Raw genomic sequence first — 56380 nt, 5'->3', positions numbered from 1 at the left:
GCCGCCCTGGTAGACCGCCTCGCGGACGATCGAGGTCTCCTGGCGGTTGCCCTTGTCGGTCTTCATGACGCCGCTCGCGACCCGCGTCGGCACGTTGAAGGCGAAGGCGGTCGGCGGCCCGATGTGGGGGGTCCCGATGCGGGAGAAGAGGATCCGCAGCATCGCGTTGGCGTCGGTCGCGGTGCCGACCGTCGAGCGCGGGTTGGCACCCATCCGCTCCTGGTCGACGATGATGGCCGTCGTCAGGCCGTCGAGGTAGTCGACGTCGGGGCGCGCGAGCGACGGCATGAAGCCCTGGACGAAGGCGCTGTAGGTCTCGTTGATCATCCGCTGCGACTCGGCGGCGATGGTCGCGAAGACGAGCGAGCTCTTGCCCGAGCCGGAGACGCCGGTGAACGCCGTGAGCCGGCGCTTCGGCAGGTCGAGGCTGACGTCCTTGAGGTTGTTCTCGCGCGCGCCCTGGACGCGGATCATGTCGTGGACGTCGGCCGGGTGGGACCCGGCGGAGGGGCGCGACGCGGTCTTCGCAGCGGTGCTCTTCGACTCCATGCGACGTACGCTACGGCCCCGCGCCCACCCCGGGCCTCCCGATTCCCGACGACCTCACGCGTGACCGAGCGGCCCTCGACCGGGAGAGAGGGCGTATGCCGTCAGGGGAGGAGGTCGTCGAGGTAGAGCGGGAGCATCGCCCACCACGTCGGCCAGTCGTGGTCGTAGGCCGTGCCCCAGTCGTCGACGCGGTTGGGGATGCCCTTGCTGCCGAGGAGGTGCGCGACGGCACGGGACTCGCCGACGTCCTCCCAGCGGCCGCTGCCCGAGGCGAGCACGATCATCCGCGTGCGTAGAACGTCGAGCGCCGGACCCTCGAGACCGGGCAGGAAGCGCAGCGGCGAGCTGAAGTAGAGGTCGTCGTTGACGTGCCCGCCGAGGAACTGCTCGATGGCGTAGGTGCCGCTCATGCACACGGCCGACTGCACGAGCTCGGGGTAGCGGCACGTGATGGCGAGGGCGTTGAAGGCGCCGATCGAGGCGCCCGCGACGGTGACCGGGATCGGCTGGCCGCCGAGGTCGGAGTGGATCGCCGGGATGACCTCGCGGGCGATCGCCTCGTGGAAGCCGTTGAAGAGGGCGAGCTGGTGGTCGGGCGTGCCGCGCCCCTCGGCCAGGGCCCGCCCCGCGACGCTGTCGACGGAGTAGACCTTGGCTCGGCCGGCCGCGATGAGCGGCTCGAGGTGCGCGATCATCTTGTGCCGCTCGACCTCCTCCGCGTCACCCCCCGCGGTCGGGAAGAGCAGCACGGGCGCGCCGTAGGAGCCCCACCTCGCGACGCTGATGTCCTGGCCCAGACGGTCGGAGTACCACCGGTCGGTGACCTTCATGGGTGACCTGCCTTCTCACTTGCGCTCGTCACTCGTAGACGAACTTCTGGGGTCCGGGGAAGAGCCACGCGAGTCCGTCACCGAGACGGTCGCGCCAGTTCTCCCAGTTGTGGCCGTCGCGCGACTCCGTGTAGCGCACCGTCATGCCGGCATGGCGGAAGACCGGGACCATCGACCGGTTCGGGGTGATGAGCGGCTCGTAGACGCCGCACGACATGAAGAGGCGGTCGACGACCGCCGACGGCTTCTCGCGGAAGCGGTTGACGAACTTCACGACCGGGTCGAAGGCCGGGCCGCCGCCGTGGTCGAAGCCGATGTCGGTGAAGACGAGCGAGGCGGACTGGAGCATGAGCGAGCCGAAGAAGCCGGGGTAGCGCACCGCCGTCGACAGCGACGCGATGCCGCCGAAGGAGCTGCCCATGAGGCAGCGCGCCTCCGGGGTGTCGATGAGGGGGAGTCGCTCGGTGAGCAGCGGCACGAGCTCGCGCGCGATGAACCGGGCGTGCGGCGCGTGGTTGGGGTACTCCTTGAGCCGGTCCCGGGGCGGCACGAAGACCGCGACGAGCGGGTCGACGTCGAGCCGGTGGATGAGGTTGTCGAGGACGGTCTTCATCGCGGCGAACTGGAGGTAGTCGGTGCCGTCGTGGACGACGAGGAGCGGATAGCGCTGCGCCCGGTTGAAGCGCGCCGGCAGGTAGATCTGCACCGGCTGGTCGCGCCGCAGGGCCTTGCTGTGGACCTGCTCCTCGACGAGGGTGCCGGGGCGGGCCTCGGGGTCGTGGGCGACCCAGTCGGGCACGCGGTAGCCGATGGCCGCGCACACCGACGACGACCCCATCGGGCTGTGCGCCAGGCGCGGGTTGAGCGGGTCGTTGAAGCGCTCGTAGTGCTCGCCCTTGCGGATCTCGATCTGGTACTCGACCCGCGACCCCTCGGGCAGCACGGTCGTGACGGCCCAGAGGTCGGACTCGCCGATCCGCTTGAGCGGCAGGGGATCCGGCAGGCCGACGACGCGGTGGCGCACCCACACCTCGTCGACGTCGCCCCGGTAGAGGAAGGTCGCGCGCTCGCCCTCGATGATCGGGCACCCGTAGCGCTCGACGAAGCGGTCGATCGTCGGGCCGTCGAGCGGCAGTCGCTCGCGGAGGCGGTTGACGGCGAGGCGTTCCATGGCGCTCACGCGACCCCCACGACCGAGACGTGACCGGTGCGGTCGATGACGCGCGCACCGACCGGCAGCTCGGTCGCGCCGTCGGGGAAGCGCACGACGGCCCCGTCGTCGAGCAGGAGCAGCCGGTGCTCGGCGAAGCGCCGGGCCAGCACCGACATGCGCTCGTGGTCGTCGAGGAGCAGCCGCCTCTTGGCGTGCGGCAGCGCGACGATCCCGGGCAGCCGACCCAGCCCCCGGTCGTGGAGCTCGGCCGCGGCGACGCCGTGGGGCGTGAAGTCGTGGAAGAGCACGACCTCGTCGGTCAGGGCCATCGCACCGGCCGACCACGCGACCACGGAGTGCTCCGGCCGGAGGGTGACGTCGAAGACGCGCAGCGTGCGCAGCAGGGTGCGCACGTTGCCACCCGCGATGACGACCGCTTCGCACTCGTCGAGGAGCGCACCGATCTCGCCCCGGTGCCAGCCGATGGTGCCGCTCTCGTCGAGCGGCGCGGTGGCGCGGACCGAGCCGTAGAGCTCCTCGAGCTCGGCGGCATACCACCGGTCGACCTCGCGCACGGCCTCCATCGCGGACTCCTCGGCGATGGGGCCGACGGCGTGGATCGAGGTCCGGTGCGCGACGGCGTGCACGGCGTCGATCGCCGCCTGGAGGCGTATGCCGTAGAAGGCGCGCAGCTCGTCCATCCGGTCGCGGAACGCGACCGCCGCCGCCGCGAAGTGCTGGTCCTTGGCCAGCACGTCCATCATCCGGTGGTGCAGGCGCAGGTTGACGCCGCGCCCGTCGAGGTGGCCGGCGAGCTCGGCGTCGTCGGACTCGCGCTCCTCCCAGCCGGAGTTGACCATGGCGATGCGGCCGGTCACGCCGAGGGAGCGCACGGTGGCGCCCACGGTCGTCGTGAACCGCTGGGGGCCGAGCAGGATCGTCGTCGACATCAGGACAGGGCTCAACCGCGCTCAGCCCGCGTGCACGTGGATCGTGCGGCCGACGTCGTCGAGCATGGCGCGCGCCGTGTCGAAGTCGGGGTGGCGCAGTCGCACCCACGCGTTGGCCATGTAGCCGGCCTCGACGCCCTGGGTGCCGTGCCCGACCGGCGGGAAGTGGCCGTCGATGACCCACTCGCCGTAGCGCGACTGGATCTCGTCGATGCCGGTGTAGCCGGTGATCGACCCGTCGTGGTCGGGGCGGAGCGCGACGATGCCGGCGGCATACGTGCGCTTCATCTGGCGCTCGGGCGCGCGGTGGGTGATGACGTGCGCCCACTCGCGGTAGACGTCGACCTCGTTGGCCGCGGAGTAGACGTCCCAGGCGCCGACACCCGGGGGGCGGGCGCCGATCTCGCTGAACTTCAGGCCCTTGGGGCCGTAGAACCACTCCATGTGCGTGGCCGACGTCTCGATGCCGAGCGCCTCGATGACGCGGCGCCCGAGCTCACGCACCTCGGTGTAGAAGGCGTTGCCCGGCTCGTCGATGCGGTTCGTCGTGATGAACTGCGGGGAGATCCAGCGCTGGCGCATCGCCTCGAGGACGTTGGGGTAGTAGTGCGTCGCCCAGTCGTGCACGACCTGGCCGTCGAGGCTGATCGTGTCGTAGAAGCCCTCGTGACCCTCGACGAACTCCTCGATGGCGATCGAGCTCGCACCCTCGCGGGCGTAGCCCTGGAGCGCCTGCTCGAGCTCGTGGTCGGAGTCGACGCGCACCGTGCCCTGGGCGCCGGCGCCCGCGCGCGGCTTGAGGATGAGCGGGTAGCCCTCGCGCTCGGCGAACGCGCGCGCCTCGGCGGCCGAGTCGACGGCCGCGCTCGCCGCGGTGGGCACGCCCGCCTGGCGCAGCGCCTCCTTCATCGACGGCTTGTCGCGGCACAGCCACGTCGTGCGGACGCTCGTGCCGGGGATGCCGCACGCCTCGCGGACCTGCGCCGCCGGCATCGTGTGCGCCTCGACGGTCGCTTCGAGCGCGTCGATCCAGACCTTGTCCTGGAAGTAGCGGACCGCCTCGACCATCTGGTCGACGTTCGTCACCGAGCCGACGCGGTAGTAGCCGCGGAGCGCGCCCAGCACCTCGTCGCCGAGGTGCGCCTCGTCGGACTCACCGATGCCGTAGACGTTCGCGCCCACCGAGGCGAGGGCGTGCACGAAGCGACGCTGGTTCGCCGGGAACGACGGCTCCACGAAGATGATGTTCACGGCGTCGACGCTATCGGTCCACCGGGAGGCCCGCCACGGACGGCCGCTCGCCCCGTGTGCCGCCGCGCGGGTCGCGGGGCAAAAGCGCGCGCCGGGGGCTGACGAGGACGAGACTGGTGGTGCCGCACCTCGGGCAGCACCTCACCCCTTACGGAGGAAGCCATGTCGAGCACCGTCCCGAACGCAGCGTCACCCGACCCGACCGACCCCGCACCCGACGCACCGAGGACGCGCCGCGAGGCCGCCGCCACGTGGGCGTCCCCGGCCACCTCCTCCGGATGGTCGGGCGCCCTCATCGCCATGGGCATCCTGTCCGTCATCCTCGGCATCATGGTGCTCGTCTGGCCCAAGGCGACCCTGCTCATCGTGGCCATCATGTTCGGGCTGCAGCTCATCGTCGCCGGGGCCGTCCGCCTGTCGGTGACGCGCGACCTGCCGAGCGACCCGGGCTGGCTCAAGCCCGTCTCCATCGGGCTCGGCGTGCTCTCGATCATCGCCGGCATCATCTGCCTCTTCCGGCCCGGGACCTCGCTCGCCGTCATCGCCATCTTCATCGCGATCGGCTGGATCGCCGAGGGCATCGCCGCGCTCGTCCAGGGCTTCGGCTCCGACCGGACGACCGGCACCCGCGTCTTCCTCATCGTCAGCGGCGTCGTCTCGATCCTCGGCGGTCTCGTCGTCGCGATCTTCCCGGGCTCGTCGCTCGTCGTGCTCACCCGCATCGCCGGCATCGCGCTCATCGTCATCGGCATCGTCGAGCTCGTCGCGGCCCTCATGGCGCGTCGGGCCGCCGGCAGCAGCAGCAGCACCCCGGCGCCGGCCACCGCCTGACCCTCTCGGGCCACCGGACGGCATACGACAGCGTGGAGGTTCGCACCCCGTCCGAGGGGTGCGAACCTCCACGACGTCGGTCGGCTCAGGACGGCTGCGGCAGGTCCTCGAACTCGTAGACACGGCGGACCTCGACCGACACCTCGTCGAAGAGCGAGGCGAACCTCCCGGCCAGCTCGAGTGCCTGCTCCTTGCTCTCGACGTTGACGAGGGCGAAGCCGCCGATGACCTCGCGCGCCTCGCTGAACGGGCCGTCGGTCACCGTGACGCCGGCGCCCTCGGTCTTGCGGAGGATCGCACCGTCCTTGCTCTGCGTCACGCCCTCGGCGGCGAGCAGGATGCCCGACTCGGCGTACTCCGACATGAGCGCGCCCATCGCGTCCTGGAACTCCTGGCTCGGGTTCCAGGCCTCGGGGCGGGACTCGTCGATCTTGTGGATCATGAGGTAGCGCATCGGTCTCTCCTTGCGTCTCGTGCCGGGTCCGTCCCAGCCTCCACCACGACGTCGAACGGGGGCGACCCGACTCGACACTTCGATCCTCGAAAGGCCGGTCAGAGCCAGCCACGCTCCTGGGCCACGCGGGCGGCCTCGGCGCGCGTCGACGTGCCGGTCTTGCCGATGGCCGCGCTGAGGTGGTTGCGGACCGTGCCCGGCGACAGGTGGACGACCCCGGCGATGGCGGCGACGGTGCCACCGCGCAGCGCGACCCCGAGCACCTCGCGCTCGCGCTCGGTCAGGGGGTTGGCTCCGTCGACGAGCGACTCGGTGGCGAGTGACGGGTCGACGACGCGGAGCCCGGCGTGCACGCGCCGCACCGCCTCGGCGAGCTGGCGGGCCGGAGTGTCCTTGACGACGAACCCGGACGCGCCGGCCTCGAGCGCCCGACGCAGGTAGCCCGGGCGGCCGAAGGTCGTGACGACGAGCGTGCGTACGCCGGGGAGCGCGTCGCGCACGGCGGCCGCGGCGGCGATGCCGTCGACGCCCGGCATCTCGATGTCGAGGAGGCAGACGTCGGCGGCCGAGGCACGTGCGGCGTCGACGACCTCGTCACCGCGCCCCACCTCGGCCACGACCTCGAGGTCGGGCTCGAGCGCGAGCAGCGCCGCGAGCGCCCCACGCACCAGGGCCTGGTCGTCGGCGAGCAGCACCTTGATCGTCGTGCTCACAGCGCCACCTCCAGCACGGTCCCGTGGCCCTCGGGGCCCGTCTCGATCGAGAGCCGACCTCCCGCGGCCTCGACCCTCTCACGCAGCCCGCGTATGCCGTTCCCCTCCGGCCGCTCGCCGAGGCCGCGACCGTCGTCGCGGACGGTCAGACGGTTCGACTCGAGCTCGACCCAGCAGGCGTCGGCGTCGCTGTGGCGCACGACGTTGGTCGTCGCCTCGCGCAGCACCCAGGCGAGGACCGTGCGGTGGCGGGGGTCGACCGCGCTCGGGTCGTCGGGCACGTGGCCCTCGATGCCGGCGCCGGCGAGCGCCGTGCGAGCCGAGGCCAGCTCGTCACCGAGGCGGGCCACCCGCAGGCCCCCGACGGTCGCCCGGATCTCGGCGAGCGCCTGACGGCTCAGCGCCTGGATCTCGGCGAGCTCGCCCTTGGCCCGCTCGGGGTCGAGGTCGACGAGACGCTCGGCCAGCTCGGCCTTGACCGTGACGACGGTGAGCGAGTGGCCGAGCACGTCGTGGACGTCGCGGGCCACGCGCTCGCGCTCCTCGACGATGGCGAGGTCGCGCGAGATCCGCTCGTAGTCCTCACCCCGGTCGGTCATGAGCCGGACCGCCCCGGTCATCGCACCGACGGCGAAGACGATGATGGCCACGACCCAGGTGCCCTCGTCGGGGTCGACGAAGACCGCGACCGCCGTCGCGATCGCCACGCACGCGATGCCCAGGGCGATCGACCACGCGAGTGGCAGCGCGAACATCCCGAACGACACGACGAAGGGCAGGAAGCCGAGGCTGCCGGCGCCGATGAGTGGAACCAGCCCGATCGCGCAGCCGGCCAGCACGAGCAGGTAGCCGACACCCCGACGCTGCGTCGGCGCGCACCTCCGGTGCAGGCGCTGGAGGTGCTGCGCGCCGAGGCCGTAGACGACGGCGAAGGTCAGCACGAGCGCCAGCCCGAGCACGACCTGCCAGACGGGCAGACCGCTCGAGACGATCGCGATGACGGGGAAGACGAGGAAGACCAGCCACACCGACTGGACGACCCAGCCGAAGCGCTCCCACGGGTTGCGCCCCGGCGCCGGGTCGGCGGCCGGGGCGCCCGGGACGCCGGAGACCGACGCCCGCTGGGTCACTGGCGCTCCCGGCCGCGGCGCACGAGGAGCACGGCGGCGGTCCCGAAGATCGCGAGCCAGGCGAGCACGTTGACGATCGGCACCCACAGCGGGTCCTGCGACCCGTCGGGCAGGTAGCCCTCGGTGAGCGGATAGCGCGCCAGGGCGGCGTACCCGTAGAGCGGCGTGAACTTCGCGAACGCCAGCAGGGCCCCGGACAGCGGGATGAAGACGTTGCCGAGGAAGGCGAAGATCACCATGGTGCCGCTCGCGGCGCCGACCGCGGCCTCGGAGCGGAACGCCGTGCCGACGAGCAGGCCGTAGACGGCGAAGACGGCGGAACCGACGAGGCAGAGCACCGCGCTGAGCACCCAGGCCTGCGCCGACCCACGAGCGCCGGTCGCAGCACCGAGGGCGAAGGTCAGCAGGATCGGCACGGCCGCCACGGTCATGGCGATGAGCGCCTTCATGGCGATGTAGGACGAGTCGGCGAGCGGCGTGAGCCCGAGCTGGCGGCCCCAGCCCTGCTGTCGCTCGACGGCCGCGTTGCCGCCGATGCTCGTCGTCGCGGTGACGGCGCCGTAGGCGGCCATGCTGATCATGACGTACATCGCGACGTTGCCGTTGCCGATGGTGGCGTCCTTGGCATCGACCGTCGCGCCGAAGATGAGGTAGAAGAAGGCGGGCAGCACGGCGGTGAAGAACATGCCCGCCCAGTCGCGCGTGATCCGGCGCATCTCGAGCAGCGTGAAGGTGGCGTTCATCGGACGAGCTCCTCGTCGGGGGTCGTGGCGTCGCGGGCGTCGCGGGCGTCGCGGGCGTCGCGGGCGTCGTCGCCGGCGTCACGGGAGTCGCGGCCGTCACCGGTCAGGGTCATGAAGGCCTGCTCGAGTCCGGCGGTGACGATCTCGAGGTCGGTGCCGCCGAGCTCGAGCAGGAGCAGCCGCGCGACGGTGTCGGAGTCGCCGGCCGTGACGACGACCCGGTTGCCGCGCTCCTCGACCTCGTGCACGCCGCCGACCGTCCGCAGCCTCGCGACGGACTCGGCGACCGAGCCCGGCGGCAGCGTCGCGGAGACGGTGCGTCCGCTCGCCTGCGACCGGATCTCGGCCGTCGTGCCGTCGGCGACGATGCGGCCGCCGGCGATGAGGACGATGCGGTCGGCGAAGGCGTCGGCCTCCTCGAGGTAGTGCGTGGCGAAGACGACGGTGCGGCCCGCGCTGGCGTCGGCGTGCATCGTGTCCCAGAAGTCGCGCCGGGCCGTGACGTCCATGCCCGCCGTCGGCTCGTCGAGGACGAGCAGCCGGGGGTCGGGCAGGAGCGCCAGGGCGAAGCGCAGCCGCTGCTGCTCGCCGCCCGAGCACTTGGAGACGCGGCGGTCGGCGAGCGACCTCAGCCCGGCACGGTCGATGACCTCGTCGACCGGGGAGTGGACGGCATACGTCGACGCGATCATCCGGACCGTCTCGCGGACGGTGAGGTCGCGCAGGAGCCCGCCCGTCTGGAGGACGGCGGACACGTGCCCGCCGACGACGGCCTCGCGAGGACGCCGGCCGAAGACCTCGGCCGTGCCGCTCGTCGGCTCGGTGAGGCCGAGCACCATGTCGAGGGTCGTCGTCTTGCCGGCACCGTTGGGTCCGAGGAAGGCGACGACCTCGCCGGGCTCGATGCGCAGGTCGATGCCGTCGACGGCACGGACCTCGGCATCCTGGGACCCGCGTCGGGAAGGGAAGCTCTTGACGAGCGAACGCAGCTCGATCGCCGGCGCCCCCGAGGCGCCGTCGACCGGACGAGGTGTGGTGGTCATGACCCAACTCTCCCGCTCGGCGATGCTCCGCGTCAGCAGCAGGCGTCACGTCCTGCGCGTGACAGGTGTCACGGGGCGCCGGACCGGACAGACTGACCCCATGGCCGACTTCGAGGTGCACCTCGACTCCCCCCTGCCCGCACCCGAGGCGTGGCGGCGGATCCTCGACCTGCGCGCGCACACGGCCGTCATCCCGCTCACGACCGTGACGGGCGAGGCGATGGGCGCGAGCGAGCTCGTCGAGGGGTCGCGCTTCGTCGCGCGGACGGGCGTCGGGCCGGTGGGTTTCGACGACGTCATGGTCGTGAAGTCGGTGGTCCAGCCGACGACACATTCGGCCGGGAGCGCCCGGATCCGCAAGGAGGGCAAGGTCGTCCGCGGACGCATCGACCTGCTCGTGACGCCCACGGCCGCCGGGTCGACGGTCCGGTGGACGCAGCACATCGGGGTGCGAGGCGTGCCCACGCTCCTCGACCCCGTCGTCGCGAAGGTCGCCGGGGCGGCATACGGCTCCACCCTCCGCAAGCTGCTCGCGCGCGGCTGAGGGGAGCGCGGCGGTCAGCGCCAGCCGAGCTCCGGAGCGACGTGCGTCAGGAGGCTCTCGATGACGTGGGCGTTGTAGTCGACGCCGAGCTGGTTGGGCACGGTGAGGAGCAGCGTGTCGGCGGCGGCGATCGCCTCGTCCTCCGCGAGGTCACGGACGAGCTGGTCGGGCTCACCGGCGTACGTCTTGCCGAAGCGGGCGGTCCCGCCGTCGATGTGTCCGACCTGGTCCTGGCTCGCCGACTCGCGGCCGAAGTACGCGCGGTCCCGGTCGTCGACGATGGGGAAGACGCTGCGGCTCACGGAGACTCGCGGCTCCCGCTCGTGCCCCGCTGCCGTCCACGCGTCGCGGAAACGCTGGATCTGCTCGGCCTGCAGCTGGTGGAAGGGCACGCCGGTGTCCTCGGTGAGCAGCGTCGAGCTCATGAGGTTCATCCCCTGCTCGGCCGTCCACTCGGCGGTGGCCCGGCTGCCGGCGCCCCACCAGATGCGGTCGCGCAGCCCCGGCGCGTGCGGCTCGATGCGGAGCAGCCCCGGCGGGTTGGGGAACATCGGGCGCGGGTTCGGCTCGGCGAAGCCCCGGCCGGACAGGACGTCGAGGAAGACCTCGGTGTGCTGGCGGGCCATCGCGGCGTGGTCGCCGTCGGTGGGCTCGTAGCCGAAGTAGCGGAAGCCGTCGACGACCTGCTCGGGTGACCCACGGCTGATGCCGAGCTGGAGCCGCCCTCCGGAGATGAGGTCGGCGGACCCTGCGTCCTCGGCCATGTAGAGCGGGTTCTCGTAGCGCATGTCGATGACGCCGGTCCCGATCTCGATCCGGCTCGTGCGCGCCCCGACCGCGGCGAGCAGCGGGAACGGCGACGCGAGCTGGCGTGCGAAGTGGTGGATCCGGAAGTAGGCGCCGTCCGCGCCGAGCTCCTCGGCGGCCACCGCGAGGTCGATGGACTGGAGCAGGGCGTCCGACGCCGACTGCGTGCCCGAGTGCGGCGACGGGTTCCAGTGCCCGAACGAGAGGAATCCGATGTTCTTCACGTGCGGTCAACAACGGCGGCGCCCGTGCTCTTCCCACCGCCGCACGCCCGCCGGCGCCGGGTGACCGACAATCCGGATCGCCCTCTCGCGCCGAACCACGAGTCATGACGCGCCTACGATTTGCCCTCAGCGGGATCCTCGCCGCGGTTGCCGGGATCGCTGCCGGCCACCTCGTCGCGGGCTTCCTCGCTCCCGCATCCTCGCCGGTGCTCGCCATCGGGTCGACCGTGATCGACCTGACCCCCACGCCCGTCAAGGAATGGGCGATCGCGACCTTCGGCACGAACGACAAGCTGATCCTCCAGGGGTCGGTGCTCGTCGTGACGCTCGTCCTCGCCGCTGTGGCCGGCCTGCTCGCCCGCCGCCGGATGCCCGTCGCCGTCGGCTTCATCGTGCTGCTCACCGGCCTCGCCGGCGCCGCCGCGCTGCTGCGGCCCGCGGCCCGCCCGCTCGACGCGCTGCCCGCCGTTGCCGCGATGGCGGCCGGTGTCGCCACGCTCGTCTGGCTCGCCCGTCTCGCCCGGACCGCCTCGGGCGACGTCGTCCGGGAGACCACCGGCCCCCGGGACGCGGTCATGACGAACGCCACCGGGCCCGACAGCTCGACGGCCGGCTCGAAGGCCGGACGCCGAGGCTTCCTCTTCGGCGCACTCGGCGTCACGGCCCTCGCCGCGCTCGCCGCCGTCGGCGGCCAGCTGCGCGCCGGCGCCCAGTCGGTCAAGAAGGTCGTCCTGCCCGCCGCCGCCGACAAGGCCAAGGCGCTGCCGAAGGGGCTCGAGACGACCGTCTCCGGCATCTCACCACTGCGCACCCCGACCGACAAGTTCTACCGCGTCGACACCAACCTCGTCGTGCCCCAGGTCGACGTCGACACGTGGACGCTCGAGGTCGACGGCATGGTCGAGAAGCCCTTCACGATGACCTTCGCCGAGCTCGCCGCCATGCCGCTCATCGAGCGCGACATCACCATGACGTGCGTCTCCAACGAGGTCGGCGGCGGCTACATCGGCTCCGCCCGCTGGCTCGGCGTCAAGCTGACCGACGTCCTCGACCGGGCCGGCATCACCGGCAGCCCCGACCAGGTGCTGAGCACCGCCGTCGACGGCTTCACCATCAGCACCCCGCTGGCCGTCGTCCGCGACGGACGCGACGCGATGATCGCCATCGGCATGAACGGCGCCCAGCTCAGCGACACCCACGGCTTTCCCGCGCGCCTCATCACGCCCGGCCTCTACGGCTTCGTCGGCGCGACGAAGTGGCTGACCAAGCTCACCCTGACGACGTATGCCGCCGACCAGTCCTACTGGACGAAGCGGCAGTGGGCGACGGACGCCCCGATCAAGACGAGCGCGCGCATCGACACGCCCGCGCCCCTGTCGACGATCAAGGCCGGCACGACCGCCATCGCCGGCGTCGCCTGGGCCCAGCACCGCGGCGTCGGCACGGTCGAGGTCAAGATCGACGACGGCCAGTGGCAGAAGACCAAGCTCGGCCCCGACGTCGGCATCGACTACTGGCGCCAGTGGTACCTCCCGTGGGACGCCAAGCCCGGACTGCACCGCATCGCGGTGCGCGCGACCGACCTCGAGGGGCAGGCGCAGATCACCGAACGCGCCACGCCGTTCCCCAGCGGGTCGAGCGGCATCCAGGAGGTGGTGGTGACCGTCGCGTGAACGCATACGGCCAAGAACCCGCGAAAAATCTTCTCCGACAAGCAATCCGGAGCCACAGCGGCACCGAATCCCAGATGACCGTGCACCACACAGCCACAAGGAGTGACTGACATGAAGAGCATGAAGACCCGTACCGGCCTCGTCGCCCTCGCCATCGCCCTGCCCCTGAGCCTCGCGGCCTGCGGCAGCTCCAGCGACAACACCGCCGCCGCCGGTGGCAGCACGCCCGCCGCGACGTCCTCGGACGCCATGACGAGCACGCCGTCCGACACGATGACCTCGTCCGAGTCGATGGACGCCGCTGCGGCCGTCTTCGGTGAGGGCTGTGCCGCGGTGCCGAAGGACGGCGCCGGCTCGTTCAACGGCATGGCCACCGCGCCGGTCGCGACCGCCGCGAGCGCCAACCCGCTCCTGTCGACGCTCGTCACCGCCGTCAAGACCGCCGGCCTCGTCGACACCCTCAACTCGGCTCCCGAGATCACCGTCTTCGCGCCCGTCAACGACGCGTTCGCCAAGATCCCGGCCGCCGACCTCAAGAAGGTCCTCGCCGACAAGCCGACCCTCACCAAGATCCTCACGAACCACGTCGTGGCCGGCAAGCTCTCGCCGGACCAGCTCGCGGGCGACCACAAGACGCTCGCCGGCACCACGATCACGGTCAAGGGCTCTGGCGAGAACTTCACCGTCGGCAAGGCCGACGCCAAGGTCATCTGCGGCAACGTCCCGACCGCCAACGCCACGGTGTACATCATCGACGGCGTCCTGATGCCCTGATCGTCACCTGACCAGGCTGACGCAGACCACGACGACGGGCGACACAATGGACCCCATGTCACGGTTCTCGGTGGTTCCCTCCGGCGATGAGTCGCCGGGGGGACCCGCCCGCCCAGTCACCCTGGAGCAGCTGCTCCGCCGAGCAGCGACGGGAGACGAGACGGCCTTCGCAGAGCTCTACGACGCCGTCTCTTCCCGGCTCTTCGGTCTCGTCCGCCGGGTCGTGCGCGACCCGGCCCAGTCAGAGGAAGTCACCCAGGAGGTCTTCCTCGAGATCTGGCGGCACAGCGCACGGTTCGACCCGAGCAAGGGTGCAGCTCTCTCGTGGATGCTCACCATCGCTCACCGCAAGGCCGTCGACCGGGTCCGGTCGGCGGAGGCAGCCCGTCACCGCGACGAGGGATACGGCGCCAGCAACCAGGACGTCACCCACGACTCCACAGCGGAGGCCGTCGTCGAACGGCTCGATGCGGAGCGGGTTCATCGGGCGCTAGAGACGCTCACACCGGTCCAGCGGCAGGCCCTCGAGCTGGCCTACCTCTCGGGATACACCCATACGGAGGTGGCCACCATGCTCGACCTGCCACTCGGGACCGCCAAGACACGCATCCGTGATGGACTGATCAGACTACGAGACACGTTGGGGGTGACACTGTGAGCGAAGACATCCACGCACTCTCGGGTGCCTACGCCGTGGACGCCCTCGACGACGTCGAGCGAGCGCGCTTCGAGCGCCACCTCGCCGGCTGCACCGCCTGCCAGGCCGAGGTCGAGAGCCTCGTCGCCGCGGCGTCGGAGCTGTCGGTGCTGACCGAGGCCGCTCCGCCGGCCTCGCTCCGGGCCAAGGTGCTCGCCGAGATCGCGACCGTCCGCCCACTGCCGCCCCTCACGGCACCGCAGCACGAGTCCGTCGACGAGGACGTCACGTCGTCCACGCCCCCGGAGCCCGTGCAGGCTCCGGCCGCCACCGGAGCCCCGGCCACCCAGGTCGAGCACGCCGACGACCTCACCGAGCGTCGCCGGTCCCGCTCCACCCGGGGGCTCGCCCGCGGCTGGCGGGTCGTCGTCGCTGCCGCCACGGTGGCCGTGCTCGCCATCGGCGGGTTCACGGTCTGGAAGCAGATCGACAAGGATCCGTCCCGGGCCATCGCCGACCAGGTGCTCGCGGCCCCCGACGCCACGCGCTACGGGCAGCGGCTCGCCGGCGGCGCGACGGCCACGGTCGTCCGCTCCAACTCGCTCCACAAGGCCGTCATCGTCACGTCCGGCATGTCGCAGCCGCCCTCGGGCAAGGTCTTCCAGCTGTGGCTCCAGGACGCGACGGGTCACATGACCTCGGCGGGCCTGATGCCCGGCGGCGGCGACCAGGTGGTCGTGCTGAGCGGCGACGCCAGCCACTCGAAGGGCGCCGGCATCACGGTCGAGCCCGACGGCGGGTCCGACCAGCCGACCTCCGACCCCGTCGCGTTCATCGCCTTCGCCTGAGACAACCGGTCGCCCGGACGTCGGGCGGTCACGAGCTCGCTCCCGGCTTCCCCAGCTGGAGCTCGTGACCGCCCGACTTCCGCGCTCCGGCGGGAATCGCTCCGACCACTCCCGGATCGGTCACCCCTGGTACGGCGGCGCGACGCCCCAGCCCCACCGTGGAGTGGGAGCGCGTTCGACCGGTTCGGCGCCGGGCTGGGAGTTCTCCATGGCGAGCCGGGTGCCCCACTCGAGGTAGCCGATGATCGCGGCCCGGAACTCCGCGTCGGCGGGCAGCTCGGCGTCGTCGGCCGCCAGACTCATCGTGGCTGCGAACCGGTGCCGTTGCGCTGGCGTGATGGCCAGCCCGAGGTGGTGGCGGAGCATCGACTCGTACCCCCCGTGCCGCTCCGTGTAGGTCGCAGGACCGCCGAGCACCTCGGCCCACCAGTCCGCGACATGCGCTCGATGATGCTCCGACACCCCGCCCGGGAAGAACCCCGACAAGGCTTCGTCGAGCTCGACCCGGTCGTAGAAGCAGTCGATCATCCGGCGCAGCGGCGCGAGACCGCCCGCCCACTCGTACAGCGTCGGCAACTCCGGTTCGTGGACTCCACCCATGACGCCAGTGCACCCCACCCGGCGGCCTGCCGCACCCGGATTGATGATCGTGAGCCGTCGGTTGCCGCGATGTCGGGACGTCGGTCGACGTGAGCAGCCCGCTCCGTCGGCGACTCCGGGCCGGTCGTCCCGGTACGTTCTCCTGCCATGGACCGGATCGAGGTGGCGGGCTTCCCCACGGGCGCCGTATGCGTGGCCCTCCTCGTGCGCGGACGATGACCGGGCGTCACGGGCACGGGCTCGTCATCGGGAAGTTCTACCCCTTCCACGCCGGCCACCAGGCGCTCGTGCGGGCGGCGACGAGCTCGTGCGACCGCGTCACCGTCGAGGTCATGGCGCACACCGTCGAGTCGATCCCCGTCGAGGTCCGCGTGGGCTGGGTGCAGGCCGAGCACCCGACGGCGCGCGTCGTCGCGGCCCCGGACGACCACGACGTCGACTTCGACTCGCCGGAGGTCTGGGACCTGCACATGGACGTCATCGAGTCCCACCTCGACGCTCCCGTGGACGCGGTCTTCACGAGCGACGCGTACGGCGAGGAGATGGCCCGCCGGCTCGGCGCGACATGGGTGCAGGTCGACCCGGGACGGGCCTCGACCCCGATCTCGGGGACCGCGGTGCGTGCCGACGTCGCCGGCTCCTGGTGGGCGCTGCCGTCGCCGGTCCGGGCGTGGTTCGCTAAGCGCGTCGTCGTCGTGGGCGCCGAGTCGACAGGCACGACGACGCTGGCCGACGCCCTGGGCGCGCACTACGGCACGACGGTCGTCCCCGAGTTCTGGGGTGAGTGGACCGACCGGCGAGCCTGCGGGCTGACCGGGCCGTGGCACACCGCCGAGTTCGAGCTCGTGGCCCGCGAGCAGGCCGCCCTCGAGGACGCGGGGGCCGCCGCCGCACCGCGACCACTGCTCGTCTGCGACACCGACGCCTTCGCGACGACGCTCCTGCACGAGCGCCACGTCGGCACCCCGTCGCCCAGCGTGCGGGCCCTCGCCGACGCCCGTCCGACTCCGGCCCTCTACCTCCTGACCGGCGACGAGATCCCCTTCGTCCCGGACGGCATTCGCGACGGCGAGCACGGGCGCGCGTGGATGCAGGGTCGGTTCCGCGAGGAGCTCACGGCCCGCGGCGTGCCGTGGGTCGAGGTGCGAGGCACGCGCGACGAGCGACTGGCCGCGGCCACCGCCGCCGTCGACGAGGTCGTCGCCGAGGGCTGGGACCTCGCCGACCCGGTGGGCTGACGGGTGGGTCGCGACCCGGCTGGCGCATCCGCCTGGATGACCACGTCAGGGGAGCAGGCACACACGGGGCTCGGCCACGTCTCGAGCCAGCACGTCGTCGTCGAGCCGGTGCCCGATGCGGCCGCCTTCGGTCCGGGCAAGCCGTTGCGGTTCGCGACGGCCACCTGAGGCGACTCGTCCACCCGAGGTCGCGGACGGCATACGCCATCGGTCGACGCGCGTCAGTGCGGTGGGCCGGCCGCGTCGGCCCAGATGTCGAGCGGGACCGAGCGGACGCTGCGGCCGTCGAGGTCGAGCTCACGACCCATCCGTTTGACTGAACGGAGCACCATCGACCGGTCGTGGATCGTCATCTGCGGCACCTCGGCCGCGAGCCGGGCCTCGACGTGCGACAGCTCGGTCAGCGAGTGGGTCGTCAGGGCGATCATGAGGTTGGGGCGGCCACCGGAGATCCGCCAGCACACGCGGATGCCCGGCAGCCGGCGCAGCGTCGTGGCCACCGCGTCGATGTCGCCGGCGTCGGCGTAGGCCCAGAGCCAGCTGATGACCGGCCACCCCGAGTCCGGCAGCGCCATGTCGCACCGAAGGACGACGCGTCCGTTGCCGACGAGGTCGGCGAGCCGGCGCCGGACCGTGCTCTCGCTGAGCCCCGCCCGCGCTGCCATGGTGGCCACCGGCATCCTCCCGTCCTCGCCGAGCAGCAGGATCAGCTGACGGTCGACGGCGTCGTAGCCCCGGGCGAGGTCGGTCTGCTCGGACGTCAGGCCGTCGAGACGCGGCTGCGGCGCCCGCATCATGACGGCGCGCTGCGAGGCGTCGAGCACGTGCAGCTGCCAGTGGTCGCCCATCGAGTAGACCTTCGTCACCGCATGGCTGCTCGTCGCGACGACGCCCGGGATCGTGCCGACCGACTCGAGGAGGAAGCGGGAGAGGAACGCGAGGTCGCGCACCTCGACGAGGATCGTCAGGGAGCGGGGCCCGCTCGTGTGCTCGACGCTGAGCACGTGGGGCAGCTCGGTGACCTGCCGCGCAATGGCCAGTGTCTGGGCAGCGCTGCAGCTCAGCTCGACGACGGCGAGGCAGGACTCGGGGCGCCCCTGCCCGGTCGCCCGCCCGGACACCCAGGCGATGCCCGCCAACGAGAGTCGCTGCCAGCGTCGGGCCACCGTCACCGGGTCGACGTCGAGCGCCTCGCCGACGAGCGTCCACGACGCGCGAGGCTGCAGCTGGAGGCAGTTGACGATCGCCAGGTCCAGCTCGTCGGCGCGTGCGGCGGAATCCTGCGGAATCTCAGCACTCGTCGCGAGATCCTGCGCATTCCGGGCTCTTCGTGGCATGGCTGCCATTCTCGGTCACTGGTGCGGCCCGCTCAAGGCGGCCCGACGCCACACCGTCCTCAGCACGCACGACCGACACAGGAGCGACGCATGCCGCCCGAAGGCGCGACCCGCGAGATGACGCGACCGACCCAGCCGGCCGGTCTCGACTGGACCACGCGGCTCATGGAGATCGACACGACGAGCCGCGACAGCAACCTGCCGCTCATCGACCTCGTCACCGCGCACCTGCGAGAGCACGGCGTCGAGCCCGTCCTCATCACGAACGACGACGGGACCAAGGCCAACCTGCTCGCCACCATCCCGGCGGCGGACGGCACGACCACCGGGGGCGTGGTCCTGTCGGGCCACACCGACGTCGTGCCGGTCGACGGGCAGGACTGGGCCAGTGAGCCGTTCGTCCCCGAGATCCGCGACGGCCGTCTCTACGGCCGCGGCTCCTGCGACATGAAAGCCTTCATCGGTTCCGTCCTCGCCACCGTTCCGGCCCTGAGCACGACGTCGCTCCGTGAGCCGGTCCACCTCGCCCTGTCCTACGACGAGGAGGTCGGCTGCGTCGGCGCCGTCTCGCTCGTCGACGCGATCGTCGAGCGTGGGCTGCGCCCCCGGGCCTGCATCGTCGGCGAGCCGACGAGCATGCGGGTGATCCGCGGCCACAAGTCGCTGACGATGCTGCAGGTGACCTTCCACGGCGTCGCGGCCCACTCCTCGCGGACGCCCTTCGGCGTCAATGCGATCGAGTATGCCGCCCAGCTCGTCCGCTTCGTCCGTGGCGTCGCCGACGGCTTCCGCACCGACGGCCCCTTCGACGAGCACTACGACGTGCCGTTCACGACGGCGACCGTCAACCAGATCGAGGGCGGGATCGCCGTCAACACCGTCCCGGCCGAGTGCTCGCTCACCTTCGAGTTCCGCGCCGTCGGCACGGTGGACGTCGACGCGACGGTCGAGGCCTTCCGCGCCGAGGCGCGCCGCCTCGAGGCCGAGATGCGGCGCGAGCACCCCGATGCCCGCGTCGAGGTGTCGATCGGCGCCAAGGCCCCGGGCCTCGACACCCCGGACGACGAGCACGTCATCGACCTCGTGACCCGGCTCGGTGGCGAGGCCTCCACCGAGAAGGTGGCCTACGGCACCGAGGCCGGCCTCTTCCAGCGCGCCGGGATCCCGACCGTCGTCTGCGGCCCCGGAGACATCGCGCAGGCCCACGCGCCGGACGAGTTCGTCGCGATCGAGCAGATCGATCGCTGCGACACCCTCCTAGCCAACCTCCTCAGCCACCTCAGCGCCTGACGCGCCCCGACCCCCCACGCCGTCCCGAAGGAGCACCATGACCCTGACCGCCACACCGACAGACGTGACTCCCGAACGCCTGGCCGAAGCCCGCAAGGCGGTGCTGAGCAGCTCCATCGGGGCCGCGCTCGAGTGGTTCGACATCATCGTCTACGCGTCGTTCGCCATCGTCATCGCCGAGAACTTCTTCCCCGAGGGCGACCAGACGCTGGGCCTGATCCTCACGTTCGCGACGTTCGCCATCTCCTACCTCGTCCGACCGCTCGGCGGGATGCTCATCGGTGGCTACGGCGACCGGCACGGGCGCAAGAAGGCGCTGACCCTCACCCTCCTGCTCATGATGGTCGGCACGGTCCTCATGGCGGCCGCGCCCACCCACGCCATGGTGGGGGCGTGGGCCGGGGTCATCATCCTCGTCTCACGGCTCGTCCAGGGCTTCTCGGCGGGCGGCGAGTTCGGCTCGGCGACGACGTTCCTCGTCGAGACCGCGCCGCACCGCAAGGCCTACTACGCCTCCTGGCAGGTGGCGAGCCAGGGCATCTCGATGTTCCTCGCGTCGGCGTTCGGCTACGTGCTGTTCACCCAGCTGTCCAAGGAGGACCTCTACTCCTGGGGCTGGCGCATCCCGTTCGTCATCGGGTGCCTCATCGGTCCGGTCGGCCTCTATGTCCGGGCTCGCCTCACGGAGCCCAAGGAGTTCACCGAGAGCACCCCGAACGAGGCACCGATCCGCGCCACGTTCACCGAGCACCTGGGACGGGTGGTCACCGGCTCGGCCTGCGTCGGCGTCGCCACCATCTCCGTCTACCTCATCCTCTTCATGCCGACGTATGCCGTGAAGAACCTCGGCGTCCCCGCGAGCGCCGCGTACCTCGGCGGCGTGGTCGCGGGCGTGGTGACGATGGTCGGGGTCCCGCTCGTCGGTCGGCTGGCCGACCGCGTCGGCCCGGCCCGGGTCATGGTGTGGGCCGCCGTGGGCGCGCTCGTGCTCGCGTGGCCGCTCTTCGCGATCGTCATCACCTCGCCGACCGTCCCGGTCCTCGTCGTGTCGATCGGGCTCCTCGGCGTCATCATGGCCTTCTACTTCGGCCCTCTGCCGGCCCTGCTGACCACGCTCTTCCCGAGCGACGTGCGGGCCACCGGCGTCTCCGTCGCCTACAACGTCGGCGTCACGGTCATGGGCGGCATCGCCCCGCTGGTGCTGACCTGGCTCATCGGCCTCACCGGCTCGCTCAACGCCCCGAGCGTCTACTACATGGTGGTCGCCGTGATCTCGCTCGTCGGCCTGACGGTGGCCCGCCGACGCTACGGCGCCGCCTGAGTGCCCGCCGTCCGCGGCGTCGGCGTGCTCGCCCGACGTCGCGGACGGCATACGCCCCCGGTCCGGCGGGTGTCAGACGGAGGCCGGCCAGCGACGGGCGCGCCACTCCGCCCAGGAGGCGAAGCCCGCCGGTGGGTCGTCGACGGGTTCGCTGCCGTCGAGCTCACCGGGCGTCGGGACCTCGATGCTCGCGTCCTTCGTCAGTCGGAGGGCCCGCTGCTCGACCTCGAGGCGCCGGGCGGCGGTGGTCTTGCCGGTGCCGGGCAGTCCCACGATCAGGAACAGGGTCGGGGGGGCTCATCGATCACCTTCCGTGCGAGCGTTTCGCCCCATCATCGTCGACCTCTCGCCGGGGTCGGCCCTGTCCGGTCCGTCGCCGACGACGTCGACGACGTCTCTCCCTCCGCGAGCAGCGACCCATGGCTAGTGTCGACATCGGAGCACCGGCAGGGTCGAAGGAGGCCGCGATGAGATTCATGCTGATGATGCACGTGGGGCACGACGACGGTCGCGAGGTGCTGGAGTGGAGCCAGACAGACATCGCGAACATGATCGAGTTCCAGCGGTCGTTCGACCGGGAGCTCGAGGAGAACGGCGAGATGGTCTTCAACGCCGGGCTCGCGTGGCCCGACCAGGCACGGATCGTGCGCCACGCCGACGGGGCGCCCGCCGTCAGCGACGGGCCGTTCCCCGAGGGTCGGGAGTTCCTCATCGGCTTCTGGGTCGTCGAGTGCGACAGCGAGGAACGGGCGTATGCCATCGCGGCGAAGGCGTCGTCGTCACCCGGGCCGGGTGGGGCGCCGACCGGCGTCCCGATCGAGGTGCGTCCGCTCGCCGGGCCTCCGCCCGTCGACGCCTGACCGACGGGCGGACCACGGACGACACGTGGACGTCCTTCCCGCACTGACGCTCGGGCAGTCCACCGTGCCTTCCGGGCGCTGACGATCCCGCCGGGGCGCCGGGTCGCGAGGTACGTTGTCGCCATGAGCGACACCCCCGTGTCAGGCGGGTCCACCGGGCCGACGGGCCCGGACGAGCAGTTCACCGTCCCCGTGCCCAACCTGCCGCGCGGTCCGGGCGCCGGCGCGGCCGGACCCACGACACCTGCGGCCGCGGCGCCGACGCAGGCCATCCCCGTCTTCGAGCCGACGCGTGAGCTGCCGACGGCCGACCCGTCGTGGCCCTCCCCACAGCCGCCTGCTCCCCCCGTGCCGCCGAATCCGTATGCCGGACAGCCGGTTTGGCCGGCCACCTCAGCTCCCAGCCAGGTCACCGACGAGACCGTCGACCCGCTGCTCGGGCAGATCGGTGTGGCGCTCTTCTGGATCACGGTCGGCTGGTGGCTCTTCGTCGTGATCCGCGTCCTCGGCTTCCTGACCCGTCACGGCGTCACCGACACGATCCTCATCCGGACCATCGACCTCGGCGCCGAGGAGACGGTCGTCGCAGCCGTCCTGTCGGTCCTCGCGGCGCTGCTGCTCCTCCTCGGTCGCGGGCGATCCGGCCGATCGCCCCTCGGCTGGGCCTCCCTCGCTCTCGCCGTCGTCACGGTCGGCGTCGCCGTCTGGCGCCTCCTTCCGTGACCGGGATCGCCTGAGCGCGAACGGGATCCGATGCTCACCCCTACAGCGGCCCGAGAGGTCGCAGACGCCTACGGTCTCGACGGGACCGCGAGCCTGACCGGCCCGGTCGCGCGCGGCCAGCTCGGCCAGGTGTGGCGGCTCGACACCGGTCACGGCAGCCACGCCGTCAAGGAGTGGTTCGCCACGCCCGACCTGGACGCAGCCTCGAGGGACGCCGACCTTGTCGCGGCGGCCCGAGAGCAGGGCGTCGTCACGCCGCGGATCCTGCGCACGAGCAGCGGCGACGTGGCCACGACCGTCGACACCACGGACGGCGAGACGGCCGTCCGGGTCTTCGAGTGGGTCGACCTGCAGCCACGGACCCGCCGACTCGACCCGGTCGCGGTCGGGCGCACGCTCGCGGGACTGCACCGGGCGGGCGCGCCGTCGGACGAGGCCGTCGACAACTGGTTCGCGACGGGCTTCGGCGAGCAGCGGTGGCGCGAGCTGCACCAGCGGGTCCTCGAGGAGGGTGCACCGTTCGCCGGGCAGCTCGGCGCGCTCGTCGACGAGCTCGTCGCCGTCGAGTCGGTCGTCGAGCCGCACGAGTCGCCCATCGTCTGCCACCGCGACCTCTGGGCCGACAACGTGCTCGCCACGTCCGGCGGTGACGTCTGCGTCATCGACTTCGAGAACCTCGGCCCGGCCGACCCGAGCCAGGAGCTCGCCATGGTGCTCTTCGAGTTCGGCGACGACGACCCGGCCCGCGCGCGGCGGCTGCACACGGCATACCGCGAGGCCGGCGGACCGGGGCGGGTCACCCGCCGCGGGCACTTCACGATGCTCGTCGCCGAGCAGGCCCACATCGGCCAGCTCGCCTGCTCGCGCTGGGTCGGTGCGAGCAGCGAGCCGGAACGCGAGCGCCTCGCCGCCTGGTTCCTCGAGATCCCCGACGACCCGGTGACGCTGCCGCGCATCGACCGGGTGCTCGCCGCCGTCACCTGACGTCGGAGAGCACCGCTGCGCGGCTGGGCTCAGGCCCGGACGACCCGCAGGGTCCGCACCTCGAAGGCACCGAGCTCCACCTGCACCGCGCCATCGACGACCGGGACCTCGCCGTCGTCCAGCGGCTCCTCGAGGAGCGTCGCCGTCGTCACCGAGCCGACCGGGAGGTCGAGCCGCAGCGTGCCGCGGGCCCGTCCACCGAGCGACTCGTAGACCCGGACGACGAGGTCGCCCGAGCGGTCGGCGGCCTCCTTGACGCTCGACACCACGATGCCCTCACCCGTCACGCTCACGAGCGGCGCGACGCCGCGAGCGCCTGCCAGGCGCCTGGGTGGCGTCCCCATGAGCGCGCCCTCGCGTGTCGCGACCTCGGCGTCGGCCCCGATGACGAGCCCGTAACGGTGCGTCTGGACGCCCTGGTCGGTCTCGGGGTCGGGGAAGCGCGGGGCCCGCAGCAGCGACAGGCGCAGCGTCGTGACGACGCCGTCGCCGACGACGTCGCGGGTCACGTCGTGGCCGTAGGTCGAGTCGTTGACGAGCGCGACCCCGAAGCCGCGCTCCTCGGCGAGCACGAAGCGGTGCATCGACGTCTCGAACTTCGCCGCCTCCCAGCTCGTGTTCGTGTGCGTGACCCGGCGGTGGAAGCCGAACTGCGTCTCGGCGGCGACGTGCTCGGCGCGCACGTCGAGCGGGAAGGCGACCTTGAGGAACTTCTCCGTCTCGTTCCAGTCGGTCTCCTGGTCGATCTCGAGGAGCCGCGCTCCCAGTGCGAGCGAGAGCTCCTGTCGCACGGTGGAGTCGGCCGAGATGCGCCGCCCGACGACGACCCGGGCGACCCCCTCCTCGTCGACCGACGCCGACAGTGCGCTCACGTCGCGCAGGTCGGTGACCCGGTTGCGGTAGTAGCGGTCGACGTCCCACGCGTCCCAGCGGTTCGGGACGTCCTCGTGCAGCTGGAGGAGGTTGCCCTCGCGCCCCGGTGCGATGGCGTCGCGTGCCGTCGCGAGGTCGACGGCCGAGGTGACCAGTCCCTCGGCCGACACCGTCACCGCGACGACGCCGTTGTCGAGGACCCAGCCGCCGTCGCGCTCGCTCAGCGACACGGCATACGCCCCAGGCTCGTCGGTCCGCGACTCCCGCTCGACGACGCCGCCGGCCGGCACCCCGGCACGCTCGAAGGGCGCGGCGTTGGCCTCGAGGCCCGTGTCGCCCTCACCGACGAGCGCCGCGAGGGAGCGCGCGACGATCGCCTCGGCCGCCTCGGTGACCCGGGCGTACTGCTCGACCGCCTCGCGGTGCACCCACGCGATCGACGTCCCGGGCAGGATGTCGTGGAACTGCTGGAGCAGCACCTGCTCCCACAGGGCGTCGAGCTCGTCGTGGGGGTATGCCGTCCCCGTCCGCACGGCGGCCGTGGCCGCCCACAGCTCCGTCTCGACGAGCAGGTGCTCGGTGCGACGGTTGCCGTGCTTCGTGCGGTGCTGCGAGGTCAGCGTCGCCCGGTGCAGCTCGAGGTAGAGCTCCCCGACCCAGACGGGCGCCTGCGGCAGCTGCTCACGGGTGCGGTCGAAGAAGGCGTCGGGGTGCTCCCAGCGCACCCTCGGGCTGCCCTCGAGATCGGCGAGGCGGCTCGCCCGGCCCGTCATCTCGCGGGTCGTGCCGCCGCCGCCGTCGCCCCAGCCGACGGGCGCGATCGAGCCGGTGGCGACACGGCTCTCGCGGAACTGGCGCGAGGCCAGGGCGACCTCCGCGCCGGACAGCTGCGCGTTGTAGGTGTCCATCGGCGGGAAGTGGCTGAGGACGCGGGAGCCGTCGATGCCCTCCCAGAGGAAGGTGTGGTGCGGGAACGTGTTGACCTGGTTCCACGAGATCTTCTGCGTGAAGAACCACTCGAAGCCGGCCCGGCGCATCAGCTGTGGCAGGGCGGGCGAGTAGCCGAAGCTGTCGGGCAGCCAGACGCCGCGGCAGCGGATGCCGAGCTCGGTCTCGAAGAAGCGCTGGCCGTGGAGGAACTGGCGCACGAGAGACTCGCCGGACGGCATGACGGTGTCGCTCTCGACCCACATGCCGCCGAGCGGCAGGAAGCGGCCGGCGTCGACGGCTGCCTTGACCCTCTCCCAGACCTCGGGCCGGTGCTCCTTGATCCACGCGTACTGCTGGGCGCTCGACATGCCATAGACGAAGTCGTCGGTCTCGTCGATGAGCGTCGTCATCGACGCGGTCGTCCGGGCCACCTTGCGGATCGTCTCGCGCACGGGCCACAGCCAGGCGCTGTCGATGTGGGCGTGGCCGACGGCGGAGATCTCGTGCGCGCTCTCCTCGGCGGGGCGGGCGAGCACGTCGACGAGGGCGGCGCGCGCATCGGCGGCCGTCGCGGCGACGTGCTGGAGGTCGAGGCGGTCCATGGCGTCGTCGAGCGCCTGGAGCACCTGCATGCGCCGCGGTCCGGGCGGCAGCTCGGCCTGCAGCTCGAGGAGCACCTGGACGTCGAGCGCGAGCTCGAAGACGTCGCGCTCGAAGACCGCGAGGTCGAGGCGTCCGGTCGTGTACAGGCGCGTCGACGAGCTCGTGACGATGTCGCCCTCGCGCGTCGGCACGAAGGGGTTGCCCGCGACGAGGATCGGGTTCGAGGCGGCCTCGACGTAGAGCTCGACGGCCTGCCCGGCCTCCGCCTCCCCGGCGACGAGGACCCACTGGTTGCGCGGGTTGAGCGACTTCACCGGCGTGCCGTCGGCGCGGTAGGTGAGTCCCTCGCACTGGAAGCCCGTCATGTCGCGGTCGAAGCCGAGGTCGGCGACGACCTCGACGCGCCGCCCGGCCCAGTGCGCCGGCACCTCCCCGGTGAGCCGGAACCACGTCGTGCCCCAGGCGGCGCCCCACGGGGTCCCGACGGCATACGGCGTGTAGTCGAGGGCGAGGCCTTCGGCCGGCGACACCGGCTCGCCGGGCAGCTCGTGCCACTCGGCCGTGAGCGGCACCGCCTCGGCGTGGACGGCCGGGAGGATGCGCTCGGCGAGGACGCGCGTCACGCGCCCCACGGTCAGGGGGATGTCGTCGTGCATGGCTGCCTCTCGGGGGTGCGGGGTCGGCCGATCTCGGCATGACGGCCCGACGCGGACCGATCGCCGCACGGGCGACGACCTCCGGCATATCGTGACCGCGTGACGAACATCGGACGCCTCATGCTCGCGCAGGTCAGGTCGATCGGCTCGCGCAACGCCTGCCTGTCGCCGGGCGATGTCCCCGGCGGCCCGTGGGTCGCGCGCGGTGGGCGGACCTATCGCACCGGCGCGAGCGGCAGCACGAGCGAGGCCATCACCCGCGCACGCGCGATCCGCTCGGTCACGAGCGTGCGCGGCTACCAGGAGGTGGGCCGGGCCGACCTCTTCATCCAGGTCATCCCCTTCGCGTCACCGGAGGACGCCCGTGCGGCCCTCACCGAGCTGCGCGCGCTCCCGAGGACGATGCCGCAGAGCAAGGGCCTCTCCGACGTCGGCGAGCTGCGGGCGGTCGCGGCGCCCGAGGTGGCCGGCACGACGCACGTGGAGGCGGCCGAGCAGGCGTTCGTCCTCGACGGCGAGCACTCGCGCACCCTCACCGTGTGGTGCGTCGTCGGCAGCACGGTCGTCGTGGCGGCGCTCGGTGGGCGGGCCGAGGCGGTCCGGTGGCCGCAGCTCGCGGCGATCGTCGAGGCGCAGGCGGCCGCGCTCGGCTGAGCGGGTCGCGCCTGCCGAGGCGTGCGTCAGCCGCGACCGAGGATGCGGCTGAGGAAGCCGGGACCGGACGCCTTCTCGGACTCGGCGTGGCCCGGGCAGCGCTGGCCCGCGGGCACGTTGCGCATGACCTGGTCGACGTGCTGGCCGCAGCCGGCCCACGTCGTCTTGCCGCAGGTCTTGCAGGTGGCCGCTCGGCACATGGTCGATCTCCTTGGTCGATGTATACCCATGGGGGTATGCGTTCGCGACCACGATAGCCGAGAGCGGGCGCGCGTCCAAGCCCGCTCGGCGGCGGGGTGCGGCTCGGGGGCGGGGCGTGGCCCAGCAGCCGGCGTACGGCTCAGAGGTCAGCGCTGCTGCCAGTCGGGGCCGAGGCGCACGACGTCGCCCACGACGACGACTGCGGGGGACCGCACGCCACGCTCGCGGGCGAGCTCGGCGATGGTGCCGACCGTGCCGACCGTGGTGCGCTGGTCGGGCCCGAAGCCGCGCTCGACGACCGCGACGGGGCAGTCGGCCGACCGGCCGTGCCGGGCGAGCAGCTCGGTCGTGCGGGCGAGCTGGGTGACACCCATGAGCAGGACGAGCGTGTGGTCGCCGCCCGTGGGGAGCACCGGGATGTCCTCGTGGCCCGTGACGACCGTGAAGCCGCGCGCGACGCCGCGGTGGGTCACGGGTATGCCGGCCGCCGCGGGCACGCTGACCGCGCTCGTCACGCCGGGGACCACCTCGACCCGTATGCCGTGTGCCTCGCAGGCGTCGCGCTCCTCGCCGCCGCGGCCGAGGACGTAGGGGTCACCGCCCTTGAGCCGAACGACGCCGAGGCCGCGCTGGGCCTCCTCGACGAGGATGTCGTTGATGCGCGACTGCGGCACCGGGTGGTTGCCCGGGGTCTTGCCGACGTCGATGACGCGCACCGACGCAGGCAGCCGGTCGACGACGGCGCGGGGCGCGAGCCGGTCGACGACGACGACGTCGGCCGAGGCGAGCAGCTCGTGGCCGCGTGCCGTGAGGAGGCCGTCGATGCCCGGCCCGCCGCCGACGAGGGCGACCCAGCCGCGACGGCCGTGCGTGCGGGTGCGGCGCAGGTCGAGCGTGCCCGAGACGAGCGCCAGCTCGACCCCGTCGCGGACCGTCACGGCGAGACCGGGGTCGCCGGCGGCATACGCAGCCACGGTGACGCGGCCGTCGGGGGTCGTCACGTCGGCGCGGGCGGCGACGCTCGCGGTCGTGCCGGCGGCGTCCGTGGAGTCGACGCACCAGACGCGCAGGGCCTCGGCGTCCGCGGCGACCTCGCGGTCGACGGACGGCTCGCCCGTCGCCGTGTGGGCGAACCACGCGCCGTCGAGGTCGGCGGGGCCGGCGTAGTCGCGCTCGAGCCACTCGACGCGGCCGGCGTCGGCCAGGTCGCGCAGGTCCTCGCAGAGCCACGGGGCGACGACCCGCACGACGGCGCCTTCGTCGAGGAAGGCCCGGACCCGGCGCGCGGACACGGGCCCGCCACCGACGGCGACGACGAGCCGACCGGTCAGGTCGAGGACGACCGGCAGCGCCGGCTTCAGATCTCCCATTCCTCGTCACCCTCGGGCTGCGTCGGGGCGTCGGCGGCCGTGGGCAGGGTCGCGCCCACCATGCCGGCGGCGACGGTGCGTCCGTCGTGCGCGTCGATGAGCAGGAACGACCCGCCGCGACGCGAGGTCGAGTAGTTCTCGACCGGGACGGGCGCGGCGAGACGGAGGGTCACGAGGCCGATGTCGTTGAGCGACAGGGCTTCCGCCGGGACCGTGTGGAGGTCGTCGAGGTCGAGGGCCCCGTCGAGGGAGCGCACGGCGGTCTGCACCGTGCGCGAACCGTGCTTGAGCAGCAGGCGCTGGGCCGGGCGCAGCGGCGCGTCGCCGAGCCAGCAGACGACGGCCTTGATGTCCTGCGTCGGCTCCGGGGCGTCGGCGGCCGCGGCGATGACGTCGCCGCGCGAGATGTCGATCTCGTCGGTGAGCCGGAGCGTCACCGACTGCGGCGCAAAGGCCTCCTGGAGCTCACGGTCACCGAGGTCGATGCCGGCGACGGTCGTGCGGCGGCCGGAGGGGAGGGCCACCACCTCGTCACCGACGCGCACGACGCCCGAGGCCACCTGGCCGGCATACCCCCGGTAGTCGCGGTGCGCCTCGTCACGGGCCGCGCCCTGGGGGCGGATGACGAGCTGGACCGGCAGTCGGAAGGACTCGCCCCCCGGGTCGTCCGACGGCGGGAGCGCCTCGAGGAGCTCGAGGAGGCTCGGGCCGGCGTACCAGGGCGTGCGCGGCGAGCGCTCGGCGACGTTGTCGCCGTCGAGGGCGCTGACCGGGATGGCGATGGCGTCGACGACGCCGAGCTCGCGGGCCACGGCCTGCACCTCGGACTCGACGCGGTCGTAGACCTCCTGCGAGAAGTCGACGAGGTCGATCTTGTTGACGGCGACGACGACGTGCGGCACCCGGAGCAGCGCGGTCACGGCGAGGTGGCGGCGGGTCTGCTCGAGGACGCCCTTGCGCGCGTCGACGAGGAGCACCACGACGTCGGCCGTCGAGCTGCCGGTGACGGTGTTGCGCGTGTACTGCACGTGACCGGGGCAGTCGGCGAGGACGAACGAGCGGTTCGCCGTCGCGAAGTAGCGGTAGGCGACGTCGATGGTGATGCCCTGCTCGCGCTCGGCGCGGAGGCCGTCGGTGAGCAGCGCGAGGTCGGCGGCGGTCAGGCCACGGTCGCGGGAGACGCGCTCGACGGCGGCGAGCTGGTCGGAGAGCACCGACTTCGTGTCGTGGAGGAGGCGACCGACGAGGGTCGACTTGCCGTCGTCGACCGAACCGGCCGTGGCGAGCCGGAGCAGGGTGCCGCGGGCGGCACCGGCAACGGCGGCCGGGTCGAGGACCGGCGTGGTCTGGGTGGGGGCGGTCACTAGAAGTAACCCTCCTTCTTGCGGTCCTCCATGGCGGCCTCGGAGATCCGGTCGTCGGCGCGCGTGGCGCCGCGCTCGGTCAGGGTCGAGGCGGCCACCTCGACGACGATCTCGGCGTTCGTGCGCGCCGGGGACTCGACGGCCCCGGTGCACGACATGTCGCCGACGGTGCGGTAGCGCACGAGGCGCGTCTCGACGGGCTCGTCGTCGCGCGGCTGGCTCACCGGGCCGACAGCGAGCCACATGCCGTCACGCTGGAAGACCTCGCGCTCGTGGGCGTAGTAGAGCGGCGCGAGCGGGATGTGCTCGCGGTCGATGTAGCGCCAGATGTCGACCTCGGTCCAGTTGCTGATCGGGAAGACGCGCACGTGCTCGCCCGGTCGGTGCCTGGGGTTGAAGAGGTTCCACAGCTCGGGCCGCTGGTTCTTCGGGTCCCACTGGCCGAACTCGTCGCGGAGGCTGACGATGCGCTCCTTGGCGCGCGCCTTCTCCTCGTCGCGTCGCCCACCGCCGAAGACACCGTCGAAACGGTGGTCGTTGATGGCGTCGAGCAGCGGCAACGTCTGGAGCGGGTTGCGGGTGCCGTCGGCGCGCTCGCGCAGCCGGCCGTCGTCGATGTAGTCCTGCACGCTCGCGACGACGAGCCGCAGGCCGAGGCGCTCGACGGTCTCGTCGCGGTACGCGAGGACCTCGGGGAAGTTGTGGCCCGTGTCGACGTGCAGCACCGGGAAGGGGATCGGCGCCGGCCAGAAGGCCTTAGTCGCGAGGTGGAGCATGACGACGGAGTCCTTGCCGCCGCTGAAGAGCAGCGCCGGACGCTCGAGCTCGCCCGCCATCTCGCGGATGACGAGGATCGCCTCGGCCTCGAGGGTGTCGAGGTGGGTGAGGCGGCGGTCGTCAGAGTCGCCCGGGTCACCGGCAGGGGCGGCCGGGGCCGCGTCCAGAGGGGTGGTCGTCGTCATGTGTGGAGTCCGCACTCGGTCTTGGAGAAGCCGGCCCAGCGGCCGGCCCGGGGGTCCTCGCCTGGCTCGACCCGGCGGGTGCACGGCTCGCAGCCGATCGAGGGGTAGCCGTCGGAGAGGAGGGAGTTGACCTCGACCTGGTGCTCACCGGCATAGGCGAGGAGCTCGTCGAAGGTCCACGCCGCGAGCGGGTTGATCTTGACGAGGCCGTTCTTGGCGTCCCACGTCACGAGGGGGGTGTCGGCCCGGGTCGGGCCCTCCTCGCGGCGGACGCCGGTGACCCATGCCTCGTAGAGCGGCAGGGTCCGTGCGAGCGGCTCGACCTTGCGCATCTGGCAGCACAGTGCCGGGTCGCGCTCGTAGAGGCGAGCGCCGTACTTCTCGTCCTGCTCGGCGACGGTCAGCTCGGGCATGACGTTGACGAGCGTGATCGGCAGGTCCTCGGCGACGATGTCGCGGGTGACGATCGTGTCGGAGAAGTGGTAGCCGGTCTCGAGGAAGAGGACGTCGACGCCCGGCGCGAAGCGCGAGACGACGTGGGGCAGCACGGCATCGGCCATCGAGCAGGCCACCGCGAGGGTGCCGTCGAAGTGGAAGGCGGCCCAGGCCGCGACCTCGTCGGCGGTCGGCTCGTGCTCGGGGTCGGCGCCGAGCGTGGCGTTGAAGTCGTCGACGATCGCCTTGAGCTCGGCGTCGCTGCGCCGCTTGCGCGGGACCTTGGGCGTGGCCAGGGGAACTGCGGTCACAGGAGTGCTCCTTCGTCTGCTCGGCGGGTCCACGACGAGAAGCTCTCGCCGGACTCGCGCTGGTCGAGGAAGGTCCGCACGACGCGCTCGACGTAGTCGGGCAGGTCGTCGGCCGTCACCTTGAGGCCGCGGACGGTGCGTCCGAGGCCGGCCTCGTCGCGGTCGACGGAGGCGAGGCCGCCGCCGAGGTGCACCTGGAAGCCGGGCACCTGCTCACCGTCGATCGTCACGAGCTGGCCCTTGAGGCCGATGTCGGCGACCTGGATGCGGGCGCACGAGTTCGGGCAGCCGTTGACGTTGAGGCTGATCGGGGTGTCGAGCTGCTCGGTGACGTCGGCGAGACGCTGCTCGAGCGCGGCGATCGTCGTCGCCGCCGTCGCCTTGGTCTCGACGATGGCCAGCTTGCAGAACTCGATGCCGGTGCACGCCATCGTGTGTCGCCGGAAGGGACTCGGCGCGGTGCTGAGGCCGAGCTTCTCGAGGCGGGTGACGGCGCCCCGGACGAGGCGGCCCGGCACGTCGAGGATGACGAGCTTCTGGTGCGGTGTCAGGCGCAGCCGGTCGGAGCCGACGTGCTCCAAGAGGTCGGCGAGGCCGGTGAGCACGTCGCCGCTGATGCGCCCGACGGTCGGGGCAGCGCCGATGTAGCGCTTGCCGTCCTTCTGCAGGTGCACGCCGACGTGGTCGCCGGGGCCGCTGGCGGGCGCGGGCGGCGGGCCGTCGGGGAGCTCGCGCTCGAGGTACTCGTCCTGCAGCACCTGGCGGAACTTCTCGGGACCCCACTCGGCGAGGAGGAACTTGAGGCGGGCCTTGTTGCGCAGCCGGCGGTAGCCGTAGTCGCGGAAGATCCGGATGACCCCGTGCCAGACCTCGGCGGCCTCCTCGGGCCGCACGAAGACCCCGACCCGCTCGGCGAGGCGGGGGCTCGTCGAGAGGCCACCGCCGACCCAGAGGTCGTAGCCGGCGCCGAGCTCGGGGTGGATGACCCCGACGAGGGAGATGTCGTTGATCTCGTGCACGACGTCGAGGCTCGGGTGGCCGGTGATGGCCGACTTGAACTTGCGCGGCAGGTTGGCGAGCTCGGGGTCGCCGATGTAGCGGTCGAGGATCTCGTCGATTACGGGCGTCGGGTCGATGATCTCGTCCTGCGCCACCCCGGCGAGCGGGCTGCCGAGGATGACCCGCGGGGTGTCGCCGCACGCCTCGGTCGTCTGGAGACCGACGGCCTCGAGGCGCCGCCAGATCTCGGGGACGTCCTCGACGCGGATCCAGTGGTACTGGATGTTCTGCCGGTCGCTGATGTCGGCGGTGCCGCGAGCGAACTCGTGGCTGATCTCCGCGAGGACGCGCAGCTGGGCGAGGCTGATCGCGCCGCCGTCGAGGCGGACGCGGAGCATGAAGTACTCGTCGGACAGTTCGGTGTCGTCGAGCTGAGCGGTGCGGCCGCCGTCGATGCCGGGGCGGCGCTGCGTGTAGAGACCCCACCAGCGGAAGCGCCCCGAGAGGTCCTGGGGCGGGATCGACGCGAAGCCCTCGCGCGAGTAGATCTGCTCGATCCGCTCGCGGACGTTGAGCCCGCCGTCCTCCTGCTTCCAGGTCTCGTTGGCGTTGAGCGGCTCGGTGCCGTCGACCTTCCACTGCCCGTTGGAGCGGCCGGCGCGGGGCGGGCGGGTGCCGGGGCGCACCGGGGCCGTGCCGGTCGCGGAGTCGGTGACGGTCATGTAATCGAATGTATAACCAGCACTTATCTCTGCCCAAACGGGTCCAGAGTGCGGCCCTTTCCCACCCAACCAGTGGGAATGCCGGGCACCTCGCGGCCTGTCAACCGTCGAAAGGCCACGGACCGGGTCCCGGTTCGCGGCCTTTCGACGGTTGGAGGGGTGGCGCGGTCAGGGGCCGGCGAGCTGGCCGGAGTCGACGGCCTGGACGATGCCGACCACGGTCGAGAGATACGCCTGCGAGTGGTTGTAGGAGAGCACCGCCGCCGTGAGGTCGGCCGGGCGCGAGAGGTCGCGGCCACCGGCGCAGAGGTAGTTCGCGGCCGCGAGCGCCGCGTCCTCGATGTTCTGCGGGTCCTTGACGCCGTCGCCGTTGCCGTCAGCGCCCCAGATGCGCCACGTGCCGGGGATGAACTGCATCGGGCCGACGGCGCGGTCCCAGACCGGGTCGCCGTCGTAGCGGCCCCCGTCGGTGTCGCGGATCGCCGAGAAGGAGCCACCCGAGAGCGCCGGACCCCGGACCGGCGGGACGGCGTCGTGCGACGCGTCGAGCGTCCGGCCACGGAGCGAGGACGACTCCACCTCGCCGATGGCGGCGAGCAGCATGACGGGGATGTGGCAGGCACGCTGCCGCTCCGCGGCGGAGGCGTATGCCGCCCAGATGATCTCGTCCTTGGTGCGTGCGGTCGGCCGCGTGGTGCCCTTGGGCGGCACGGTGACGACGACGGGGATCTTGATGACCGCCTTGGGTCGCCACGGTGTGGGGTTGGCGCTCGACCCGCCCCCCGGCTCGAGGGTCGCGGCGACGACCGGAGGCGCCTCCTGCGCGAGGGCCGCAGCCGCGACGCGGATCTCGTCGAAGACGGGCAGCACGAGATCGCCTGCGACAGAGCCGAACCCGCTCTCGAAGAGCGGCGGCGCCGGTGGCGTCGAGCCATCACTGCTGGCCGTGGCCGCAGCGCTTCCCGGGACCAGCGGTGAGAGCAAGGGCGCCGGGGTCGGGGTCGGCACGGCCGGCGCGGTGTCGGCCACGGCCCGCGCTGCGGACCCGACCAGGGCCGTCGCCACGACGACGGAGGCGGCCAGGGCTCGTGCCGCGGTCAGTCGTCGCCTGGTCGCCCCTGACATGTCCGTGTCCTTCCTCGGGCGCGTGGCCGCCCACTCACCAGTACAGCGCGAAATCCTCGACTGCGGCAACGAACGCCGAGTCCCACAGGACCACGGGCCATCCTGCCCTCCGGCCCGACTCGTCGCGACGGGAGGGCTCCACGGCCGTCACCGACTCGCGGCGGATCGTGGGGTGACAGTGCCGGTCTCGTCCTGAGCCGCGTCGGTGCTGCCGGGGACGGCGGACGCCGCGGGCGGGGCGGCCCCGCGCTCGGCGACCGCGCGCGTACGACCCGGTGCTGGAGCCGGCCGCGGCGGCATCAGAGCACCGGGACGTGCTCGAGGCGCAGGCCGCCGTGCTCGATCGTGACCTCCTCACCGGCGCGGAGCGCGCCCCCGATGTTCTCGTAGACGAAGTAGTACGTTGCGCCCGCGTGGGTGGTGTGCCCGTTTCGCATGACCGAGACGCGGTTGGTCGAGCCGTCGCGCGCCTCGCTGCGCAGCACCGGCGGGTGCTTGACGTCGGCCTGGAAGCGGCTCGCCTTGTCGACGTCGAGGACGACGTAGCTGACGGTGACGAGCCCCCCGTCGCCGACGACCGCGACCCGCGACAAGCGGACGCCGAGGGCCGTCTCCATGGCGGCCGAGTGCGGGACCGGTCGCCCCGGGTCGTCGCCGCCCCGCAGCGCACGGGCCCCGAGGAGACCGAGGACCGCGACGACGAGGACGGCGAGGACGGCAAGCACGGATCTGGCCCGGCCCTCCCGACCCGTCCGGGTGGAGGGGGCGTAGGGACCTGACGGACCGGCCGGCCGAACCGGCGAAACTGCTGTGGTGGTGCTCATTCGCACTGCCCTCCGATGCTGCCGGCCGGGGCAACGGGCAGGTGACCCCGGCACGAGGTAGGAGCGGATCAGGGGATGCTGCTCCGGGTCGAGACGAACGAGTCGATGCGGGCCGTGCCCGCTGGCTGTGATGCCGAGGCGTGCGTGGCAACCGACGACATGATGCTCTGCAGGGCTCGGTGCGAGCCCGTCATCCACGAACGTCGCACGCGCCATCAGGGCGCGCTGCCGAGATGGGTCGACGGCTCAGACAACTGTCATCGACGGGGTTGGCGTCGTCTCAGGGAACTGTCATGTCGTTGCCAGCGCAGCGTCATAAACCTGTCATGTCTGCGCCCGATTTGAGCTGATAGATGCGGGTCTCGACCACGGATTTCCCAGCTCTGTGACCTTTCCCACTCCGCCGTCACACGCTCGGATCCATACTTGGCGACAGATCGGGGAGGGGGGACTTTCATGGCAACTGTCATGGTGGTCGACGACGAGGAACGCGTACGCACGTTGCTGGCGAAGTCGTTGTCGTCCCAAGGACACTCGGTGGTGACCGCTGCCTCGGCCAACGCCGCGATAGACCGGCTCGCGTCGAGGGACGTCGATCTCGTCGTGCTCGACCTCGTGATGCCCGGGCTCAACGGCATGGCCGTGCTCAACGCGATCAAGGAGCGCAAGCAGACGACGCCGGTGATCGTGCTGTCGGGCGTCACCGACGTGGGAGCCCGGGTGGAGGCGCTCGACCGCGGGGCCGTCGACGTCGTGTCCAAGCCGTTCAGCCTGACCGAGCTCATGGCTCGCGTCCGACGCAACGTCGGGGCGGCGCGCGCTCCCGCCGACGACGGCTTCCTCGAGGTGGCCGGCATACGCCTCGACGTCGGGCGCCGCCGGGCGACGTTCAGGGCGCGCAGCGCCGCCCTCACCGAGCGCGAGCTGAGCCTGCTCGCACACCTCATGCGGCGCGCCGGCCAGGTGTGCCACAAGGAGGAGCTGCTCCACGACGTCTGGCACCTCGACTTCGACCCGGGCAGCAACGTCGTCGAGGTGTGCGTCGGCAGGCTCCGCGCCAAGCTCGGCCAGGACATCCCGGTCGAGACGCTGCGCGGCGTCGGGTACGGGCTCTACGAGGACGCCTGATGGGACGGCACCGGATGGTCCTCGTCTGGAGTGTCATCGCGGCGCTCTGCTCGGCCGCGATGATCGCGCTGCCGGGCAGCGAGACCGTGCCGTACCACATCGCCTGGGCGGCCTTCGCGCTCTGCTTCGGCCTCGAGCAGTGGAGCCCGCGGTCCACGTGGGTCGGCCTCGGCGTCTTCACCTTCGTGACCGGCGCGATCCTCGTCTACCGCGTCATGACCGACGTCCTCGAGTGGCAGGAGACCACCGAGATCCCGCTCATGCTGTTGCTCATGGCGCTCATGATCTGGCACGTGCGCCGTCGTCAGCAGGCGCTCTCGGATCTCACGGTCAACGCGGCCCGGGAGCGCGCAGACTCGACGATGCGTGAGCTGCTCACGCTGCGCACGTCGCACGAGATGCGGTCGCCACTCATGATCTCCCGCGGTTACCTCGAGATGCTCATGGACCGCACGCCACCCGGGGAGGACCACGCCGACCTCCAGGTCGTCGACGAGGAGCTGGCGCGGCTCACCCGCGTGTGCGAGCGGCTCGTGCGGAGCATGCGCGTCGGCTCCGACCTCGAGGTCACCGAGGTCGAGCTCGACTCGGTGCTCCACCAGACGGCCGAGCGGTGGTCGGCCGTCGCCCAGCGAAGCTGGAAGGTCGAGTCGTCGGCGCTCACGCTCCAGTGCTCGAGCGAGCGGCTGCGGGCCTGCCTCGACACCCTCATCGAGAACGCCTTGCGCTACACCGCGCACGACGACGACACCGTCCTCCTCTACGCCCGCCCGATGCGCGGCGCCATCGCTATCGGGGTCGCCGACTCCGGCCGCGGCTTCACCACCGACATGCTGCGCTCGGCCGCCGGTCAGGACCTCCCGAGCAGCGTGCTCGACGGCGTGCGCGACGACCTCTCCCAGACCGGGCTCGGCCTGTCCCTCGTGCGCGACGTCGCGACGCGACGCGGCGGGTGGGTCCAGCTCGGGGTCTCCGCGTGGGGCGGTGCGGACGTCGCGATGATCCTCCCGGTGCGTCCCGCGGTGCCCGCCCTGCCCGTCGCGCGCCCGACAACGGTCATCGCCCCGGAGGCCGCCGACCAGGTGTCGTTCTGGCGCTCCGCAGTGCGGCGCGAGCCGGACACCGGGACCGGGGCACGCAGCGCCTGAGGGTTCAGTCCCCGCGCGACCACCGCAGCCGCACCCGCTGGCCGGGGCGCAGCTGCGCGGCGAGCGCGATGGCTCGTGAGGTGAGCACGGCGACGACGGGGTAGCCGCCGGTCACCGGATGGTCGGCGAGGAAGACGACGGGCTCGCCACCGAGTGGCACCTGCACCGCCCCGGGGACCATCCCCTCGCTCGGGAGCTCGCGGTCGGCATACGCGTGCAATCGCTGGATCGCGTTGCCCTCCAGGCGGATTCCTACGCGGTTGCTGCGCGATGAGACCGCCCACGAGGTCTCGTCGACGCCGGTGAGGTCGCACCAGCCGGCACGCGGGCCGGGCACGACGTCGAGCACCACCTCGCCGTCGGTGAGGCTCGGTTGCGGTGCCACCTCGACGACGGGGAACGTGGCTGGTGGCGGCCCGATCGGGAGCAGGTCACCGGCGCCAGGCAGCGGCGGACCCACGCGTGCCAGGGTGTCGGTCGCGCGTGAGCCCAGCACCGGCGCGACCGTGACGCCGCCACGCACCGCGAGCCACGTGCGCAGGCCGGCAGCGGGCACCCCGAGGGTGAGCACGGCCCCGTCGACCAGCGCGACGGGGGCGCCGTGCGGGACCGGCCGTCCGTCGACGTCAGCGGGGCAGGGCGCGCCGGTGAGCGCGACGAGCAGGTCACCATGGGCGCGCACCGAGAGCCCGCCGAGGGTGACCTCGAGGGACGCAGGCGCCGGCCCGCTCGCCTCGTGGGGGGCGAGCAGGTGCCCGACGAGCCGCAGACCGAGGAGGTATGCCGTCGGGTCGGCCGCCCCGGAACGGCCCACCCCCGCGTCGGCGAGACCCGGGCGGCCGAGGTCCTCGACGAGGGTGAGCGGCCCGGTGGCCAGCACCTCGAGCCCCCGCCGCCCGATGTCCCCACCCACCCGAGACCCCCCAGAGTCGAATGGCCCCGTCGTCCCCTGAGCCCCACCCACCCGAGACCCCCCGGAGTCGAGTGGCCCCGTCGTCCCACCCCTCCCCGTGACGGGTGGGACGGCCGGGGTCACGGGGCCACTCGAGGAGGTCTGGTCGGCGTCGACGAAACGGACCGACGTGCCCGGCGCGAGCAGCGCGGGCGGGTCGCGGTCGACGTCCCACAGCACGGCGTCGGTCGTGCCGATGAGCTGCCACCCGCCGGGGGAGTCCTGGGGGTAGATGCCACTGAAATCGCCTGCGAGAGCGACGGATCCGGCTGGGACACGTGTGCGTGGCTCGCCGCGACGCGGCACGTGCAGGCGCGGGTCGCCGTCGACGAGATAGGCGAAGCCGGGCGCGAAGCCCCCGAACCCGACCCGCCACGTCGTGCCCGTGTGGGCGCGGACGACCTCGTCGCGGGTCAGTCCGATGAGGTGGGCGACCTCGTCGAGGTCGGGCCCGCCGTAGCGCACCGGCACCTCGACCACGACCTCAGCCGCGTCGGTCGGCGGGGCGACCGCCACGGTCAGGCGGGTCGCCTCGTCGAGGCACGCCAGCCCGACGTCCGACCGCCGCCCGGGGTCCCGGAGCACGACGAGGACGGTGCGCGCCCCGGCCACGAGGTGGTCGACGGCCTCCCAGACACCTGCGGCACGCTCGACCATCGGTGCCAGGTGGGCACGCAGGGCGAGCGCGGCATCGGTGTCGGCCACCTCGACGAGCAGGGCTGCGCCGCCCATCGGCAGCAGCCGGGCCTCCACGCTCAGCCTGCGAAGGGGCGGATCTCGACGCCGGACTGCTCGAGCGCAGCGTGCACGGCCCGCGCCATCGCCACCGCGCCGGGGGTGTCGCCGTGGATGCACACCGACTCGGCCCGCACCTCGACATCGGCGCCGTCGACGGCGGTCACGAGGCCCTCCTGCGCGAGCCGGACGACGCGGGCGGCCACCTCCCCCGGGTCGTGGAGCAAGGCTCCGGGCTCGGTCCGCGGGACGAGGCGCCCGTCGGGGGTGTACCCGCGGTCGGCGAAGGCCTCGGTGACGGCGCGCAGCCCCGCGTCCGTCGCGAGCTCGAGCACGAGGCTGCCGGGCAGGCCGAGGACGGGCAGCGACGTGTCGACGGCCACGACGGCGTCGACGAGCGCCCGGGCCTGCGCCTCGTGGTGGACGACCGCGTTGTAGAGGGCGCCGTGCGGCTTCACGTAGGCGACGTCGGTGCCCTCGACCTGGGCGATCGCGGAGAGGGCGCCGAGCTGGTAGATGATGTCGGCGGTCAGCTCGTCCGGAGGGACGTCCATGAAGCGGCGCCCGAAGCCGACGAGGTCGCGGTAGGCCACCTGCGCGCCGACGACGACACCCCGCTCGGCGGCATACCGGCAGGTCGTGCGGAGGGTGAGCGGGTCGCCGGCGTGGAAGCCGCACGCGACGTTGGCGCTCGTCACGACGTCGAGCACGGCGGCGTCGTCGCCGAGGGTCCAGGCGCCGTAGGACTCCCCGACGTCGGCGTTGAGGTCGAGTCGCACGACCCGATCCTCCCGCACGCCGGCCGGCTCCGCCGCGGCGTTCACCGCAGGCCTGCGTAGTGCTCGGGCAGGCGTGCCGAGTATGCCGTCAGCAGCTCGCGCGCGACGGTGACCGAGTCGACGAGCGGGTGAAGCGCAAAGGCTTGCACCGCAAGGGATCTCGACTGCTCGACGGCGGCCCGGATGACGAGCTCGTCGACGGACTTGACCTGCTGCACGAGCCCCAGCGCGTGGCCGGGGAGCGGGCTCACGGTGACGGGGACCGGCCCGGCCGCGTCGACCCGGCACGGCACCTCGACGACGGCGTCGTCCGGGAGCCCCACGACGGCGCCGCCGTTGCGGACGTTGAGGATGAGGCGCGCCGGCTCGTCGCGCGCGATCGCGGCCATGAGCGCGAGCGCCACGCCCTCGTAGCCGCCTCCCTCGACGTCGGCCTCGGCCCGCTCTTGCGTGTGCCCGTCGTCGCTCTCGCGGGTCTCCTGCATGTAGGTCGCGTTGCGGTCGCGTCGCACGGAGTCCCAACGCTGCCAAGCCTGCTCGGGCTCGGCGGTCACCCGGGCGTAGAAGTCGGCCTGCTGACCGACGAGGTACTCCCCGCGCGTCTGCGGCGCTCCGGTGATCTGGGCGATCGCGTCACGGGTGAAGTAGTAGTAGAAGAGGTACTCGTTCGGCAGGGCACCGAGCGTCCTCAGCCACTCGGTGCCGAAGAGCTGGCCCTCCTCGATGGCTCCGAGGGCGACGTCGTCCGCGAGGAGGTCGGGGAGCAGGTCGCGGCCGTCGTGGCGCAGCCCGGCGAGCCAGCCGAGGTGGTTGAGCCCGGCGTAGTCGATCTCGAGGTCGTCGAGATCGTGGCCGAGGGCCCCGGCCGCGCGCTTGGCGAGGCCCAACGGGGAGTCGCAGATGCCGACGACCCGCGCACCGAGCACCGACTGCATCGCCTGGGTCACGAGCCCGGCCGGGTTGGTGAAGTTGATGACCCACGCGTCGGGCACCAGACGGCGTACGCGTTCGGCGACGTCGAGCGCCACCGGCACGGTGCGCAGGCCGTAGCCGACACCCCCGGGGCCGGTCGTCTCCTGTCCGAGGAGGCCGAGGTCGAGCGCGATCCGCTCGTCGGCGGTGCGGCCCTCGAGACCTCCGACCCGCATCGCGGAGAAGACGAAGTCGGCACCCGCGAGCGCCGTGTCGAGGTCGGTCGTCGCCGTGACCGTCGGCGGTGCGGTCGCCGCGCCGGCGTCCCGGGCGGCCTGGGCGACGAGCACCCGTCGCATGACGTCGAGCCGCGCGCCGTCCGTGTCGTGCAGGACGACCTCGGTGACGCGCCGGTCCGCGGTGTCGCGCAGCAGCGCGCCGTGGACGAGCGGCACGCGGAACCCGCCCCCGCCGAGGATGACCAGCTTCATGGCAGCACCACCCTCGGACCGTACCAAGGTGTGACGACGGGGCCACTCGACGTGGGCGACATGGGGACGAACTGCGCCGACACGGCATACGACCGTGGGAAAACCCGGCGAGTCGCGGACGGCAGTGCGGGATCATGGGGGCGTGCCGCCCCACCACACGTTCGACCCGCTCGCGTCTCGTCGCACCGCCGACGAGCCGGCTCTCGACGTGTTCGTCTGGGGCACCGTCTTCCTCGACATGATCTTCGCGGGGCTGCCGAGCGCGCCGAAGCCGGGCACCGAGGTGTGGGCCGAGGGGCTCGCCTCGTGCCCCGGCGGCATCGCCAACCTCGCCGTCGCCACCCGTCGCCTCGGCCTGCGCACGGGTCTCGCGGCCGCCTTCAGCGACGACGACTACGGCGACTTCTGCTGGCGCACCCTCGAGGAGCAGGAGGGCATCGACCTCGCCCGGAGCCGCCGCTTCGCCGACTGGCACAGCCCCGTCACCGTCTCGATGTCGGTCGACCGCGACCGCAGCATGGTCTCCCACGGTCACCCGTCCCCCGTCGCCGCCGCCGAGCTCATCGGGACGCCCCCGCGGTCTCGCGCGGTCATGGTCGACCTCGGCGAGGACGAGGTCTTCGGCGCGAGCGGCCGGACCTGGGTCGACCGGGCGCGCGACGACGGAGCGCTCGTCTTCGCCGACGTCGGCTGGGACCCCAAGGAGGAGTGGTCCCCGCACGTGCTCGACCGGCTCGAGCGCTGTGACGTCTTCATGCCCAACGCCGTCGAGGCGATGGCCTACACGGGCACCCGGTCGCCCGTCGAGGCCGTCTACGCCCTCGCCGACCGCGTGCCCGTCGCCATCGTCACCGACGGCGCCAACGGCGCGCTCGGCATCGACGCCCGCACGGGCGAGGAGTCCCAGGTCCCGTCGCTGCGGGTGCAGGAGGTCGACCCGACCGGCGCCGGCGACGTCTTCGGGGCCGCCCTGCTCGTCGGCACGCTCGCGGAGTGGCCGCTCGAGCAGCGGATGACCTTCGCGAGCCTCTGCGCGGGCCTCGCGCTCCAGCAGTACGGCGGCTCCCTCGCGGCACCCGGCTGGGGCGACCTCGCCGACTGGTGGACGGCCCTCGTCTCCGACACGAGCGGCGACGCCTACCACCGCTCGCTCCGGCGCCGGTTCGGCTTCCTCGACGAGATCGTGCCGCGCGTCCCGGTCACGGCGTGCCGTCGCGCGACTGCGACGATCGCCAAGCGGGCCGACGTGCAGGACCTCGACTGACCGTCGTCCGCTGCGACACGGCACGATGGTGACGTGACCGACCTGCCCGCCGAGCTCCCCGCCGAGCTCCCCGCAGAGCTGCCCGTTGACGTCGGCGACCTCGCGGCCCTCGACCTGCGTGCGGCGCAGGTGCAGCACTGGTCGATCGCCGGCGACTCCTTCACGTGGACCCTGCTCGTCGGTGACACCGGCCGGGGCCACGAGCTCGCCAGCATCACCTACGTCGGCGCCGTCGTGCTCCACACCAACCGCCGCGACCTCGACCGTGCCGTCGCGGCCGCCGCCGAGGTCGAGCGGTCCGAGGTCGTGCCCACCCCCGACGGCGGCTTCGAGCACCGGGTCACGCTCGTGCCGGCCTACCCGCTCGTCGTCCGCTTCTGGAGCGTGGAGGTGCGCCGGATGCCGGCACCCGACCACCTGCGGCGCCTTCGCTGACCCGGAGACCGCGCCACCCGGCATACGCCATCAGGGCGACGGCACCATCGACGACCGGGCCCCGGGGTGCCATGGTGAGTGGATGGAGAAGTCGTCGTTGACCGCCCTCGCCCGGGAGCTGCTCGAGCACGCCAGGACGACCTCGAGCGGTCGCGGCGCCGACACGGTCTACGGCGGCCACGAGCACGTGCTGCGCCAGACCGTCGTCGCGCTGGCGGCAGGTCGGTCGATGACCGAGCACGAGAACCCCGGCGAGGCGACGGTGCAGGTGTTGCGCGGACGGGTGCGCATCAGCACCGCCGACGCGGCCTGGGAGGGCGCGCCGGGTGACCTGCTCGTCGTCCCGCAGGCGCGCCACTCGCTCGAGGCACTCGAGGACTCTGCCGTGCTCCTCACCGTCGCCAAGCTGCCCTGACCCGGGCTGCACGGCCCACGCGGTGGGTGGCCGTCACGCGGCGGTTCGCGGTGGATCACCGGCAGCACACGCCGGCGATCCACCGCCAGTCAGTCGCCGCCGATGCCGGTGCGCTCGACGCCCTCGACGATCCAGCGCTGGAGGAAGAGGAACATCAGCAGCAGCGGCACGATCGCGACGAGCGCGGCCATGAAGAGCTGGCTCACCTGCACCGACTGCGCCGTGAGGAAGGTCGACAACGCGATCTGCACCGTCCACGACTCCTGGTCGCGGCCGATGACGAGCGGCCAGAGGAAGGCGTTCCACGAGCCGATGAAGGTGATGGTGCCGATGGCCGCGACGAAGCCGAACGAGTTGGGGACGACGATCTTCCAGAAGGTGCCCCAGTAGCCGAGCCCGTCGATGAAGGCGGCCTCCTCGACCTCCTTGGGGAAGCCGAGGAAGAACTGCCGGAAGAGGAACGTCGCGAGCGCCTGGAAGAGCCCGGGGATGATGAGGCCGCGCAGCGTCGAGATCCACCCGAGCGTCGACACGAGGACGAAGCTCGGCACGAAGGTCACGGCCGCCGGGATGAGCAGCGTGGCAGTGATCGTGTAGAAGACGGCGTTGGACCAGCGGTAGGGGATGCGCGCGAGACCGTAGCCGGCGAGACCCGAGACGACGAGCACCCCGATCGTCTGGGTCACCGCGATGAGGCCCGAGTTGAGCAGGCTGCGCGCCATCGGGATCGCCGGGTTGTCGAAGAGGCCGGTGAGGTTGGAGGTCTCCCAGACCGGCGGGAGCCAGTGGAAGTCGGGCGACCCGAGGTCCTGCTCGCGCATGAACGCGCTGCGCACGAGCAGGTAGAAGGGGACGAGGAAGAGCAGCGCCGCCGCGACGAGGGCGCTGTAGCGGGCCCACCCCGTGATCCGGGACTGCCGCTTGCTCCGGACGATCGCCATCAGTCGCCCCTGTCGCCGAGTCGGAGGATGCGGCCCTGCACCACGGCGACGATCGCGATGATGAGGGTGAGGATGACGGCTCCCGCCGACCCGTGGCCGAAGTCCTGGCCCGAGCCGAGCGCCGTGTAGTAGAGGTAGACGAGCGGCGGCCGGGCGTACGGCGGGTAAGTGCCGAACGTCGACAGGATGTTGTAGAACTCGTCGAACGCCTGGAACGCGTTGATGAGCAGGAGCAGCAGCACCGCCGTCGACGTCGCGCGCAGCTGCGGCAGGGTGATGTGCCGGAAGACCTTCCACCCCTCGGCGCCGTCGATCGCAGCAGCCTCGTAGAGCGTCGGGCTGATCCGCTGGATGCCGGCGAGGAAGAGGATCATGTAGAAGCCGACCTGCAGCCAGAGCCGCGCCGTGACGATGACGAGCCAGTACCACGGCGGGTCGGCGAGGCTGAGCCACGGGATCGAGTCGGCGCCGAACCAGCCGAGCACCGCGTTGGCCAGGCCCGAGCGGATGCCGCTGAAGATCGACATCTTCCAGACGAGCGCGGCAACGACGTAGGAGCACGCGGTCGGCAGGAAGAAGACCGACCGGAAGAACGACTGCATGACCCGGGTGCGCGCGACGAGCAGCGCCGCCCCGAGGGAGATGACGAAGGTCGTCGGCACGATGAAGACGGCGAAGGCGAGGAACGTGACGAGGCTGCTGCGGAAGGCCGGGTCGCGGAGCATGTCGAGGTAGTTGCCGACGCCGACGAACTTCGTGGGCGTGACGGTGTTGTAGGACTCGAAGAACGACAGGTAGATCGACCAGGCGATCGGGACGTAGACGAAGACGATCAGCCCGATGACGAACGGCCCGACGAAGACCCAGAACCACAGGTTGCGGTCCTGGCGCCCGCGCAGGCGGCGACCGAGCGACGGCCTCCCCGCGGTGGGGGGCGGCGTCGCCCGGTCGGCTGCCTTCCGCTGCGCGGCGCTGTCGTATGCCGCCGGGTCGGCCTGCGCTGTCAGGCGAGGACCCGCTTCAGCTCGGCGTCGGCCACGGTCTTGACCTTGGCGATCTCGCCGGCCGGGTCGGCGCCCTCCTTGACGATGCGGTTCATCGCGTCACCGAAGGCCGTGGCGCACTTGGGCGTCCACAGGATCGGGCTCTGCGCGTGGCCGACGTCGGTGGCGAGCTTGGCCGCCTCGGCCGCCTGCCCGCTCGTGAGCGTCGAGGCCTGGCCGATGAGGCTCGTGCGCGACGGGATGTGGAAGCCGTAGGCCGTCGCGAAGTCGAGCTGGTAGGCGGTCTGGTCGATCCACAGCCACTTGGCGAACTTCTTGGCGGCCTCGACGTCCTTGCTCTTGGCGCTGACGCACGAGCCGTAGGCGCCGACGGGGACCGACGCCTTGCCCTGGCCGTCGAGCGCGGGCCACGCCATGACGCCGAAGTCGTCGCCGAGGCCCTTCTTGAGGTCGGGAAAGGTCCACAGGCCGGTGAACTGCATGGCCGTGAGCCCAGCGGTGAGCGCCGACGGGTCGAACCAGTCCTTGGGCGCCCCGAGGAGCAGCACCTTGGCGTCCCACATCTCGCGAAGCTTGCCGAGCGCGGTCGCGGCTCGCGGGTCGTCGAAGCCGAACTGGTTGTCCTTGGTGAGGTAGTCGAGCCCGGCCGACCACAGCATCGGGCCACCCATGAGGCCGGCACCGCCGTCGTTGCCGAGGAAGAGGCCCTTGACGTTGCCCTGCGTCAGCTTCTTCGCCGCGTCGATGAGCTCGTCGATGGTCTGGGGCGGCGTGATGCCGGCCTTGTCGAGCATCGACTTGCGATAGACGAGCAGCTGCATGTCGACGACCTGCGGGATGGCATACGTCTTGCCGTCGTAGGTCATCCGCTCGAGGATGCTCGGGTTGAAGTCGGACTTCGTGTCGCCGATGAGGTCGGTGAGGTCGACGACCTGGCCGCCCTTGATCATGTCGATGGTCGGGCCGTTGCCGTACTCGAAGACGTCGGGCCCGGCGTCGGTGAGCAGCGAGGCCGCGGTGGACTGGTCGTAGTCGCCGGGCTTCCAGCTGACCTTGACCGTGGCGTCCTTGTAGGCGGCGGCGTACTTCTCGACGGCCTGCTGCGTGCCGGCCTCGCCGTACTGGTGGTACCACTGGTTGAGCGTGGTCCCGCTGCCGCCCCCGGTCGCGCCACCGGTGGCTGCCGGCTCGCGTCCCGTGTTGCTGCCGCACGCGGCGAGCGCACCCGTGACCGCAGCGGCACCGCCGAGCGCGAAGAGCGAGCGCCGGGTGAGGTTGGCCCCGAGGGCCTGGCTGATCTCGCGACCGATCTGCTTGTCAGACATAGGGTTCCCCTGCGTCCTTCCTGCCCGGGTGTGCGGGCACCGTTCACGACGGCGGGCGCTCGGCCAGTCTGCTCGACCTCGCCCACCCGGCGATCGTATGCCCGATACCTCCGCGTATGCCGGATGGGCCACCCCCGGAGGTCAGCGCGGCTCAGATGGTGGCCGGGGAGTTGAGCGGGTTGTCGCTCAGGGTCTCGGGGGCCGTCTGGAGCAGCTGCTCGACGAGGAGCAGGGTCTGCTCGTCCTCGAGCGTCATGCGGCGGCCGAAGTGGCCGCGGGCCAGGGCCACGCCCGCACCGACGCGCAGGATGCTCGACCGGACGTCGGTCCGCGTGTCGGTGTCCATGCGTTCGAGCAGCCGGCTCACGGAGAGCAGGCCCGAGACGACCGGTCGGCCGTCGAGCTCGAACTCGTCGAAGAGCCAGAGGCGCTCGGCTGCGGCGGTGCCGAGCAGCTCGCGCCCGGGACCCTCGCTGCGCAGGGCCGCGTCGGTCACGGCGTCCCAGAAGGCGCCGCGCTCGTCCTCGTCGAACCGGATGCGGCCGGCCAGGGCGCTCAGCACCCACACGGGGGCGAGCCGGAGGGTGAACCACTCCTGCTCCGACCACTGCTCACGCCACTGCGACACGACCGCCACCGCCTCTCACGCGCTCGGGGCACCTCCAGCGTACGACCGCCCCGCCCGTGAGGTCGTGGAGTCCACCGCTGGTAGACAGGAACCGTGCTCGACGACAACGCCGTCCTGACCGCCCCCACGGTCCTCACCCTGGTGGGCAGCTCCGGGCTGTCCGCCGAGGTCCTCGCCCACGGCGCCCTGCGCCGTCTCGAGGCCTTCGGCACCAGCCTGCTGCTGCACCCCGCGACCGTCGCAGAGGCGGGTCTGACGAACGTCCACCTACGCGTGCACCGGCCGGACGGCATCCGTCGTCGGGCCCTGCTGGGTCCCGGCAGCGGCTCGGTCGTCACCTCGGTCGACGGCGCCGTCGTCGTCACCGGCCGCCACGAAGGCATCGACTACCGCCTCGTCCTCACGCTCGGCGACGGGTCACCCGAGACGCCGACGTGGCACTGGGACCTCGAGCTCACGAACACGACGGGCGAGTCCGTCACCGCCGACGCGGTGCTGACCCACGACCCCGCCCTGGCACCCCTCGGCAACGTCCGGATCAACGAGTACTACGTCAGCCAGTACCTCGACCTCACCCCCGTCGCGACGGACGGCCACGGCACCGCGGTCGCCGTTCGCCAGAACATGCCCGGTGAGCGCGTCCCGTGGCTCATGGTCGGGACGACCGGCACCGGCACCGGCTGGGCGACGGACGCCCTCCAGCTCGTCCGCCGCACCGGCCACGGTGTCGACTGGGCCGGGCTCGAGGCCGTCGACCTGCCGAGCGCGCGCCTCCAGCACGAGCACTCGCTCATCGCCCTGCAGGACGCCCCGGTCGAGATCGCACCCGCCGACACCCACCGCACCGGCTTCTGGGGCGTCGCCCTCGAGGACCACCCCGAGGCCACGTCCGACGCCGACGCCCGCTGGGCCGACGTCGCGATCGCGGCCACCCCGACCCCGTGGGCGCCGGCGGGCGACGGCGCCCACGGCCAGGCCCTCGACGGCGCCGAAAGTGCCGCGACGCCGGCGACGCTGTGGTCGTCCAGCCCAGCCTTCGCGTCACGGGCACTCGACCGCGCCGAGCTCGCCGACGCCGGCCTGCTCGAGCACCGCACCGACGTCGAGACGGCCGACGACGGCACCGAGCTCGCGTGGACCGTCCGCGGCGGGCAGCTCGTCACCCCCGCCAAGGAGCTCGCGGTCCTGCGCCCGCACGGCCACCTGCTCCGCACCGGTGACACCTTCACGCCCGACTCGCGCTCGCTCGCGTCGACGGTGTGGATGGCCGGCACTTTCCACTCGCAGATCACCCGCGGCCACGTCGGCCGCGACCCGGTCGTGACGGGCCGCCGCACCTACCTCGGCCTCCAGCGCGCCCACGGCATGCGCCTCTTCGTCGAGGACGCCGACGGCACGTGGAGCCTCCTCGAGACCCCGAGCGCGTGGTTCACCGGCCTCGACCACTGCACGTGGTGGTATGCCGCCGCGTCGGGTCCCGTGCTCACCGTGACCTCGAGCGCGCCTGCCGACGAGCACGCCCTGACGCTCTCGGTCGGGCAGCACGGCGCAGCCCCGCGAAGGGTGCTGCTCGCGCTGCAGGTCGCCGACGACCTGTCCGACGCCCCGTCGGTGGCGACGGCCGACGACCACCTCGACGTCACGACGGCGAACGACCCACGGCCGTGGCGCGTCTCGTGGACCGGGCCCGGCGACCCGGAGGTCGGCGACGCCCGGCTCCAAGCCGACGGCGTCGGCCGCGGACCGGGCTGGCTCACCGTGCTCTTCGACGCGAGCGAGCAGCTCGAGGTCGTCGTCCGCTCCTCCCCGGACGCCGGTGAGGCCGCGGCCGGCGAGGTCGTGCCCACGGGTGAGCACCTCGGGGCAGCCTTCTGGGACAAGGCCGGCCACGCCGTGACCCTCGACGGGTCGTCGCTCGGCGAGGCCGGCTCCCAGGCCGCGAACCTCTCGGCGGCGCTGCCGTGGTTCACGCACAACGCCTTCGTCCACTACCTCTCGCCGCGCGGGCTCGAGCAGTTCTCGGGCGGTGCGTGGGGCACCCGCGACGTGTGCCAGGGTCCGGTCGGGCTGCTCACGGCGCTCGGGCGACAGGACGCCGTCCGCGACGTGCTGCTGCGCGTCTTCCGCGCCCAGAACGCCCGCGGCGACTGGCCGCAGGCCTTCGAGTTCCTCCCGCCGCTGCCCGAGACGGGCCAGCAGGACTCGCACGGCGACGTCGTCTTCTGGCCCGTCCTCGCGGCCGGTGACTACCTGCGCACGACCGGTGACGCGAGCCTGCTCGACGAGGCGGTCGCCTTCGTCGGCGACGACGCGCTCGGCGAGCCGGCCAGCGTGGCCGAGCACCTGCGTCGTGCGGTCGCGCGGATCGCGGAGTGCACGGTCCCCGGGAGCCCGCTGCCGGCATACGGCCACGGCGACTGGAACGACTCGCTCCAGCCAGCCGACCCGCACCTCGCAGCCCACCTCGTGTCCACGTGGACGGCGGTGCTCCAGACGCAGTCGCTGCGCACCCTCGCCGAGGGGCTGCACGCGGTCGGTGCGCCCGACGGCGCCTCGGCCCTGGCCGCCGACGCCGACGAGCTCGCCGAGCGCACCCACGACGCCCTCCTCGACCAGCTCGCGGCCGACCCGGTGCTGCCCGGCTACCTGCTGCAGCACGAGGACGGGCACTTCGAGCCGCTCGTCCACCCGAGCGACGAGCGCACCGGGCTGCACTACGGCGTGCTGCCGTGGATCCACGCGATCGGCGCCGACCTGCTGACGCCGGAGCAGGCCCGCCACCACCTCGACCTCATCGAGGAGCTCCTCCTCGGACCCGACGGGGCGCGCCTCTTCGACCGGCCGGTCAGCTACGTCGGTGGGCCGATGGCCGTCTTCCAGCGGGCCGAGGCGAGCACCTTCTGGGGTCGCGAGATCGGGCTCATGTACATGCACGCCCACCTGCGCTACGCCGAGGCGCTGGCGCGCGTCGGTGACGGCGCAGCCCTGCTCACGGCTCTCGCCAAGGCGAGCCCGGTGGGGCTGGACTCGCTCGTGCCGCAGGCGCGCCCGCGCCAGACGACGTGCTACTACTCCTCGTCCGACGGCGTCTTCACCGACCGATACGACGCGTCGGAGCGGTATGCCGCGCTCATGGCCGGCGACGTGCCCCTCGAGGGCGGGTGGCGCGTCTACTCGTCCGGTCCCGGGCTCGTGCTGCGGCTCGTCACCGAGGTGCTCCTCGGCATCCGCCAGCGCGGCGACGACGTCGAGATCGACCCGGTGCTGCCGCCGAGCGGCGACGCCGGCGCAGGCGCCTCCGAGCTGACCGCGCGGCTGCCGCTGGCCGGCACCGACCTCACGGTCCGCTACGTCGTCGGGCCCGAGGGGCACGGCATCCGCCGGGTCACCGTGAACGGGCGCGAACTGAGCCTGCGACCGCTGACCAACCCCTACCGGCGGGCGGGTGCGGCCGTCCGGACCGCGGACCTGCTCGGGCTCCAGACTGCCCAGGCTGCCCGGACTGCCGAGGCCACCGACGCCACAGCCCCGACCAGCGAGATCCTCGTAGAGACCCACTGACATGACCGACGTCACCGCCATGCCGCCCACGCCTCAGCGGCCGTGGCTCGATGCCACCCTGCCCATCGAGGAGCGTATCGACCTCCTCATGGCCAAGATGACCCTGGCCGAGAAGGTCGGCCAGACCCACCAGGTCGCCAACATCAACCCAGACGACGACGCCGACGAGATCGCGTCGGGCCGGATCAGCTCGAGCCTCTACGCCTCGGGTGCGACCGCCGGCAACGAGCGCGACGAGGGCGTCCTCGTCGGCAACATCGACGCCGCCCAGCGGCACGCCGTCGAGGGCAGCCGTCTCGGCATCCCGCTGCTCTTCGGCCGCGACGTCATCCACGGGCACCGCACCGTGGCGCCGATCCCGCTCGGGATCGCGGCGTCCTTCGACCCCGACGTCGCCGAGGAGATCGGCGAGATCGCCGCCCGCGAGGCGGCCGTCGACGGGGTGGCGTGGACCTTCACGCCGATGGTCGACATCTCGGAGGAGCCGCGCTGGGGCCGGGTCGCCGAGTCGCTCGGCGAGACGCCGGTGCTCTCCGGCCGTCTGGCGGCCGGCTTGATCCGGGGCTTCCAGGGCGACGACCCGAGCGACCCCGACCGCCTCGCCGCGTGCGCCAAGCACTTCGCCGGCTACGGCCTCGCCGCCGGTGGCCGTGACTACGACACGGTCAGCGTCGGCGAGAACACCCTGCGCAACCTGCACCTACGGCCTTTCCGCTCGGCCGTCGATGCCGGCGTCCTCACCGTCATGGCCGCCTTCAACGACGTCGACGGCATCCCGATGCATGCCCACGAGCACCTCGTCCGCGAGGTCCTCAAGGGCGAGTGGGGCTTCGACGGCGTCGTCGTCGCGGACTGGAACGGCATCGGCCAGATCGTCTTCCAGGGCGTCGCCGCCGACAAGCGCGAGGCCGCGGCCCTCGCGATCCGGGCCGGCGTCGACCTCGACATGGTGAGCGGCGCCTACCTCGAGCACCTCGAGGAGCTCGTCGAGTCCGGCGAGGTCGACCTCACGCTCGTCGACGACGCGGTCCGCCGCGTGCTGCGCCTCAAGTTCCGTCTCGGGCTCTTCGAGCGTCCGTATGCCGCCCGGCCGGGTGCGTCGAACGCCCCGACTCCCTCGACCCGGGCCGTCGCGCGGCGCGCAGCCCACGCCGCGCACGTCCTCGTCAAGAACGACGGCGTCCTGCCGCTCGGCGAGGGGGCCGGGAAGGTCCTGCTGTCGGGGCCCTTCGTCGACGACGGCGACGCGCTGCTCGGCACGTGGGTCCTCGACGGTCGCGGCGAGGAGGTCGTCACCCCTGAGACCGCTATCCGCGAGCGCCTCGGCGACCGCGTCACCGTGGCCGACGGCCGCTTCCCCGACGTGACCCTGATGCAGGCGAGGGCCGCCGACACGTCGGTGCTGCTCCTCGGCGAGCACCGGTCCCGCTCGGGTGAGGCGCAGTCCGTCGTCGACATCGGCCTGCCACCGGGGCAGCTCGAGCTCGTGCGCGCCGTCGCGGCGTTCGGCAAGCCGCTCGTCGCCGTGGTCTACACCGGCCGCCCGCTCGACCTCACCGAGCTGCTCGACCTCGCCGACGCGGTGCTCGTCGTCTGGCACCCCGGTGTCGAGGCCGGCACCGCACTGGCCGACATCCTGCTCGGCGACGTCGAGCCGCACGGCCGGCTGCCGATGACCTTCCCGCTGTCGACGGGCCACATCCCGACGAGCACCCACCAGCGCCCGACGGGGCGCCTCATCCGCGCCGACGTCGACTACCAGCAGGGCCGCTACATCGACGCCCTCACCTACCCGCGGCTGCCCTTCGGCTTCGGCCTGTCCTACACGACCGTCGACTACGGCGCGCCCGCCCTGTCGTCGCCGACGATGACGACCGACGGGTCCACGACCCTCACCGTCACGGTGACCAACACCGGCGATCGCCCGTGCCGCGAGGTGGTCCAGCTCTACTTCCGCGACCCCGTCGCCCAGGTGACCCGCCCGCTCGTCGAGCTGACCGACTGGGCGCTCGTCGACCTCGAGCCCGGCCAGGCGCGCGAGGTCACCTTCGACGTGCAGGCCGAGCAAACGGCATACGCAGGCCGTGATTTCACGACGCGCGTCGACGAGGGCGAGATCGTCCTGCTCACCGGGCCCGACGCGGCCCGCCTCCAGCCCGTGTCCGTGACCATCACGTCCCCGAAGGCCTCCTCATGATCGAGACCGTCCAGCGCCAGATCCGCATCGACGGCGAGCCCGTCATCGTCATGTCGGGGGAGGTGCACTACTTCCGCGTCGCGCGCGCCGAGTGAGGCCAGCCTCTCGACCTGCTCGTCCAGGCCGGCTGCGACACCGTCGCCTCCTACACGAGCCGTCGCTCGCCCGGATGGACGAGGACCACGACGACGTGTCGCTGGGACTCGTGCTCGACACGTACATGGCGGGGTACCACCACCCCGGGTCTGAGCTCATGACGGAGGTCGTCGACGACGTGACGTCGCACCGCGGCGCGGGGCGAGCGCAAGGCGCTGACGCGGTCGCTCCTGCTCGGTGGGTTCCGTTTTGGCGCAACGCATCTCGAGCGGCGCGACCCGGCGCCGGGGTCGACGGTGCTCGTCGGCACTGGGCGCTACCTGTCGCGAGTCGTGCAGGAGCGGCTGGTTGGCCGTGTGACGACCGTTGGCAACGTCGTACTGCTCGGGCGGCTGCCCGAGCGGGACCTCGACGGGTCGCCGTGCACGGTGCTGGCGGACGCGCTGGGTCTCACGGCGGGCGAGGTGGTGCGCGACACCGGCCACTACTACCCGTCGCTCGTCGCGCACGGGTGGGCGCAGCCGTTGCCCGAGATGCGGGCCGGCTGGGTGCAGGCTCTGTCGCACGAGCGTGGCGACGTCGTGCTGACCGACGTCGTGCTGAGCGACGTCTACGGCGCGGTGTGCGGCGTCGACGTGCCGCTCGGCGAGGGCGCGCCATCGTGCTCGCTGCTCAGATGCCGTCGGACCCGGTGCTCTTCGACCGTGCGTTGTCCAGCCTCGGCGTGACTCCGGGGCTGCGCCTCGAGACGCAGTGGCCGGGTGTCTTCGGCACGACGACGAGCACGGACGACGGACAGCGCGCCCTGCACGTCCTCAACACGTCGGGCGCGCCGGCCACGGTGACGGTCGGCATCGACGGCACCCCCATCGCGGCCGGCACCACCCTCCACGTGCCTCCGCGGCCGGGGCACATCCTGCCCCTCGGACTCGACGTCGCAGGGCGGCGTCAGGACTGGGCGTCGGCCGAGATCGCAGGCGCCGACGCGGACGGGACGGTGCACTTCCGGCCAGGCCTCGACGAGGACTGCGGCACCAACAGTCATCGCCGACGGCCTCCCAGTCGAACTGGCCCCACGGCAGCACTCGCTCCGTCCCTGAGCTCCAGCACGTACAGGGCGGCCCGGAGGGTGACAAAGGAGTCCCACCCTGGCCGCTCTGCTGCTGAAAATGAGTCGTCTTCGACTAGCGCCGAGCGCATCAAGAAACACGCCGGCAACGGAGCCCATCCCGCCCAGAATGCCGTGCCCCAGGCATCGAGTTCCAGCCTGCCATCGAAACGGGTCGTTGGCTTCGGGAGGCCCTCCGAGCTGTCTTCGCAGGGTGCCTTGCCTCAGATCGACCCTCTCATCGCGCGGATCGAAGATTAGCGCCTGCAAACGGCGATTCACCTGCGTGATGGTGTTTGCCCACAGTTAAGGTCGGGCGGGGAGGCGCCCCATCGGTTCCCCGCTCTCACACTCGCATCCGACCAAACCAGGGGACCCAACATGAGCTACCGCAACAAGACCTATGTGGCCTTCGCGAGCGAAAACATCAAGCTGTACCGCCTCATGGAGGCGTGGCGCGATAACGACAGGATCGACTTCGACTTCTTCGACGCCCACGACCTCTACGAGTCGCGAGACACGAGCAAGCCCGAAACGATCAAACGGAACCTTCGACAGCGGATGAGCAACGCCAAGCAGGTCGTCCTCATCGGTACACCGGAGGCGAAGAGGAAGGGTGGTGACGGCAACTCGTTCCTCGCTTACGAGGTCGACGTCATGATGGAGTACGCCCTCCCGGTGGTTATCGCGAACAGTGGCGGCAGCAAGAGCATCGAGCGCTCGCTGATCCCGTCACCCCTGCTGGATGCTGACTACTACACCTTGTCTGTTGCGTTCAGCCCGGCAATCATCAAGTTCGCGCTTGACAACTACGCGCCCCAGTTTGCAAGCAGCGACAAGACAGGACCTCATTACTACAAGCAGGACGTCTACGACAGGTTGTGATGCGTGTCCATCACTCGTGACCTTCGCAATAAGCGGTTCTGGCGTGGGATGGCGATGCACGGCCTCGCCGCGCTGGGCGCGTTGTCCGCAGTTCTGGGCCTCTTCGACCTCTTCTTTCCTAACGTCCTAGGCGAACTAGATCCTCCCGAGATCTTGATAGTCCCGGCGGTAGCCTTGGCCTACGCCTGTTGGAAGTCGTGGCCGTACCCGGTCGAGCAGCACTACACCACGCCGAACACCAAGATTCGGCTCGTCACCGGCGACCTCTTCAAACAGGACACCAACCTCGTCATCGGCATGGCTGACACCTTCGACATCGAGACCCCGCACATTATTGCCAGTTCAAGTGTTCAAGGGCAGTTCTTGGCTGAGGTCTACCAGCAGGACGTCGGCAGTCTTCGTCGGGACCTGAAAACGGCGCTGGCGAACAAGCCGATCGTCGACACGGTTACCAAACCAGGAAACACCAAGCGCCATGCGCTCGGCACCGTTGCGACCGTTAGGCACCAGCGGAAGCACTACTTCTGCGTGGCGTACACGACGCTTGATGCACATAACAAAGCGTCCTCCTCGATGGGTGTTCTGTGGGAGGCAATGGAGAAGCTGTGGGATGAAGTCCGCATCCGGTCTAACGGTGATGCGGTCTCCGCACCGATCATCGGCTTGGGCCAGTCCGGAATGTCCACGGTGCTTCCGATTCAAGATGCAATCCGCTTTCTTATTTTGTCCTTCGTATTCGCCTCGCGCAAGGATCGCGTATGTGAGGAGCTGAGAATCGTGGTGCGCCCTGAAGACGAGAAGCGCATCGACATGCTCGAGATCCAGGACTTCCTCACCTCC

The 56380-nt window shown here is 72.0% G+C and carries 54 protein-coding genes (2 of these 54 running past the window's edge); 24 read left to right on the top strand and 30 right to left on the bottom strand.

What is annotated here, in order from left to right; translation table 11 throughout:
• The 5 genes from AC1DW8_RS11270 to AC1DW8_RS11250 all read right to left on the bottom strand — a co-directional run.
• A protein-coding gene (locus AC1DW8_RS11270; RefSeq protein WP_056780830.1) for an ATP-binding cassette domain-containing protein crosses the window boundary here: on the bottom strand, nt 1-549 show its beginning. Its footprint begins 1854 nt before the window's first position; 549 of the gene's 2403 nt are visible here — the first part of the coding sequence; the start codon lies at nt 547-549; its stop codon lies off the left edge, out of view.
• 101 nt (nt 550-650) lie between these two features.
• Nucleotides 651-1379 (bottom strand): esterase family protein, encoded by a 729-nt coding sequence (locus AC1DW8_RS11265; RefSeq protein ID WP_056780827.1) that lies wholly within the window; start codon nt 1377-1379, stop codon nt 651-653.
• A 28-nt stretch (nt 1380-1407) separates the two neighbouring features.
• Nucleotides 1408-2550: an alpha/beta hydrolase-fold protein gene (locus AC1DW8_RS11260; protein WP_442274618.1), complete on the bottom strand. Its 1143-nt coding sequence runs from the start codon at nt 2548-2550 to the stop codon at nt 1408-1410.
• 5 nt (nt 2551-2555) lie between these two features.
• Nucleotides 2556-3482 carry a type 1 glutamine amidotransferase family protein gene (locus AC1DW8_RS11255; RefSeq protein ID WP_478094043.1) on the bottom strand — a complete coding sequence of 309 codons (927 nt, stop codon included), beginning with the start codon at nt 3480-3482 and terminating at the stop codon, nt 2556-2558.
• 21 nt (nt 3483-3503) lie between these two features.
• Nucleotides 3504-4733: an ATP-grasp domain-containing protein gene (locus AC1DW8_RS11250; RefSeq protein ID WP_478094041.1), complete on the bottom strand. Its 1230-nt coding sequence runs from the start codon at nt 4731-4733 to the stop codon at nt 3504-3506.
• Between the two features lie 162 nt (nt 4734-4895).
• Here AC1DW8_RS11250 and AC1DW8_RS11245 point away from each other — a divergent pair, with 162 nt between their 5' ends.
• Nucleotides 4896-5564, top strand: a complete 669-nt coding sequence (locus AC1DW8_RS11245; RefSeq protein WP_478094039.1) for an HdeD family acid-resistance protein — start codon at nt 4896-4898, stop codon at nt 5562-5564.
• A gap of 85 nt (nt 5565-5649) precedes the next feature.
• Here the strand turns inward: AC1DW8_RS11245 and AC1DW8_RS11240 are convergent, their stop codons facing one another.
• The 5 genes from AC1DW8_RS11240 to AC1DW8_RS11220 all read right to left on the bottom strand — a co-directional run bounded on the left by AC1DW8_RS11240 (nt 5650) and on the right by AC1DW8_RS11220 (nt 9647).
• A complete protein-coding gene (locus AC1DW8_RS11240; protein ID WP_082620062.1) occupies nt 5650-6018 on the bottom strand; it encodes a YciI family protein in 369 nt (122 codons plus the stop codon).
• A gap of 98 nt (nt 6019-6116) precedes the next feature.
• Complete coding sequence (locus tag AC1DW8_RS11235) at nt 6117-6731, bottom strand: response regulator transcription factor (protein WP_056780819.1); 615 nt, start codon at nt 6729-6731, stop codon at nt 6117-6119.
• Nucleotides 6728-7861, bottom strand: coding sequence for a sensor histidine kinase (locus AC1DW8_RS11230; RefSeq protein ID WP_478094036.1), 1134 nt, complete (start codon nt 7859-7861; stop codon nt 6728-6730). Before AC1DW8_RS11230 ends, AC1DW8_RS11235 begins: the two co-directional genes overlap by 4 nt.
• Nucleotides 7858-8604, bottom strand: a complete 747-nt coding sequence (locus AC1DW8_RS11225; protein WP_056780814.1) for an ABC transporter permease — start codon at nt 8602-8604, stop codon at nt 7858-7860. The genes AC1DW8_RS11230 and AC1DW8_RS11225 overlap by 4 nt, the downstream gene beginning before the upstream one ends.
• On the bottom strand, nt 8601-9647 hold the full coding sequence (locus tag AC1DW8_RS11220; protein ID WP_478094034.1) for an ABC transporter ATP-binding protein: 1047 nt from the start codon (nt 9645-9647) through the stop codon (nt 8601-8603). The genes AC1DW8_RS11225 and AC1DW8_RS11220 overlap by 4 nt, the downstream gene beginning before the upstream one ends.
• Here AC1DW8_RS11220 and AC1DW8_RS11215 point away from each other — a divergent pair.
• Nucleotides 9646-10191 carry an SRPBCC family protein gene (locus AC1DW8_RS11215; protein WP_478094032.1) on the top strand — a complete coding sequence of 182 codons (546 nt, stop codon included), beginning with the start codon at nt 9646-9648 and terminating at the stop codon, nt 10189-10191. The two genes, AC1DW8_RS11220 and AC1DW8_RS11215, sit on opposite strands and share 2 nt — an antisense overlap.
• A gap of 14 nt (nt 10192-10205) precedes the next feature.
• Here AC1DW8_RS11215 and AC1DW8_RS11210 read toward each other — a convergent pair whose 3' ends face one another.
• Nucleotides 10206-11222, bottom strand: a complete 1017-nt coding sequence (locus AC1DW8_RS11210) for an LLM class flavin-dependent oxidoreductase (protein WP_478094030.1) — start codon at nt 11220-11222, stop codon at nt 10206-10208.
• A 104-nt stretch (nt 11223-11326) separates the two neighbouring features.
• On the opposite strand from AC1DW8_RS11210, the gene AC1DW8_RS11205 reads away from it, so the two are divergent.
• From AC1DW8_RS11205 to AC1DW8_RS11190, 4 genes are all read left to right on the top strand, one after another.
• Nucleotides 11327-12895, top strand: a complete 1569-nt coding sequence (locus AC1DW8_RS11205; protein ID WP_056823632.1) for a molybdopterin-dependent oxidoreductase — start codon at nt 11327-11329, stop codon at nt 12893-12895.
• Between the two features lie 111 nt (nt 12896-13006).
• The gene (locus AC1DW8_RS11200) at nt 13007-13669 is read left to right on the top strand and encodes a fasciclin domain-containing protein (RefSeq protein ID WP_056780801.1); all 663 of its coding nucleotides are present in this window, start codon (nt 13007-13009) and stop codon (nt 13667-13669) included.
• A gap of 46 nt (nt 13670-13715) precedes the next feature.
• The gene (gene sigK, locus AC1DW8_RS11195; protein WP_156415698.1) at nt 13716-14327 is read left to right on the top strand and encodes an ECF RNA polymerase sigma factor SigK; all 612 of its coding nucleotides are present in this window, start codon (nt 13716-13718) and stop codon (nt 14325-14327) included.
• The gene (locus AC1DW8_RS11190) at nt 14324-15154 is read left to right on the top strand and encodes an anti-sigma factor (RefSeq protein WP_056823630.1); all 831 of its coding nucleotides are present in this window, start codon (nt 14324-14326) and stop codon (nt 15152-15154) included. The genes sigK and AC1DW8_RS11190 overlap by 4 nt, the downstream gene beginning before the upstream one ends.
• Nucleotides 15155-15274: 120 nt before the next feature.
• On the opposite strand, the gene AC1DW8_RS11185 is transcribed toward AC1DW8_RS11190, so the two are convergent.
• Nucleotides 15275-15730, bottom strand: a complete 456-nt coding sequence (locus tag AC1DW8_RS11185; RefSeq protein ID WP_478094027.1) for a group II truncated hemoglobin — start codon at nt 15728-15730, stop codon at nt 15275-15277.
• 239 nt (nt 15731-15969) lie between these two features.
• Between AC1DW8_RS11185 and AC1DW8_RS11180 the strand changes: the two genes are divergently transcribed.
• A complete protein-coding gene (locus AC1DW8_RS11180) occupies nt 15970-16992 on the top strand; it encodes an AAA family ATPase (RefSeq protein ID WP_478094025.1) in 1023 nt (340 codons plus the stop codon).
• Nucleotides 16993-17028: 36 nt separating this feature from the next.
• On the top strand, nt 17029-17160 hold the full coding sequence (locus AC1DW8_RS11175; protein WP_478094023.1) for a hypothetical protein: 132 nt from the start codon (nt 17029-17031) through the stop codon (nt 17158-17160).
• A gap of 53 nt (nt 17161-17213) precedes the next feature.
• Here the strand turns inward: AC1DW8_RS11175 and AC1DW8_RS11170 are convergent, their stop codons facing one another.
• On the bottom strand, nt 17214-18329 hold the full coding sequence (locus tag AC1DW8_RS11170; protein ID WP_478094020.1) for an Lrp/AsnC family transcriptional regulator: 1116 nt from the start codon (nt 18327-18329) through the stop codon (nt 17214-17216).
• A 90-nt stretch (nt 18330-18419) separates the two neighbouring features.
• On the opposite strand from AC1DW8_RS11170, the gene argE reads away from it, so the two are divergent.
• Both argE and AC1DW8_RS11160 read left to right on the top strand, forming a co-directional pair.
• Complete coding sequence (argE, locus tag AC1DW8_RS11165; protein WP_478094018.1) at nt 18420-19619, top strand: acetylornithine deacetylase; 1200 nt, start codon at nt 18420-18422, stop codon at nt 19617-19619.
• Nucleotides 19620-19656: 37 nt separating this feature from the next.
• Nucleotides 19657-20940: an MFS transporter gene (locus AC1DW8_RS11160; RefSeq protein ID WP_478094016.1), complete on the top strand. Its 1284-nt coding sequence runs from the start codon at nt 19657-19659 to the stop codon at nt 20938-20940.
• 72 nt (nt 20941-21012) lie between these two features.
• On the opposite strand, the gene AC1DW8_RS11155 is transcribed toward AC1DW8_RS11160, so the two are convergent.
• Nucleotides 21013-21213 (bottom strand): hypothetical protein, encoded by a 201-nt coding sequence (locus AC1DW8_RS11155; protein ID WP_478094014.1) that lies wholly within the window; start codon nt 21211-21213, stop codon nt 21013-21015.
• A gap of 194 nt (nt 21214-21407) precedes the next feature.
• On the opposite strand from AC1DW8_RS11155, the gene AC1DW8_RS11150 reads away from it, so the two are divergent.
• The 3 genes from AC1DW8_RS11150 (at nt 21408) to AC1DW8_RS11140 (ending at nt 23507) form a co-directional block, all read left to right on the top strand.
• Nucleotides 21408-21800: a YciI family protein gene (locus tag AC1DW8_RS11150; protein ID WP_478094012.1), complete on the top strand. Its 393-nt coding sequence runs from the start codon at nt 21408-21410 to the stop codon at nt 21798-21800.
• Nucleotides 21801-21923: 123 nt separating this feature from the next.
• Complete coding sequence (locus AC1DW8_RS11145; protein WP_478094010.1) at nt 21924-22523, top strand: hypothetical protein; 600 nt, start codon at nt 21924-21926, stop codon at nt 22521-22523.
• A 30-nt stretch (nt 22524-22553) separates the two neighbouring features.
• Nucleotides 22554-23507, top strand: a complete 954-nt coding sequence (locus tag AC1DW8_RS11140) for a phosphotransferase enzyme family protein (protein ID WP_478094008.1) — start codon at nt 22554-22556, stop codon at nt 23505-23507.
• A 29-nt stretch (nt 23508-23536) separates the two neighbouring features.
• On the opposite strand, the gene AC1DW8_RS11135 is transcribed toward AC1DW8_RS11140, so the two are convergent.
• A complete protein-coding gene (locus tag AC1DW8_RS11135; RefSeq protein ID WP_478094005.1) occupies nt 23537-26569 on the bottom strand; it encodes an alpha-mannosidase in 3033 nt (1010 codons plus the stop codon).
• Between the two features lie 99 nt (nt 26570-26668).
• Between AC1DW8_RS11135 and AC1DW8_RS11130 the strand changes: the two genes are divergently transcribed.
• Nucleotides 26669-27223, top strand: a complete 555-nt coding sequence (locus AC1DW8_RS11130) for a hypothetical protein (RefSeq protein WP_478094003.1) — start codon at nt 26669-26671, stop codon at nt 27221-27223.
• 26 nt (nt 27224-27249) lie between these two features.
• On the opposite strand, the gene AC1DW8_RS11125 is transcribed toward AC1DW8_RS11130, so the two are convergent.
• From AC1DW8_RS11125 to AC1DW8_RS11090, 8 genes are all read right to left on the bottom strand, one after another.
• Entirely contained in the window at nt 27250-27423 is a 174-nt protein-coding gene (locus AC1DW8_RS11125; RefSeq protein ID WP_156415697.1) for a hypothetical protein, read from the bottom strand.
• 147 nt (nt 27424-27570) lie between these two features.
• On the bottom strand, nt 27571-28794 hold the full coding sequence (gene cobA, locus AC1DW8_RS11120; RefSeq protein WP_056780769.1) for a uroporphyrinogen-III C-methyltransferase: 1224 nt from the start codon (nt 28792-28794) through the stop codon (nt 27571-27573).
• Nucleotides 28782-30158, bottom strand: coding sequence for a sulfate adenylyltransferase subunit 1 (locus AC1DW8_RS11115; RefSeq protein ID WP_478094000.1), 1377 nt, complete (start codon nt 30156-30158; stop codon nt 28782-28784). Before AC1DW8_RS11115 ends, cobA begins: the two co-directional genes overlap by 13 nt.
• On the bottom strand, nt 30158-31120 hold the full coding sequence (gene cysD, locus AC1DW8_RS11110) for a sulfate adenylyltransferase subunit CysD (RefSeq protein WP_082620059.1): 963 nt from the start codon (nt 31118-31120) through the stop codon (nt 30158-30160). The genes AC1DW8_RS11115 and cysD overlap by 1 nt, the downstream gene beginning before the upstream one ends.
• Nucleotides 31117-31866, bottom strand: coding sequence for a phosphoadenylyl-sulfate reductase (locus AC1DW8_RS11105; protein ID WP_478093998.1), 750 nt, complete (start codon nt 31864-31866; stop codon nt 31117-31119). The genes cysD and AC1DW8_RS11105 overlap by 4 nt, the downstream gene beginning before the upstream one ends.
• Nucleotides 31863-33587, bottom strand: coding sequence for a nitrite/sulfite reductase (locus AC1DW8_RS11100; protein ID WP_478093996.1), 1725 nt, complete (start codon nt 33585-33587; stop codon nt 31863-31865). The genes AC1DW8_RS11105 and AC1DW8_RS11100 overlap by 4 nt, the downstream gene beginning before the upstream one ends.
• 168 nt (nt 33588-33755) lie before the next feature.
• Entirely contained in the window at nt 33756-34712 is a 957-nt protein-coding gene (locus AC1DW8_RS11095) for a lytic transglycosylase domain-containing protein (protein ID WP_478093994.1), read from the bottom strand.
• 299 nt (nt 34713-35011) lie between these two features.
• A complete protein-coding gene (locus AC1DW8_RS11090) occupies nt 35012-35437 on the bottom strand; it encodes a hypothetical protein (RefSeq protein WP_478093992.1) in 426 nt (141 codons plus the stop codon).
• Between the two features lie 555 nt (nt 35438-35992).
• On the opposite strand from AC1DW8_RS11090, the gene AC1DW8_RS11085 reads away from it, so the two are divergent.
• Nucleotides 35993-36664 carry a response regulator transcription factor gene (locus AC1DW8_RS11085; protein WP_162263914.1) on the top strand — a complete coding sequence of 224 codons (672 nt, stop codon included), beginning with the start codon at nt 35993-35995 and terminating at the stop codon, nt 36662-36664.
• Nucleotides 36664-37812, top strand: a complete 1149-nt coding sequence (locus tag AC1DW8_RS11080) for a sensor histidine kinase (RefSeq protein WP_056823569.1) — start codon at nt 36664-36666, stop codon at nt 37810-37812. Before AC1DW8_RS11085 ends, AC1DW8_RS11080 begins: the two co-directional genes overlap by 1 nt.
• A 4-nt stretch (nt 37813-37816) precedes the next feature.
• Here the strand turns inward: AC1DW8_RS11080 and AC1DW8_RS11075 are convergent, their stop codons facing one another.
• From AC1DW8_RS11075 to AC1DW8_RS11065, 3 genes are read right to left on the bottom strand one after another with little or no spacing between them, the layout of a single operon-like run.
• The gene (locus AC1DW8_RS11075; RefSeq protein WP_478093989.1) at nt 37817-39517 is read right to left on the bottom strand and encodes a 5-oxoprolinase subunit B/C family protein; all 1701 of its coding nucleotides are present in this window, start codon (nt 39515-39517) and stop codon (nt 37817-37819) included.
• 2 nt (nt 39518-39519) lie between these two features.
• Nucleotides 39520-40278, bottom strand: a complete 759-nt coding sequence (locus tag AC1DW8_RS11070; protein ID WP_478093987.1) for a LamB/YcsF family protein — start codon at nt 40276-40278, stop codon at nt 39520-39522.
• Between the two features lie 41 nt (nt 40279-40319).
• Entirely contained in the window at nt 40320-41681 is a 1362-nt protein-coding gene (locus AC1DW8_RS11065) for a 6-phospho-beta-glucosidase (protein ID WP_478093985.1), read from the bottom strand.
• A gap of 142 nt (nt 41682-41823) precedes the next feature.
• Here AC1DW8_RS11065 and AC1DW8_RS11060 point away from each other — a divergent pair, with 142 nt between their 5' ends.
• From AC1DW8_RS11060 to AC1DW8_RS11050, 3 genes are all read left to right on the top strand, one after another.
• Nucleotides 41824-42945, top strand: a complete 1122-nt coding sequence (locus tag AC1DW8_RS11060) for a carbohydrate kinase family protein (RefSeq protein WP_478093983.1) — start codon at nt 41824-41826, stop codon at nt 42943-42945.
• Between the two features lie 33 nt (nt 42946-42978).
• The gene (locus AC1DW8_RS11055) at nt 42979-43380 is read left to right on the top strand and encodes a hypothetical protein (RefSeq protein ID WP_478093981.1); all 402 of its coding nucleotides are present in this window, start codon (nt 42979-42981) and stop codon (nt 43378-43380) included.
• A gap of 82 nt (nt 43381-43462) precedes the next feature.
• Nucleotides 43463-43795 (top strand): cupin domain-containing protein, encoded by a 333-nt coding sequence (locus tag AC1DW8_RS11050; RefSeq protein WP_056780721.1) that lies wholly within the window; start codon nt 43463-43465, stop codon nt 43793-43795.
• An 89-nt stretch (nt 43796-43884) separates the two neighbouring features.
• On the opposite strand, the gene AC1DW8_RS11045 is transcribed toward AC1DW8_RS11050, so the two are convergent.
• The 4 genes from AC1DW8_RS11045 to AC1DW8_RS11030 all read right to left on the bottom strand — a co-directional run bounded on the left by AC1DW8_RS11045 (nt 43885) and on the right by AC1DW8_RS11030 (nt 47693).
• The gene (locus AC1DW8_RS11045; protein ID WP_478093979.1) at nt 43885-44736 is read right to left on the bottom strand and encodes a carbohydrate ABC transporter permease; all 852 of its coding nucleotides are present in this window, start codon (nt 44734-44736) and stop codon (nt 43885-43887) included.
• Nucleotides 44736-45461, bottom strand: coding sequence for a carbohydrate ABC transporter permease (locus tag AC1DW8_RS11040; RefSeq protein ID WP_082620056.1), 726 nt, complete (start codon nt 45459-45461; stop codon nt 44736-44738). The genes AC1DW8_RS11045 and AC1DW8_RS11040 overlap by 1 nt, the downstream gene beginning before the upstream one ends.
• 278 nt (nt 45462-45739) lie before the next feature.
• Nucleotides 45740-47065 (bottom strand): ABC transporter substrate-binding protein, encoded by a 1326-nt coding sequence (locus tag AC1DW8_RS11035; protein WP_478093977.1) that lies wholly within the window; start codon nt 47063-47065, stop codon nt 45740-45742.
• A 151-nt stretch (nt 47066-47216) separates the two neighbouring features.
• The gene (locus tag AC1DW8_RS11030) at nt 47217-47693 is read right to left on the bottom strand and encodes a hypothetical protein (protein WP_478093975.1); all 477 of its coding nucleotides are present in this window, start codon (nt 47691-47693) and stop codon (nt 47217-47219) included.
• A gap of 93 nt (nt 47694-47786) precedes the next feature.
• On the opposite strand from AC1DW8_RS11030, the gene AC1DW8_RS11025 reads away from it, so the two are divergent.
• The 5 genes from AC1DW8_RS11025 to AC1DW8_RS11005 form a co-directional block, all read left to right on the top strand.
• Entirely contained in the window at nt 47787-51254 is a 3468-nt protein-coding gene (locus AC1DW8_RS11025; RefSeq protein ID WP_478093963.1) for a GH36-type glycosyl hydrolase domain-containing protein, read from the top strand.
• Nucleotide 51255: 1 nt separating this feature from the next.
• Entirely contained in the window at nt 51256-53451 is a 2196-nt protein-coding gene (locus AC1DW8_RS11020) for a glycoside hydrolase family 3 N-terminal domain-containing protein (RefSeq protein WP_478093961.1), read from the top strand.
• Between the two features lie 311 nt (nt 53452-53762).
• Nucleotides 53763-54275 carry a hypothetical protein gene (locus AC1DW8_RS11015; RefSeq protein ID WP_478094065.1) on the top strand — a complete coding sequence of 171 codons (513 nt, stop codon included), beginning with the start codon at nt 53763-53765 and terminating at the stop codon, nt 54273-54275.
• Between the two features lie 761 nt (nt 54276-55036).
• A complete protein-coding gene (locus AC1DW8_RS11010) occupies nt 55037-55540 on the top strand; it encodes a TIR domain-containing protein (RefSeq protein ID WP_478093959.1) in 504 nt (167 codons plus the stop codon).
• A 3-nt stretch (nt 55541-55543) separates the two neighbouring features.
• Nucleotides 55544-56380, top strand: partial view of a macro domain-containing protein gene (locus tag AC1DW8_RS11005; RefSeq protein ID WP_478093957.1) — the 5' portion only. 18 nt of this gene lie beyond the right edge of the window; only the first 837 of its 855 coding nucleotides appear in the window; its start codon is at nt 55544-55546; its stop codon lies beyond the right edge, outside the window.

The sequence above is a fragment of the Terrabacter sp. P2_E3 genome, assembly GCF_056403915.1.
This window is presented reverse-complemented; position numbering and strand designations above follow the sequence as displayed.

Coding starts and splice junctions, on each gene's coding strand:
- AC1DW8_RS11065 (WP_478093985.1), bottom strand. CDS start 41,681: ATGAAGCTGGTCATCCTCGGCGGGGGCGGGTTCCGCGTGCCGCTCGTC.
- AC1DW8_RS11175 (WP_478094023.1), top strand. CDS start 17,029: ATGACCACGTCAGGGGAGCAGGCACACACGGGGCTCGGCCACGTCTCG.
- AC1DW8_RS11010 (WP_478093959.1), top strand. CDS start 55,037: ATGAGCTACCGCAACAAGACCTATGTGGCCTTCGCGAGCGAAAACATC.
- AC1DW8_RS11040 (WP_082620056.1), bottom strand. CDS start 45,461: ATGCTCCGCGACCCGGCCTTCCGCAGCAGCCTCGTCACGTTCCTCGCC.
- AC1DW8_RS11150 (WP_478094012.1), top strand. CDS start 21,408: ATGAGATTCATGCTGATGATGCACGTGGGGCACGACGACGGTCGCGAG.
- AC1DW8_RS11035 (WP_478093977.1), bottom strand. CDS start 47,065: ATGTCTGACAAGCAGATCGGTCGCGAGATCAGCCAGGCCCTCGGGGCC.
- AC1DW8_RS11095 (WP_478093994.1), bottom strand. CDS start 34,712: ATGTCAGGGGCGACCAGGCGACGACTGACCGCGGCACGAGCCCTGGCC.
- AC1DW8_RS11160 (WP_478094016.1), top strand. CDS start 19,657: ATGACCCTGACCGCCACACCGACAGACGTGACTCCCGAACGCCTGGCC.
- sigK (WP_156415698.1), top strand. CDS start 13,716: ATGGACCCCATGTCACGGTTCTCGGTGGTTCCCTCCGGCGATGAGTCG.
- AC1DW8_RS11045 (WP_478093979.1), bottom strand. CDS start 44,736: ATGGCGATCGTCCGGAGCAAGCGGCAGTCCCGGATCACGGGGTGGGCC.
- AC1DW8_RS11215 (WP_478094032.1), top strand. CDS start 9,646: ATGACCCAACTCTCCCGCTCGGCGATGCTCCGCGTCAGCAGCAGGCGT.
- AC1DW8_RS11145 (WP_478094010.1), top strand. CDS start 21,924: ATGAGCGACACCCCCGTGTCAGGCGGGTCCACCGGGCCGACGGGCCCG.
- AC1DW8_RS11205 (WP_056823632.1), top strand. CDS start 11,327: ATGACGCGCCTACGATTTGCCCTCAGCGGGATCCTCGCCGCGGTTGCC.
- AC1DW8_RS11085 (WP_162263914.1), top strand. CDS start 35,993: ATGGCAACTGTCATGGTGGTCGACGACGAGGAACGCGTACGCACGTTG.
- AC1DW8_RS11125 (WP_156415697.1), bottom strand. CDS start 27,423: ATGTGCCGAGCGGCCACCTGCAAGACCTGCGGCAAGACGACGTGGGCC.
- AC1DW8_RS11255 (WP_478094043.1), bottom strand. CDS start 3,482: ATGTCGACGACGATCCTGCTCGGCCCCCAGCGGTTCACGACGACCGTG.
- cobA (WP_056780769.1), bottom strand. CDS start 28,794: ATGGGAGATCTGAAGCCGGCGCTGCCGGTCGTCCTCGACCTGACCGGT.
- AC1DW8_RS11135 (WP_478094005.1), bottom strand. CDS start 26,569: ATGCACGACGACATCCCCCTGACCGTGGGGCGCGTGACGCGCGTCCTC.
- AC1DW8_RS11080 (WP_056823569.1), top strand. CDS start 36,664: ATGGGACGGCACCGGATGGTCCTCGTCTGGAGTGTCATCGCGGCGCTC.
- AC1DW8_RS11100 (WP_478093996.1), bottom strand. CDS start 33,587: ATGACCGTCACCGACTCCGCGACCGGCACGGCCCCGGTGCGCCCCGGC.
- AC1DW8_RS11050 (WP_056780721.1), top strand. CDS start 43,463: ATGGAGAAGTCGTCGTTGACCGCCCTCGCCCGGGAGCTGCTCGAGCAC.
- cysD (WP_082620059.1), bottom strand. CDS start 31,120: ATGACGACGACCACCCCTCTGGACGCGGCCCCGGCCGCCCCTGCCGGT.
- AC1DW8_RS11220 (WP_478094034.1), bottom strand. CDS start 9,647: ATGACCACCACACCTCGTCCGGTCGACGGCGCCTCGGGGGCGCCGGCG.
- AC1DW8_RS11260 (WP_442274618.1), bottom strand. CDS start 2,550: ATGGAACGCCTCGCCGTCAACCGCCTCCGCGAGCGACTGCCGCTCGAC.
- AC1DW8_RS11245 (WP_478094039.1), top strand. CDS start 4,896: ATGTCGAGCACCGTCCCGAACGCAGCGTCACCCGACCCGACCGACCCC.
- AC1DW8_RS11225 (WP_056780814.1), bottom strand. CDS start 8,604: ATGAACGCCACCTTCACGCTGCTCGAGATGCGCCGGATCACGCGCGAC.
- AC1DW8_RS11140 (WP_478094008.1), top strand. CDS start 22,554: ATGCTCACCCCTACAGCGGCCCGAGAGGTCGCAGACGCCTACGGTCTC.
- AC1DW8_RS11020 (WP_478093961.1), top strand. CDS start 51,256: ATGACCGACGTCACCGCCATGCCGCCCACGCCTCAGCGGCCGTGGCTC.
- AC1DW8_RS11170 (WP_478094020.1), bottom strand. CDS start 18,329: ATGCCACGAAGAGCCCGGAATGCGCAGGATCTCGCGACGAGTGCTGAG.
- argE (WP_478094018.1), top strand. CDS start 18,420: ATGCCGCCCGAAGGCGCGACCCGCGAGATGACGCGACCGACCCAGCCG.
- AC1DW8_RS11265 (WP_056780827.1), bottom strand. CDS start 1,379: ATGAAGGTCACCGACCGGTGGTACTCCGACCGTCTGGGCCAGGACATC.
- AC1DW8_RS11240 (WP_082620062.1), bottom strand. CDS start 6,018: ATGCGCTACCTCATGATCCACAAGATCGACGAGTCCCGCCCCGAGGCC.
- AC1DW8_RS11200 (WP_056780801.1), top strand. CDS start 13,007: ATGAAGAGCATGAAGACCCGTACCGGCCTCGTCGCCCTCGCCATCGCC.
- AC1DW8_RS11180 (WP_478094025.1), top strand. CDS start 15,970: ATGACCGGGCGTCACGGGCACGGGCTCGTCATCGGGAAGTTCTACCCC.